Consider the following 55,306-nt stretch of genomic DNA (forward strand, 5'->3'; position numbering starts at 1 on the left):
CAAGATGCTCGCCCAGCTTGGCGAGACTCAGGGCGACAGCCCGGAACGCCGCGAGCTATTCGAGGATCTGCGGCGCGAACTGCAGGCTCACGCCGCGGCGGAAGAAGAAGCGCTCTACGCCACCATGCTCGCCTGCCCCGACTTGCGGGACGAGGCCCGGCACTCGGTATCCGAGCACAAGGAGATCGACGACTATCTCGGCGAGCTGCTCGACATCGATATGGGTTCGGGCGCCTGGCTGATGAAGTTCAAGGACATGCGCCACCGCTATCTCCACCATATCGACGAAGAGGAGGAGGAGATGTTCCCTTCGGCGGCCAAGACCCTTTCCGGCGAAGCGGAGAAGAAGATGGCGCAAACGTTCGAGAAGCGGAAGCCGAAGGAGCTCGCCATCGCGGCCGAACAGAAGCCCGGCGACGACAAGGAGTGAATTCCTGCGGCGGGCCGGCCCACTCGGCCCGCCGCAGTTTCGGGAACGTCAGGCCCACAGGCGGCGTTGGATTTATGCAATCAGGAGGAGACCTGCCATGGAAACCCATGTTCGCGACAAGTTCTGGAAAGCCTTCGCGGCCAGTCCGCTGATGATGATAAAGCTCGATGCGGCCCATGGCCATGCCGAGCCGATGACCGCCCTGTTGGACAGGGACGCGCATCACGCGGTGTGGTTCTTCTGCAAACGCGACAACCGCATCGGACAGGGCGGCCGTGCCATGGGGCAGGTCATCACCAAGGGACACGACGTGTTCGCCTGTATCGCCGGCACCCTGGTGGAGGAAACCGACGCTGCCGTTCGGGACCGCCACTGGAGTAATGCGGTAGAGGCTTGGTTCCCGAACGGGAAATCCGACCCGTCGATCGTGATGCTGCGCTTCGAGATCGACGATGCCGAAGTCTGGACTTCCGATATCGGAATTACCGGCCTGTTCAAGCTCGCGACGGGCGGGACCATCGATCCCTCCAGGGCCGGCGAGCACGAAGTCGGCGCGGTCTGATCTTCAAACAATAAAAAGCGCGGGAAAGGCCGAAACCTTTCCCGCGCTTTTTATTGTCCGGATCAGGCGCGGACCAGCGGTTCCAGTTCCACAGGGCGTTCGCTGTCCGGGCTATCGGCTAGTGCGTAGGCGATCGCAGCGAGGATCGCCTGGCGCGAGAACGGCTTCTGCACCACGCCAATCGCGGTCGGAGCCGGAGAGTCGATCTGGCCGGGATTGGCGGTGACATAGATGACGCGGGCCCCGAACCGGACGGCCAGGTCCCGGGCAACCGCAGGACCGGTCAATCCGTCCCGCAAGTTGAGATCGACCAGCGCGACATCGGGCGCCTCCCCCAGCGCCGCCACGGAAGCGGCGTCGGGGAAAGTGCCGAGGACGGCATGTCCGCCATCGGAGAGGATATCTTCCAACTGCAATGCCACGAGGAATTCGTCCTCGACGATAAGAACCTTGGCGAAACTCTTGGCAGAATTCGGGATCATGGAGCCCAAGACGGCTTTCCTTGTCAGGCAGCGACCGCTTCGCGGGCTTCTGCAATCTCGTCGGCGTTGGCGATCTTGACCAGTTCGGCGAAGAACGCATCGACCGCTTCACCGGTAAGGACGAAGTTATGGCGGAAATCGGGGAGCTGGCCGGATTCGATGACCTTCGACAGCATCGAGCGGGCACGGCAGATCCGGCTCTTCACGGTGCCAAGCGCGATGCCGCAGATGTGAGCGATCTCTTCATAGGAGAGATTGCCTGCCGCCACCAGGATCAGCGCTTCGCGGTAGCTGTCGGGAATGGCGGTCAGCGCGCGCAGGACATCCGCCAGTTCGACGGCGCTTTCCTGGCTCGCCTCGGCGCGCAGGATACGCTCCGCCGCCACTTCGTCATATTCGCCGTGGAAGCGGGCGCGGCGCGCTTCGCTGTAGAAATGATTGCGCAGGATCGTGAAGGTCCAGGCCTTGAAGTTGGTACCCGCTGCATAGCGATGACGCGCGGCCCATGCGCGGAGCATGGCTTCCTGCGCAAGATCGTCCGCCCGGTCACGGCAACCGCAAAGACCGCGCGCGAAAGCGCGAAGATGCGGGGCCACTTCGGCAAGGGCGCGCTTGAAATCGCGGTCGCTGAGGGCTGCCACTTCCACAGGCACGGTCGTCGCTGCGTTATCGGCGCCGGTTCCGGCTTCGGTTGTTGCGGACATCGTGTTTCCCTCCATGGCTGATCACGGCTCGTGATCCGTCAGTTGGGCAAACGCGACTAATGCACACAAAGTTCCCGAAACCGCACTGAACGCCGTTCAGAAGCACCTGCCACACGATGGAACGAGGCCCCGGCGCGACCGATCGCGCAATCACGCCTTCCCAGCGCACCGGAGCAGGCTGAAAATTTCCGTGGCATGCAGATTTTTTGGCGACCGCCGGGAACAACCATGCTCCGGAAACTTTGAGGCCTCCGTTCACTCTGCGGTGAACGGAGGCCTCCGGGATCGGGTCACCACCGGTTTGCGGGGGGTGGGGGAGCCAGTGGTGATACCGTTGGAACGTGCATTGCCAGACTTGGTTCCCGCGTGATGTTTGTGTGCGAGAAAAATTTTCGGGTTGCCCTGCCCCATCTGCCGCGTCAGACAAGGAACGCTGGTCGGGAGGGGGCGCGAGCCGCCGATGCGAGATGAAAACACGGGAAGATGACTTCCCACGATCCGAGGAATTTCGATGTCCGTCTCTGACCAGATCGCCATCCAGCTGCCCTATCTGCGCCGCTATGCCCGCGCGCTGACAGGTTCGCAGCATTCAGGCGATGCTTATGTCCGCGCCACTCTCGAGGCCGCGCTGGCCGACAAGACGCTGCGCGACGATATCGCGCGCAGCCGCGCCGCACTCTACGCCGCGTTCACCCGCATCTGGTCGACCAGCCATGTCGACGATCCGGGTCTGTCCGGCGAAGGCGGCCAGCACGAGCAGGCTGCGCAGACCCGGCTTGCGATCGTTGCCCCCACGCACCGGCAGGCCCTTCTGCTGACCACGGTGGAAGAATTCTCCCGCGAGGATACCGCACGCATCCTCGACGTGACGCCCGACGGCGTGGATGCGCTGGTTGCCCAGGCCATTCTCGAGATCGAGAGCGAAAGCACCACCGAAGTTCTCATCATCGAGGACGAGCCGCTCATTTCGATGCAGCTTGAAGGGCTCGTCACCGAACTCGGCCACCGCGTAGTCGGTACGGCCGCAACCCATGCCCAGGCGGTGGAGATCTTCGAGCGCTCGCCCGCCGGTCTCGTCCTGGCCGATATCCAGCTCGCCGATGGCAGTTCGGGCATCGAGGCAGTGGAAGACCTGCTCAAGTTCGGCGACGTGCCGGTGATCTTCATCACCGCCTATCCCGAACGCCTGCTCACCGGGGAACGTCCGGAACCGACCTATCTGGTCACCAAGCCGTTCCAGGAAGCCACCGTGCGCGCGGCGATCAGCCAGGCCCTGTTCTTCGGATCGAGCAAGCCGCTCGGCTGATCGGCTCCGGCGCTACCCATTCGGTCATACCCGCCCCGCCGGTTCGCCCCGGCGGGGTTTTTCTTCAGCTATTCGCGGGGCGTTCGCCTGCATCGATAGGGGGAAGCGCGCGGCCGAACCGGTCGCGCGGGGCCTGCTCCTCGAACGTCAGCGGCGGCGGCTGGAAGCCGAGATGCAGGACCAGGGCATCATGGATAGGCGCAAGGAAACGCACCCCGGCACAGCCACCGACCTGCCAGACGACTTCCCCGGCTACGACCTGGTCCTTGCAAAGTCGAAGTTCGATCCGCTCACCCGGTTTCGCGGCAGCCTCAGGAAATTCCACCATGCAGCCGCCGGCGGACAGGTCATAGAGAAAGACCGAATCTCTGCGGTCTTGCCCCAGGCAGTCGATCTTCTTTTCGACGATATGCCGATCCCACTCTCGCGCGTCCATTCGTCTTGCCCTCGATGGATGACGCCAGACAACTTGCACAAGTGTGCCTAATAATTCCTGAAGAACACCTCTCGTGCCGCGCCGCGCGCAACCCGTTGGCCATATGGAACTTTCCGGCTGCAGCCCGATGCCGGCGTTTATCGCCGGTCGTTTCGCAGCGTGAATTCGCGGCTGGCCCGTACCGGCACCTTGAGTCGGCATTCCACCCCGCTCGGCTTGAACCGCAGGTCCACGTCCGACTTGAGTTCGTGCGCCACGATCTTCTCGATCAGATCTCGCCCGAAGCCGCGCTTGGCCGGTTCCACCACCGGCGGACCGCCTTCTTCGCGCCAGTCGATCTCGGCAAGTTCCGGGCTGACCAGGATCCAGTGAACGTGGATCCGCCCGCCTGTCGTGCTCAGCGCACCGTACTTGGCCGCATTCGTGGCCAGTTCGTGGATGGCGAGCCCCAGCGACATGGCGTCGTTAGGCGCCAGCCGAACTTCCGGTCCCGACATTTCCACGTGGCTTTCGTTACCCTCCATGTAGGGCGCCAGTTCCGATCGCACGACATCGCCCAGCACGGCATGTGTCCAGTCGGACTGGGAAAGAAGGTCATGCGTGGCCGAAAGCGCGCGAATGCGGGCGGTCAGGCTTTCGGTGAAATCGTCGATATCGGTGGCGCGCCTGCGGGTGAGCGCGGCGATGGACAGGACGTTGGCCAGAGTGTTCTTCACGCGGTGGTTCAGTTCGCGTGTCAGCGAATTGCGGATCGCCGCCTGGCTCTGGAGCCACTCCAGCACCATGCGGTCTTCCGCCGAACGGCGCGTGATGAGCCGCCCGATCGCCATGACCATAAGCGAGGCCAGCGCACCGAAGAACAGGGTGATCCGCGAAGCGGTGGAAAGCACGCCGACCTTGCGATCACTGATGACAACGACCCATGAGTGGCTGCCCACGTCGATCCGCCGCTCCATCGTCGGCCCGGCGGAACCGTCCGCCCGGCGCTCCGCCAGCAGTTTGTCGGGCGCCACCTCGCCGTCGTAGATCGCCACGTCGATATTGTTGTTGCGATAGAGCTCGCTGGCCGATGTCAGGAAAGTCTCCGCCCGGAATGGGCTGAACACGAAACCCTTCACCTGCCGGCCCGATCGCCCTGACAGGACCGGCATGTAGATCAGGAAACCGGCAGCCTCGGCATTGCTCTCGTCTTGCACCAGATGAACCTTGCCGGACGCCACCGGCTTGCCCAGCTTCATCGCTCGTTCCATCGCCGCGCGGCGCACTTCCTCGGAGAACATGTCGTAGCCGAGCGCCTGCCCGTTACCGTTGATGTCCGGTTCGAGATAGACGATCGGCGCCGCCGTGGTCCGGTCGAAGGTCGGCCTGGGGTAGACAAGGAAATCGGCCCGGCCCGCCGCCTGTATGGACATCTCCATTTCCGACAGGCGATCCACCGCCACGATCGGCGCCCAGCCCATGCCGAGCGAGCCGTAAAGGTCGCCCTTGCCCTGGAGATCCTGCGCGAAGGCGCGGAACTGGTCCTCGCTCACCTCGCGCTGGGTGGCGAAGAGAGCGGCGCCCGCGCGCAGCAGCGCGATATTCTCGGTCGTGCGGCGTTGCAGCGCGGAAGCGATCTCGGTGAGATTGCGATCCAGCTCCACCTGCCGGGTCTGCCGGTCAGCCCGCTCGATCGCCATGACCGACACGGCCGTGGTGATCGAAGCGATAATGAATAGCAGGAACGGCCAGCCGCGCGGATACTTGTGGAACCAAGCCTGCTTCTGGACCCTATCGAGCAGAGCCTGATCAATCACCGGAAATCCCTGCCATCAAATGGGCCTGCATCATTCCTAAAGAGCATCGCCATGCTCCGGACCATTTGCGTGGCAGCCCAGGACAAGACTTCGTAACAAAGGGAACCAAGACCTGCCTCGATTGTTCCAGCGAAAACGACGTTCGGTTGCCTTGCCGGCAATATCACAAGCGGATCGGTCTGTCGCAGCGTGCAACGCGCTTGCAGCATGGCTCTTGACCCGCTTGCGGCCAGCAAGCAAGTGTTCAGGTTACGATGGAGTCAAAGTTGAATCAGCCCGAAGGACATGGCGAGCCGGCACAGCCCGGTCTGCCGCCTGAAGTCCGCAAGGACGGAGAACCCGGCTGGGCCGGGGGGCTGAGGAAGCTGTACAACTCCGTGGTGGACGAACCGCTTCCGGACAGCTTCAGGGATCTTCTCAAGAAGCTGGACGGGGCGGACGATGCCTGACCGCCAGTCTTCGCACCCCGATCAGCCCACCGCACGCAAGTCCGACCCCAGCGCAAGCCGCCCAGAGGACGAGGCTTTCCGCCGGGAACTGCTTGGCGTCCTGCCGCATTTGCGCGCTTTCGCACGCGGCCTTTCCGGTCGCCCGGATTTCGCTGACGATCTGGTGCAGGAGGCCGCGATAAAGGCCTGGACCGCGCGTGAACGCTACACGCCCGGCACCAACATGCGAGCCTGGACATTCGCGATCCTGCGCAACCACTACCTGTCGGAACTGCGCAAGAGCAAGCGCCAGACCGACCTTGACGAAGGCGCGGTTGAGCGGATGCTGGTGATGGACGCGGACCAGGAAGGCCCGCTTCACCTCGGCGACATGGAAACGGCATTGCAGAAACTCGCCCCCGAACGGCGCGAGGCGGTGCTGCTCGTGGGTGCGTCCGGCTTCAGTTACGAGGAAGCGGCCGACATCTCCGGTTGTCCGATCGGCACGATGAAGAGCCGCGTCGCCCGCGCCCGCGCGGACTTGGCGCGCATGCTCGACGGCGAAGTGGAACTGGTGGACGTGGGCGGGCGCCGGAACCTGTAATCGGCCCGGCCGCCTGCCCTGTTCCCGGCGGTGCGGCCGATCAGCCTTTAGCGGTGCCGATGGTATATTCCGCCATGATACCCCAGTCCCGATCGGCATGGCCCGCTTCTATCGCCGCTCCCATCCGGGCGTGCACCGCATCAAGCATGGGCAGGCTCCCCTGCGTGCCGATCGCGGTTTCGGCAGCCAACTCGCGGGCGAGGCGCAGGTCCTTCAGGCCAAGAACCGCCTTGAAGCCCGGCTCGTACTTGCGCTCGGCGATGATGCCCGAATAGTTCTGGTAGACCCGGCTGCCGAACAGGGTGCCGAGCATCAGTTCGAAGAACTTCTCCCGCGGGAGCCCCTTGCCCTCGGTCAGCACGACGGCCTCGGCCATGCCTTCGATGGCCATGGTGATCATCATGTTGCAGGCGATCTTGGCGGCATTGGCAACGGTGGCGTCCTCGCCCATGTCCCAGACCTTACCGGCAATCGCCTCGAAGACCGGCTCCAGCCTTGCGGCATGTCCGGCCGGGCCGCCGAGGATCACGTTGAGCTGGCCCGCCGCCGCCACATCGGGACGGCCAAGCACCGGCGCCGAAAGATAGCCCACGCCGGCAGCGTCATGGCGCTCCACCAGTTCGCGCGCGAAGGCGACCGAAATGGTCGAACAAACGAGATGGACCACGCCCGCCGGCGCCCCGTCCAGCACGCCGCTGTCAAGCAGGACCTCGCGAATGGCGGCGTCTTCGGAAAGCATGGTCAGCACGGCATCGCCCGCGAAGGCTTCTGCCGGGGTGGCGACCATCTCCACGCCTTCCACCGAGCCCCCGGAGCGATTCCATGCCCGCACCCTGTGCCCTGCCGCCGCGAGATTGCGTGCCATGGCGGTGCCCATCGCACCGAGACCGATGAAGCCGATGTCCATTGTGATAATCCTGAAAACCGAAAAAGAGAGGCGGTAAAATGCTTTGGGCCGGATCGCGCTGTGTAGCGGCGACCCGGCCCGGTTCAGCGCGTCATGGTGCCCGGCGCCGGCCGGGCTGCCGGGCTCAGGCCGGGTAAACCCAAGCCGTGCCGCGGTCGAAGTTGTCCGAGGCGAACTTCCAGTTGATGAGGTTCTCGAGAACCGTCTTCACATAGACCGGGCGCTTGTTCATCTGGTCGATGTAGTAGGCGTGCTCCCACACGTCGATCGTGATGAGCGGGTTCACGTCGGTGGTGATCGGGGTGCCGGCGTCATGGGTCGAGATGACCTTGAGCTTGCCTGCTTCGACGACGAGCCATGCCCAGCCCGAAGCGAAGTGATTGACGGCTTCGTTCGAAAGCGCTTCGAGCAGCGCGTCGAGCGAACCGAAATCGGCGTTGATCGCGGCGAGCAGGCTTTCGCTCGGCGCGGTCTTTTCCGGGCTCAGCGAGTGCCAGTAGAAGCCGTGGTTCCAGGTCTGCGCGGCGTTGTTGAACAGCGGGCCCGACGCCGACTTGGTGATTTCCTCAACCGACTTGTCGGCGTTCTCGGTGCCCTCGATGGCGGCGTTCAGCTTGTCGACGTAAGTCTTGTGGTGAGCACCGTGGTGGATTTCCAGGGTCTTGGCCGAGATGTGCGGTTCCAGCGCGTCCTGCGCATAGGGCAGCGGGATCAGGGAAATGGTCATGGCTATCTTCCTGTTTCAGGTTATCAAAGGTTTGGACAGGCACGCATCCGCAAGGACCGGGCGCAAACACCGGACGGCGCGTGAACTGGCACTCGGACTTTCGGGGGGCTATGTCTGCCCTCTTGCCCGACAATTCAAGCATCTATTGGCGGCATTTTCATTCCACCGCCTGATAGCAAGGCTTGGCGGCGAATCCGATTATCCGCGCGGGCGCTTCGGATGCAAGAACGCCAAACGCAAGAAGGACGGCGGGTTGCCCCGCCATCCTTCTGCTCTCGTTCCTGACGAGAAGCCGGATCGCTGTCGGATCAGTTCTGCTTCCTGATCTCGTCCGCCTTGTTTTCCAGCGCGTCGGACTTTGCCTCGCCCGCCGCCTCGACCGCATCGGCCTTCTTGTCGACAGCCTCGGACGCGGCGCCGGTCATCTGGTCGGCCTGGTCGCGCATGGCGTCGGCCGTTGCATCGGACGACTGTTCAACGGCATCCGCCTGCTGCTCCGTCGCATCGTCCGCCTTGTTGTTGCAGGCGGCGAGGCCGAGCGAACCGGCGGAAACGATCGCGATCATGGCGAGGCGCGAAGTGGTCATGGCTTTCATGGCAGGCATCCTTTCCCTGTTATTGAAAAAGGGCGCGTTTTCCATCGGAGGACGCGCCGGCCTCGTTCAGACCCTAACGGGATCCTTAGCGGATGGAACCGCGACGGAAGAGGTTGACGATCGCCAGCAGGACGACCGCGCCGAGGAACGAAGCGAAGAGCGACATGATGTCGAACGCACCGCTGGTGATGGGCGCGCCGCCGATGAGCGGCGTGATGATGAGACCCGCGATCAGGGCACCGACGACACCGACGACCACGTTCAGGAATACACCCTGCTGCGCATCGGTGCGCATGAGGATGGAAGCGAGCCAGCCGATAACGCCGCCGACCAGGAGAATAAGAAGTAGAGTCATTGTGCTTCTCCAAAAATTTGTGTCGTTGCGGGATTAACTGCGCTGTTCGCACAAGGTTCCGGAGCGCGGCCAACCGTTCGCCGCAGGGAGGTCGATTGTCCCGCAATGAGAAAAGCGCGGGAGCTTTCGATGCGGCAACTTGTTCCGGCAATGTCGGCAGCGAAGGCCGTCCATGAAAGGAGCACCCGGTGCATTCCCTTCCACGCGCCCCTCACCACGCCCTCCGACGTGAGCGCGCGATTTCCGCGACGGCATCGGCCGCAATCGTGATCGGCGGGCTTGCCGCGCTTGCATGGGGGCTGGGCGTGAACCTGCCGGCGTTTCCCGAGCGCTCCGCCCTTACCGCGACGGTGTTGCTGCCCGAGACCCGCAAAACTCCCGAAAAGCGCCCGCAGGAAACAACGTCATCCGCCCATCGGGGCGCGCCCGCACCGGAGGGTCGCAAAACGCGGGCTGCACCGGTGGTCCTGCCTGCTCCCCGCATCGTTCTGCCACCCCCCGTGACGATCGTGGCGGCCCGGCATCCGGGAGATGGCGACAGGCCGGCACAAGGCTCCGGAACCTCCGGCTCCGGCAGTGGATCGGGCGGCAGGGGAAACGGAAACGGCGGAGGAGGCGGCGGAGGAGGCGGCGGAGGAGGCGGCGGAGTCAACGAAGGGGTCGCCACCCTGCCCCGGCAGATCGCCGGCCGCCTCCACTATGCCGATCTGCCTGCGGACTTGCGCAAGGCGCGCAGCGGCGCCGACCTGACCCTGCGCTACCGCATCGACATTGACGGGCGAGTAAGCGAATGCACCGTGATTTCCTCCAGCGGCCGACCCGACCTTGATGCGGGAACGTGCCAGCGCATCACCGAACGCTTCCGCTTCCGCCCGGCACGCGATGCACAGGGGCAGCCGGTGCCTTTCGTGATGACCGAGACGCATGGTTGGGACGATGGCAAAGAGGGCCCGTGACCTGACGCGGCCGAGCGGCTAGGGAAGCGCTCCAAACATCAGACGGAAGAGGAGATTCCCATGGCGACGATCGACGAAACCCACGACAGCGCGCTGCGCTCCTGGGTGGAAAGTGCGAACGGCCATGGCGACTTCCCGATCCAGAACCTGCCGCTGGGCGTGTTCTCCAACGGCGGGAATTCCGCAGGTGGCGGCGTGGCGATCGGTGACCTGATCCTCGATCTTGCCGCACTGGCCGGGTCGGGACTGCTCGAAGGCCAGGCGCTGGAAGCCGCGCGGGCCGCCTCGGGCGAAAGCCTCAACCCGTTGCTCGCCCTTGGCGCCGGTCCGCGCCGGGCGCTGCGCCGGCGCATCTCCGCCCTGCTGGCAGAAGGCGCCGCAGAGCGCGCGCAAGTCGAACCGCTACTGGTTCCGATGGCACAGGCCACGCTGCATCTGCCTGCGAAGATCGCGGACTACACCGATTTCTATGTGGGCATCCATCACGCCACCAACATCGGCAAGCTGTTCCGCCCGGACAATCCGCTGCTGCCCAACTACAAGCACGTCCCCATCGGCTACCACGGCCGCGCATCGACCGTGAGGCCGAGCGGTGCGCCGGTGATCCGCCCCAACGGCCAGACCAAAGCGCCCGATGCCGAAAGCCCTTCGTTCGGCGCGATCGGCCGGCTCGACTACGAGCTGGAGCTGGGCGTGTGGATGGCGCAAGGCAACGAACTCGGTCAGCCCATTCCCATCGGCGAGGCGCTCGATCACGTTGCCGGCGTCACCCTGCTCAACGACTGGTCCGCCCGCGATGTGCAGGCCTGGGAATACCAGCCGCTCGGGCCGTTCCTCGCCAAGAACTTCATCACCACCGTCTCGCCGTGGATCGTCACGATGGAGGCGCTGGCCCCGTTCCGCATCGCCCAGCCGCCGCGGCCCGAGGGCGATCCCAGCCCCCTGCCCTATCTCTGGAACCGGGAAGACCAGGACGAGGGCGCCCTGTCCCTCGATCTCGAAGTCAGCCTCAGCACCGCCAAAATGCGTGCGGACGGCGTTCCGGCCCATCGCCTCAGCCGCGGGCCGGCCAGCAACATGTACTGGACCATCGCCCAGATGGTCACGCACCACGCCTCGAACGGCTGCGAGATGAATCCGGGAGACCTGCTCGGCACCGGCACCATTTCCGGTCCCGAGGACGGTTCGCAGGGCAGCCTGATGGAAATCACCCGCTCCGGCCGGGAGAAGGTGACGCTTGCCACGGGCGAGACGCGGACCTTCCTTGAGGACGGAGACGAACTGGCGCTTTCCGGACGCTTCGTGGCAGATGGCGCGGTATCGATCGGGTTCGGTCCGTGCAGCGGGATCGTGCAGCCGGCGGTGCCGCTGAACTAGGACGGAATTTACGGGAGCCTGGGGATCGTCCCTCAGGCTTCCCCCGTCGGCCTGGAACCTGCGGCCTAAAGCCAGTCGTTCGCGCGGTACCACTCTGCCGTGGCCCGCAGACCGTCCCGCGTATCGATGCGCGGCTCCCAGATCGTCGGCGGCACGGCCGCGCCTGCTCCGACCACCCAGTCGGGATGGCTGAAATAGGCGGCGCGATCGGCGGTCATCTTCGCGCCGTCGCCGCGCAGGAACTGGTCGGCCCGGGCCGCCAGCCGCAACGCCCCGGCCGAAAGCGAGATCACCCTGGCACGGCGGCCAACCGCAGCGCCGATGGCACGGGCCATCTCGGCATTGTCCCAGCCTTCGGGCTTTCCGTCGTCGGGCTCGAACAGCTTGCCTGTCACGTCCTCGCCGCCCGGTATCAGCGCCACCAGCAGGCGGGCGAGATCCTCGACATGGATCATCGAGGCGCGGCCGTCCTTCGGCACCGGAACCAGCCCCCAGCGCGCGGCGCGGAACAGTTCGAACATCTCCTTGTCGCGCGGGCCGTAGATCGCGGGCGGGCGTACGATCGTCCAGTCCAGCGGACTGGCGCGCAGCAGCTTCTCGGCCTTGGCCTTCGAAGCGCCGTAAGCCGAAAGATCGGGCTCGCGCGCGGAAAGCGAGGAAACGAAGACGAAACGCCGGATGCCCTTGGCCACGCCGGTCTCGATGAGGTTCAGGGTGCCCGCGACATTGCCGGCCTCATACCCGGCGGCATCGGGCGCGCTCACCACGCCCGCAACGTGGACGATCGCCTCCGCCCCGCGCGTCAGCTCGGACAGCGAGGCGGTATCGCGCAGTTCGCCGCGTACCCAGGTGACGTTCTCGCGCCGCTCTTGTTCGCGGCGGGTCAGTGCGCGCACGTCGTACCCTGCGGCCGCCGCTTCCTCCAGCACGCACTGGCCGACGAAGCCGGTTGCGCCGGTCAGGGCGATGGTGGGGCGGTCTATCTCGTTCATCTGGGGAAAAGCGGTCATTTCAGCACGAGCTGGTCACGATGGACCACGGAGGAACGCGGCGAATATCCCAGCACTTCGGCCTGCTCGCTCGAATGGAGCCCCTTGATCGCGGCGCATTCGCCAGCATGGTACTCCGAAAGGCCATGGGCGACCACGCGGCCGCCGGCATCGACGATGGCCACGGGATCCCCGCGTTCGAAATGCCCCTCCACGGCGGTCACGCCCTTGGCAAGGAGGCTCGACCCGCGCAGCAATGCGGCGGCCGCGCCGGCATCGACGACAATGCTGCCCTTGAGCCGCAACCGCCCGCCGAGCCAGGCCTTGCGAGCGCCCGCACGGCGGCGGGGGAGGAACAGCGTGCCGATCCCCTGATCGATGATCCGCGCCACCGGGCGGGCGTGCTGGCCATTGCCGATGACGAGGCAGATACCTGCCAGTTCGGCGATCTCGGCTGCCTGGAGCTTGGAAACCATGCCGCCGGAGCCCATGCCCGAATTCGATTCCGCGCTCGCCATGGCGTGGACTTCGGGCGTCACACCTTCGACCACCGGAATCATTTTCGCGCCGGGCTCCCGAGGGTGGCGGTCATAAAGGCCGTCGATGTCGGAGAGCAGCAACACCGCGCTGGCCTGCGCCGCCTGCGCGACGCGGGCGGCCAGGCGGTCATTGTCACCGAAGCGGATTTCCTGAGTCGCGACCGAATCGTTCTCGTTGATCACCGGCACCGCGCCCGCATCGAGCAGGCGCGTGAGCGTTGCGGTGACGTTGAGATAACGGCGCCGGTCCTCGAGATCCTCCAGCGTCAGCAGCATCTGCGCGGCGGTGATGCCGTGGCTGCCCAGCAGTTCGGCCCAGAGCCCCGAAAGCGCGATCTGGCCCACGGCCGCGGCGGCCTGTGCGTCCGCCAGCGAGCCGCGTCCGCCCTTGTCGAGCCCCAGAGTCGCCGCGCCCAGCGCAATCGCGCCCGAAGAGACCACGATCACGTCCTGCCCGCGTGCGCGCGCCTCGGCGATCTCGGCGACCAGCGCGGTCAGCCATTCGCGCCGCACACCTTCCTTACCGACAAGCAGCGCCGACCCCACCTTGACGACGAGGCGGGGGCTCAGGACTTTGTCGGAGAGATCGGAAAGGCGGGATACAGGCATGGAGGCCGAGCCTCTAGGACACTTGCCGCCCGGAGGAAAGCGCTCGCTTGCAAAGGACCGCGCACCCCGTCCCGTCGCGGGAACGTCAGGACGTGGCGGCCAGACGGCGCGCCTGCCGGGCCTTGAACATCTCGTGCCCGCTGACCAGCAGGATTCCCGCCATGACCATCAGCGCGCCGGCGATGAAGGCCGGCTCCAGCCGCTCGCCGAGCAGAACGACGCCGAAGGCCACGCCGAACAACGGAGTCATGAACGAAAGCACGCCCAGCCGCGAAGCCAGATAGACCCGCAGCATCCCGAACCATACCAGCAGGCTGACCAGCGAAACGAAGACGATCTGGAACGCCATGCTCACCCCCAGCAGCGGGGTCGGCCTGACCAATGTCTGCCCCGAGCCGAGCGCCAGCGCCCCCAGCAGCACGAATGCACCGAGAAGCTGATAGAGCGTCGTGACGCTGCTCGGCGCCTGCGACAGGCGGGAAAAGCGCAAGGTGAGCGTCGTCGCGCCCCAGGCGGCACCGGCGCCGATCCCCATGAGATCGCCGATCCACGCCGAATCGTGCTGCGAGGCCGCGCTTGCCCCGCCGAGGAAGGACACCGCCACTCCGCCGAAGGCCGTGACGATGCCCAGCCATTGCAAAGGACTCAGGCGCTCTTCCGGCAATCCGAAGTGGAGGCCGAGTGCCGTGAAGATCGGCGCGGTATAAAGGAAGATCCCCATGTGCGAGGCATTGGTGAAGCGCAGCCCCTCCCCCATGAACAGGTATTCCAGCGCGAAGAGCGCTCCGATCGCCAGCCCCGGCTTCCAGGTGCCCCCGCGAAGAGCATGGCCGTCGCCGCGCAGACGGACCAGCGCCGCGATGAACAGCGCGGCGATCCCGGAACGCAGCGAAATCTGGAGGACCGGCGCCATGTCCGGCGCGGCCGCCTTGAGCGCGGTCTGCTGCATTCCCCAGATCGCGCAGAGCCCGACCATCAGCAATGCTGCACCACCGTCGACCGGCCTTCGCGAATGCGCTTCCATCTTTTCCATTACCGCAACTTCAGTTCGCAAGCTCGGCGGACCCGATGCGCCAGCCTCGCGCCCAACCCGAAATCGCCGATGCCGTCAACCTCCCTGCCCCCGCCGGTGCCGCGCTGCGCTGCGGCCATGGAGGTTCCGACTTCGCGCTTTCATTTTAGAATAATGATTCTAGATATGAAGCGCGAGGCCGATTCGAACGAGATCGGCGCGACGAGGGAGAAAAACGCGTGATCGATCGCCGCACCATGCTGGCCGCCGCCGCCGCGGCAACCGCAGCCAGTATCACCGCACCCGCCTTTTCACGCGGGGCACGACCGGTCGATCCGAAGTTCCCGCAGGGCTTCCTCTGGGGCACGGCCACGGCGGCGTATCAGGTGGAGGGAAACAACCTCAACAGCGACGTCTGGGCGATGGAACATGCCCGTCCCACGGTCTACACCGAACCTTCGGGAGACGCGGCCAACAGCTTCGCGCTCTGGCCGGTGGACCTCGATCTTGTGAAAGGCATGGGTCTCAATACCTACCGCTTCAGCCTTGAATGGGCCCGCATCGAACCGGCGAAGGGCGAATTCTCCATCGCCATGCTCGATCACTACAAGGCCATAATCGAAGGCTGTCATGCGCGCGGCCTCACGCCCATGGTCACCTTCAACCACTTTACCACGCCCATCTGGTTCGCGGCGCAGGGCGGTTGGTCCAACGCGGAAGCGCCCTTGCTGTTTGCCCGCTACTGCGAGCGCGCCGCGCGCCATCTTGCCGCGATCATCGGCTATGCCACGACCCTCAACGAACCGAACCTGTCGGGCCTCCTCGACGTGGTGCTGCCCGGAGACATCGGCCCGCGCCTGCTGGGGGCGGACAAGGCCATGCAGGAAGCCGCGGCACGGGAACATGCCGTCGCCCGGTTCCTGCCCGGAAACCCTCTCTACGTCGCCGATCCGCAAGTGGTGCAGGCCAACCTGATTGCCGGACACAAGGCCGGACGAGAAGCGATCAAGGGGGTGCGCCCCGACCTGCCCGTAGGCGTCAGCCTCGCCGTCATCGACGATCAGGCAGCAGGCAGGAACAGCCTTCGCGACGCCATGCGCGCGAAGCTCTACCGACCCTGGCTGGAAGCTGCCCGGGGCAACGACTTCGTCGGCGTGCAGAATTACGAGCGCACCGTCTGGACCGACAAGGGCAGGCTTCCCGCGCCGGAAGGCGCCGAAACCAACGATGCCGGATCGGAAGTATACCCTGCCTCGCTCGCCGGCGCGGTACGCTATGCCCATGCGGTGAGCGGGGTTCCCGTGGTCGTCACCGAGCACGGCATCAACTCCGCGGACGACACCAAGCGAGCCCGCCTGATCCCGGCGGCGCTGGCCGAACTCAAGCGGGCAATGGAAGACGGCGTGCCCGTTCTGGGCTACATGCACTGGTCGCTCGTCGACAATTTCGAGTGGGTCTTCGGCTACAAGCCCCAGTTCGGATTGCACACGCTGGACCGCACCACGTTCAAGCGCACCGCCAAGCCCAGTGCCGCCGTGCTGGGCGCGATCGCCCGCCGCAACGCGCTCTGATCGGCAGAACGCCGAATGCGGCGGTCAATGCGCCGGCGCTGCAGGTGGAGACGCCCCTTCGATCATGAACCACGGCGTCTGCCCCTGCTCATAGGGCGGCGCCGGATAGAGCCAGCGAAGCGCTTCCTCGGCAGCATGGTGATAGACCGTGGCGTGAGACGCGCTCTTGCTGAAATCGGCATAGCGCACCGTGATTCGCGCGGGCGGCTGCTTGCCGAGATAGGCGCGCATGCGGTCGATACCATCCTGCATCGTTCCGCCCTCGTCCCCCACCGCAAGGTAAAGGCGCTCGCCGGACATACCCTGCCCTGCCGCGGTCCGATCGAGATCGCGCAGCGGACGGCGATCGTCCCACCACAGGCTGGGGCTGACCGCCACATAGTCGCCGAAAAGCGTGGGATCGTTCAGGAGCGTGTCCACCACGAACAGGCCCGCAAGGGACTCTCCCATCAGGGCGCGCCGATCTCCACTGCGAAAGCGCGCCTCCACGAAGGGGATGACCTCATCCCGCAGGAACCGGCGGAAGCGGTCGGCTCCGCCGCTTTCGGGAAAGGCCGAGAGATATCGGGGATCGGTGGGACGCGAAGTCAGTTCGGCACGCCGGTCCTTCGTCTGCACGCCGACGACGATCATCGGCCCATAAGTCCAGCTCAGCGAGGCCAGACTGCCAAGCCCTGCGATATGCACGAAATCCTGATCCAGCCCGCCATCCAGCAGATAGACCACCGGATAACGGTCAGCCGACTTGTCATAGCCCGTCGGCAACCAGACGTTCACTTCGCGCGTGTCGCCAAGAACGGCGGATCGCAGCTCATAGCGCGTGCCGAGTTCGATAGGTTGACCCGAAATCTCCCGCGGCGCCGCATCCTTCGCGCTTGCGATTTGCGGGGCCAGAACGAGCCCTGCGGCGAAAAGCCCCGGGATGACAAGCGAAGTGGCGATGATCTTCATCGCCACGGTCTAGCGAGAGCCGCCTGCCCTGCCAATATGCGCCTGAAGAGTAACGAATAAAAGCGAGCGACGCCGCTGCGTCGCTCGCCCGGATTGGGTCAGATCGGGGACCAGGGCTTGTCGTCGGCTTCCTCGCGCTCGCCTTCCGGACGCTCGGTCACGGTGGCGGCGGGGAGATAGTCGATCACCGCATCGAGCAGCTTCGACATGCCCTTGCCCGTCGCGCCCGAAATCGGGAAGACCTCGTCGGCTCCGGCCTTGAGCAGCTCGCGGGCATAGTCCGCCGCCAGCGCGTCATCGACGAGATCAATCTTGTTGAGCGCCACGAGACGCGGCTTGTCTTCAAGGCCTTCGCCGTAAGCCTCGAGCTCTTCCTCGACGATCCGCATCGCTTCGACCGGGTCGGTGCTGGAGATGTCGATAAGGTGGACCAGCACGCGGCAACGCTCGATATGGCCCAGGAAACGGTCGCCAATGCCGGCACCGTCCGCCGCGCCGGCGATCAGGCCGGGGATGTCGGCCAGCACGAACTCACGGTTCTTGTGCGTGACGACGCCGAGCTGCGGCCGCAGCGTGGTGAAGGCATAATCGCCCACCTTGGCCTTGGTGTTCGAAAGCTTGTTGATGAAAGTCGATTTGCCAGCGTTGGGCATGCCCACCAGACCGACGTCCGCCAGCAGCTTGAGACGCAGCCAGACCCACAGCTCCTGCGGCGGGATGCCCGGCTGGTGCTGGCGCGGCGCGCGGTTGGTGCTGGTCTTGTAGCTGGCGTTGCCACGACCGCCCATGCCGCCTTCGAGCAGGACCACGCGCTGGCCCGCCTCGGTAAGGTCGGCCAGAACCGTCTCGCGGTCGTCGTCATCGATGAGCTGGGTGCCGACCGGGACCTTGACGACAAGGTCCTTGCCAGCCGCGCCGTTGCGGTTCTTGCCCATGCCGTGGCCGCCGCGCGGGGCCTTGAAATGCTGGGTATAGCGGAAGTCGATCAGGGTGTTGAGACCAGCGACGGCCTCGAAGATCACGTCTCCGCCCTTGCCGCCGTTACCGCCGTCAGGGCCGCCATATTCCACGTACTTCTCACGCCGGAAGGAAACGGCACCCGGTCCGCCGCCGCCCGAACGGATGTAGATCTTGGCCTGGTCGAGAAAATGCATGGGTCTTTTTTCCGGCAATCCTGAGAGCTGAAGTGGGCTGGCGGAGGCTCCGCCGGGGCGGCACCGGCTCTCTTCCAGTGCCTGGCGATGCTGGCTGAACCCGCAACGCAGATAAACAAAAAACCCGGCCATGTCTCGGGCCGGGTGATGCCCGGCACCGAGCCGGACACGCATCAATCTAGAATACTGGTGGAGCCGAGGGGGATCGAACCCCTGACCTCGTCATTGCGAACGACGCGCTCTCCCATCTGAGCTACGGCCCCGTTCCAGTATCTTCGCAAAACGTCCAGCGTTCAGCGAGGCGCTCCCATAGCGAAGTGCTCTTTCGCTTGAAAGAGCAAAAATGCCGCAGAACCAATTTTGCAGGACAGGAGCGCCTGCCCCTGCCCTGCCTGTGCCTTGAGCTTTACTGGGCGAAGGCCTGCGCCGCGACCTTGGGCTGCGTGCCCGCCGCCGCCACGGGAGCGGCAGCCCCCGAAGTGGCCGATGCGGCGCCGTAGCGCGACTCCCAGGCCGCGAGATCGGCGCGATACTGGTCGTAGCTGTTGAAGAACTCCTTGAACGGAGCCTCCGCCTTGGCAAGGCCGCTGACGGCGAAACCGTCAAGCTGGCCCGCCGGAACTGCCTGCAGGTCAACCGCAAGCCCCATCGCCGCGTTGCACAGGGCGGGAACGACCGGCGGCAATGCGAAATAGTTATAGACCTGCGTCTGATAGGCTTCACGCTCCCGCACGGATTTCGCGCCGAACCGGGTGCGGAACTCCTTGTCGAGTGCCTTGTTCGTGGCCGTCAGCGACTTGGCATGCTTCTTCAGGAAGTCCTTGTAGCCTGCAAGAATCGGCTCGTACTGCGGGCCAAGGCAGTTCAATGCCGCAACATTGTAGGCCGAACGGAGATTCCACAACGCCTGCGCCTGCGACACGCCGCTGTTCACGGTATGGCGCGAACCATCCACGGCAAGGGCGGGAACCGTCATGTTGGGCGCCGCACCAAGCGGCGGCATCGGGCGCGGCGGGATCACGATAACGGGCGGCGGCGGCGGCGGGGCCACGGCAACCTCTTTCGGGCCGCAGCTGGAAAGCACCGCAACGAGCGAAACCGCCATCAGCGGGAGGCCGCGCAGAAGGCCTCGTTTCTTCAGGTTAACCACCCCGGACACTCCATTTCTCAGAGCGCCATTACTAACTCTTCTTGACTCCAAAGAAAATGCCCGGCGCGACGAATCGCACCGGGCATTTTCGATTTACCTGTCAAAAAGCCGTGGATTAACGGCGATCGCCCAGGAAGGTCAGCAGGAACTGGAACATGTTGATGAAGTCCAGATAGAGGCTGAGCGCGCCCAGAATCACGGCCTTTCCGACGAAGTCGGTGCCGCGAAGCTGGTAGTACTGGTTCTTGAGCATCTGCGTATCATAGGCGGTGAGGCCTGCGAAAATCAGCACGCCGAGCACCGAAATCGCCAGTGCCAGGACGCTTGAACCCACGAAGATGTTCACCAGCATGGCCACCAGAATGCCGACGAGGCCCATGATAAGGAACGTGCCGAAGCCCGACAGGTCCTTCTTGGTGGTGTAACCATACAGGCTGAGGCCAGCGAATGCCGCCGCCGTCGCGAAGAAAGTCGTCGCGATCGAGGTGGACGTGAAGACCAGGAAAATCGTCGACAGCGAGAGACCCATGACGACGCAGAAGCCCCAGTAGAGCATCTGGAGAGTCGAGGTCTTCATGCGGTTAACGCCGAAGTTCATCGCCATCACGAAACCGAGCGGGGCCAACATGATCACCCAGCGCAGCGGCGTCGTCAGCACCTGCATCGCCATTCCGGAGGAGGCGAATAGCAGCGCCACGATGCCCGAGAGCAGCACGCCCGAGGCCATGTAGTTGTAGATGGACAGCATGTGCCGACGCAGGCCAGCGTCGTAAGCGGCCTGACCGGCAGTACGTCCATCGAGGCTCGGAGACGCACCGAAGCCCGTGCGGGGCTGGGGGTCGTTCCAATTCGCCATTTCAAACTCCCTTTCACGGGCTCCTGCGAAATGCGGAACCCGTACGCTCCTGAATATCGGCTCCGGCGCAGGGGATTTCAAGAAAAACCGGCCAAAGGGATTTGTGTCAAAATGTAAAGATCGCCTCCGGATCGGAGTAATGCTGCCGATCCGGTGCGAAATATCAGGACTTGCGGGCTTCCGCCGCCATCTCGGCATTGCGATCCCGCGAAGCTTCCATCGCCGCGGCGACGACCTTCGCCAATGCCCCGCCCTCGTCCAGCACGTTCATGCCCGCACGGGTCGAACCGCCCGGGCTCGCGACCTTGTCAGCCAGTTCGCCGGGCGAGAACGGCGAGGCCGCGGCAAGCTGCGCCGCGCCTTCCACCATGGCCACGGCGAGCCGGCGCGACTGTCCCTCCTCAAGCCCGAGCGCAACCGCGCCGGCCGCCAGGGAATCGATGAAACGATAGACGAAAGCCGGGCCGCAGCCTGCCAGCGCGGTCACGGAATCGAACAGTTCCTCGCCGGCAAGCCATTCCGGCGTGCCCAGCTTCTCCATCATCGCCGTCACCGCTGCCCGCCCCATCTCGTCAAGACCACGCGAATCCAGCGCAATGGGTGACTTGCCGATCGCCGCCGCCAGGTTCGGCATGATCCGCACGATGGCGCCCGCATCGGGGAAGCGTGCCGCAAGACTGTCGAATTCCACACCGGCCAGGATCGAGAACAGCACTGTCCCCTTGCCCACCAGCGGCGCTATGGCCGGAGCGGCACCGTCCAGCCCTTGCGGCTTGATCCCGAGCATGACCGCATCGAAACGGGCATCGGGCAGTTCCTTGAGCAAGGTCACGCCTGCGGGAACTTCCGCACGGTGCGGGTCCACGACGGTGAAGCGGGAGGCCGGAATTCCGCCCGCCAGCCAGCCTTCCAGCATGGCACCGGCCATATTGCCGCAGCCGACGAGAAGGATGTTCTGAAAGCGGTCCATGTCATTCCCCTAGCACGAGAAGACGCCTTGCGAGGCGCCTTGATTGCCCGCGCTTAAGGCAGCGCATAACCGGTGCCAAGGGCCAATGGCCATCATCGGGGCCGGGCCACGCCCTCAGGCACAGTTCCAGCCTTGGCCGGGTTCAGGCTTCGCCGGCCGCGTCGATCATTGCAGCGGTCAGCGCCTCGGCAGGGGTCTTGTCACCCCAGAGGATGAACTGGAACACCGGATAGAAACGATCACATTCCTCGATCGCGGCTTCCACCACCGTTTGCGCCTGACCCGGGCCGAGAAGCCCGTCTTCACCCAGCATCAGGCCGTGGCGATAAAGCACGACGCCGCTGCTCGACCAGGTATCGAAGTGGCCGACCCAGATCTGCTCGTTGATGAGCGCCAGAGCCTCGAACATCGCCTGCCGCTTTGCATCGGCGATGCGCACGTCAGGCAGGCACAGGAGCTGCAGGACGCGATCTTCGGCGCGCCAGATCGCCTGGACCTGATAGGTCGCCCAGGCGCCCTTCACTTCTGCGGAAATCTCGTCTTCGCCCGAATATTCAAAGGGCCAGTCACGCGCTTCGAAGAGCGACGCGAGCATCTCGATCGGTGCGGACTCGTCCTCCCGGCCGATGTCGTCCTGTACCGTTCTCATGATTTCCGACATTTGCCCTCCGGGAAGCGTGAAGGCATGGATGCTTTGCATGGGGGGGCAAGCACAATCCGCGACCCGCGATCGCCTGAGCAAAACTGCACTAGCCTGTTCACAGGGTGTGGATAAGACTAACCGCTCCTTAATTCGGACAGGTTGCCGACCACGGAATTGACCGAGAGATTCTCCGAAGAGCGCTTTACGTAAACGTTACTTGACCGAAAGAGCGTCCACCACCTGCCCCGCAGGGCTGGTCCAGGGCAGCGCATCGCTGAAGCCCTGCTTCTTGGCTTCGGCGATGAAAGTGCCGGCGGCCTTCTGAGTCTCGAACGGGCCGACGAGAATGCGGTTCGTTCGCCCCATATCGCTGATGTAGGGCTGCCGCCCCTTGAGCAGTGCTGGCGCCTGCTTGAGCGATCGCCGCCAGTCGAACGCGATCGCATCCTTGTCCCGGCCTACGCCGACCTGCACCCAGATGCGGCTCGGATGCGCGGGCGGAAGCGGCTTCTTGGGCTTGGAGGGCTCTGCCTTCGCAGCCTTGGCGCTCGATTTCGCGTCTGCTTTGGCCGTTTTCGGATCAAGCTTGGGATCGACCTTGGCGGCCGCCTTCGGATCGGTCTTGGTGGCAGGCTTGTCCGCGGCTTTCGAATCCGGTTCCGGCTTGGGAAGTTCGATGCGCGGAGGCGCCGGACGGGCCGGTTCGATCTGCCGAATATCGACCGCACCGGAAGTGGGGACGATCTGCATCGTCGGCTTTCCGAGATCGGCGAAGATCTGTTCGAGCGAAAGCTGCTGGGCACTGGGCACCGGCGGCGCTTCGGGTGTGGCCGGCCTGACAGCCGGAGACGACGCGGCAGGCGGCACCGCGGTCTGCTGGCCGGGCACGCGGGCAAGGTCGAAACCGGGCGAGGCCGCTGCCACTTGAGCCGCGGCGGGCCTCGTCGTTTCCGGCACAGACGGGGACGCCGCGGCAAGCGGTGCAGCAGGCGCAGGTTGCGACGAAACGGATCCGGGAGCCTTGGACGCGGATGTTGCCGCGAGCGCTGCGGGCACCTCCGTCTTCGGTCTGACGGGCGGCAATTCGCCTGCCGCAGTTTCGTTACGCTCGATGGTCGGCTTGGGTTCGGGCGGCGCAACGCGGACCTGCTCCCGGGAAGAATTGGCAGGCACCGGGACATGAGCGGAGCCCGCGCGGGACACGGCCGCGCGGTTACTGTCGGCAACGGCAACGGAAGTCGTCCGTGCCGTACCGCTTGCCGTCCGCGTGGTACGCGGCGATTTGGATGAAGCCTTCCCGCCGCCCAGCGCCTCTCCGCGCGGGACAAGGTTGGCGTCGGCTGTCGCCACGCGTGTGGTCGGCGCATAGGCAGCGATGCGGGCATCGTCCCGGCCGATTTCCGAAGCGCGGGGGAACTTGCCCAGATTGGCAGCAGCCGCCTGCTGCGCCGGGGTCAAGCGCGGCATGTACCGCAAGTACGGCGCAATGTTCTGGGCGAGTTGCGGCGGCAGGATCGTATCCGAAACTTCCACTGCCTGCTTGGTGTCACCGGCAATCGCCAGAGCAAAGGCACGGGTGCGCCAGCCCGGCTTGTCCTGCTTGCGCAGGAGCGGCATGATCGTCGCTTCGGAGGTTTTGGCGTCACCCGCGATGGCCTGGCTTATCGCCAGCCGCATGCGAACCTCGTCATCGGCGGCCGTGCCCAGCACCATCGCATAATAGCGCTGCGCCGTCGCATTGTCGCCGACGAGATCATAAGCGAGGCCGCGATCGGCAGCGATAAGCGCTGGCGTGGCCCCTGCCCGCTCGGCTTCGGCGAACAGCGGCAGCGCGGCAACCGGATCGCCGCTCTGCGCAAGAGAAGCGGCAAGCCCGGCCTTCACCCGCCCATTGCCCGGAGAGATTTCATCCGCACGACGATAGAAGCCGATGGCCGCATCGAAATCGCCCAACTTCCTCGCGGAATCGCCGGCTTCGAGCAAGGCTGCGGTATCGCGGGGGTTACGCCCCAGCCTGGCCAGCGCGCCGTTGAGCGCTTTCTGATCTGCGCTGGGAAGCGCCTGCACCACGGGTCGCGAGACGACAGGAGCCTGCGCCTGTAGCGTCATCGGGAAAGCCAGCGCAACACAGGCTGCCGTGCCGGCCAACCACTTGCTCGATACCCTCTGGCGCAGACGCAAGACCCGGGAAACCTCTCAAAAACGCGCAAGGCCCGGCTGGTGGCGGGCCTGAACCTGTAACTGAACGGGGCAGCCTATGCCGCCCCTTTCCTGAACCCGAAGAGAATAAGCGGAAAACGGCGGTTCGGACCGGCATGACACCAGGCCGAACCGCTATATCGCTTACTGGTTGTTCTGACGTCCGAGGAAACGCGGAATGCTGATCGAACCGCCCTCGTCATCCTCTCCGGTCGGCTCGCTGGAAGCGGCCTTGGGACGTGAAAGACTGGTCATGCGTTCGAACAGCGTGCTGCCGCCGGCGGGGCGGGCAGGCGCGGGCTCCACCGGACGCTGGCGAACCGGCGGGACCGGAGCCTGGGCATCGGGAACGAGACCGCCGTTGAGCAACAGTTCGTCCTGCTGACGCTGCGGCGCCGGCTGAGCCTGTGCCGAGCCGAGATCAAGCGGCTCCGAACGCTGGCCGTGCAAGCCGGAAAGGCTTGCGTAATTGTTCGATGTTTCCGGCTCGGCTTCTGCGCCGAATTCGTCACCGGCACCGAGTTCCAGTTCGCCGAACGCCTGCGGAGCGGCTTCAGGAGCGGGGGTGGACAGTTCGAAAGGCTCGGACGCGGCCGGAGCCGAGGGCGTGAAAGCCACCGGAGCCGGTGCTTCCACCGCCGCAGGCGCGGGCGCCGGGGCGGGAGCAGGACGCGAGACCATCGGCCGGACGCCGCGCGATGCACCTAGGTTGAGCGGGCGCGAGGCGATTTCCGCCATCTCGGTCGTCTGCTCGATACCGGTGGCAACCACCGAGACGCGGATCTTGCCCTGGAGGTCCGGGTTGAAAGCCGAGCCCCAGATGATGTTGGCATCGGGATCGACCAGCTCACGGATATGGTTCGCGGCCTCGTCGACTTCGAGCAGCTTCATGTCGTCGCCGCCGATGATCGAGATGATCACGCCCTTGGCACCCTGCATCGACACGCCGTCAAGCAACGGGTTCGCTATGGCGCGTTCAGCCGCTTCCAACGCGCGGTTCTGGCCTTCGCCCTCACCGGTGCCCATCATCGCCTTGCCCATTTCGCCCATGACCGAGCGGACGTCCGCGAAGTCGAGGTTGATGAGGCCGGGCATGATCATGAGATCGGTGATCGAGCGCACGCCCTGCTGGAGCACTTCGTCGGCAAGCTGGAAAGCTTCCTTGAAAGTGGTCTCCGCCTTGGCGACCAGGAACAGGTTCTGGTTCGGAATGACGATCAGGGTATCGACGTGCTTCTGAAGCTCCTCGATGCCCGAGTCCGCCGAACGCATGCGGCGCGTGCCTTCGAACATGAAGGGCTTGGACACCACGCCCACCGTCAGCACGCCCTTGGCGCGCGCGGCCTGCGCGATGATCGGCGCGGCACCCGTGCCGGTGCCGCCGCCCATGCCGGCGGCGATGAAGACCATGTGAACGCCGTCAAGCAGACGTTCGATCTCTTCGATGGTTTCTTCCGCTGCCGCACGGCCCACTTCCGGACGCGCGCCGGCGCCGAGCCCCTGCGTGATCTCGGGCCCGAGCTGGATGCGGGTTTCGGCGATCGAATTGTTGAGCGCCTGGGCGTCGGTATTGGCGACGACGAAGTCCACACCCTCTATTTGGGCCTGGATCATGTTGGCGATGGCGTTGCCGCCCGCACCGCCTACGCCGATGACGACAATGCGCGGGCGAAGCTCTTCGATCGCCGGCGGTCCGATGTTGATGCTCATTTCGTTCTCCTGGCAGGCACGTGCGCGAAGAAATTTACCTTGACTAGCCTGATTGCACGCCTGCCTTCATCTAGGCAAAGCATGCGGCCCTGTTGTCCACAGCCGAAACCGCGAAATCCAGCCGATCGTGCCATCCCCGTCGCAAGGATTGCACGGCTGGGCAAAGTGCTCAAAAGTATTCCCTCAATGCTCTATAGACGCGATTGACCACACCGAGGCCGCTGTAACTCACTGAACCTTGTCTGTTCTTGCCGAAAGTACGAATGTCGATCGGGTCGGCCGCGGCATACAGGACAAGCCCGGCAAGCGTGGAAAAGCCCGGTTTGACGTGAGCTTCGGCCAGGCCGGACAGGTGCGGGACACGGCCGATACGGACCGGTTTTCCAAGTGCGGCCTGCGCATAGTCGGCAAGTCCCACAAGCTCGGCACCGCCACCGGTGAAGACCACCTGTTTGCCGCGCTGCGCGTTGAAGCGCATCAGCTTGAGCGCCTTGTTGATCTCTTCCATCAGGATACCGAGCTGGCCGGTAATGACGCCGATCAACTCGGCGCGCGGTATCCGGTTCTTGTCGTCGGCATGACGAGCGATCGGGCCGGTTCCCTCTTCGCCCGGAGCATTGACCGGGATCAGTTCGCGGTGATCGTGCGGGCTGGCGATGGCGGAACCGTTCACGCACTTGAGGCGCTCCGCCTGGAAACGGCGGATGCCGAAAGCCGAAGCCACGGCATCGGTGATGTCCGCCGAGCCCATCGGGATCGAGATCATGTCGATCAGCAGCCCGTGCGAATAGACCGCGACATTGGTAACTTCCGCGCCGAATTCAACAAGCGCCACGCCAAGGTCGCGCTCTTCCGGCGAAAGACAGGCCTGACCCGCCGCAATCGGCGAGCCGACCACCGCCTCGACTTCGAGGTGCGCGCACTGCACGGCCTCGGTCAGGTTCCTGATCGGGGCGCCTTCGGCCAGCATGATGTGGATGTCGACACCCAGCCGTTCGGCATGGAGCCCCTTGGGATTGCCAACGCCGTGCGCACCGTCGAGGCGATATTGCGCGGGCTGCGCATGGAGCACCATGCGTCCGTCCGGCTGGATCACCTCACGCGCCGAGATCAGGAGCTGGTCGATATCCTCCTGCTCGATGCGGCGACCGCCGATCTCGGCATCGAACTGGTCGATGCGGCTGGCGAGCCCTGCGCCCGAGCAGCCGATCCAGACCTTGGAAACGCTGGTGTCGGCCATCTTTTCGGCGCGGTCGATGGCATCGCGCACCGCGTAAGTCGCCGCCGCCATGTCCGTGACGTAGCCGCGCTTGATCCCCTGGGAGGCGCGGTGGCCTGAACCCAGCACGATCATGTCGCCCATCTCGGACATGCCCGCAACGATGGCGGAAATGCGGAAGGAACCGATATTGACCGCACCGAATACGCGGGTGATGCGAGGTGGTGCCATCACTGTTCCTCCGCTGCGGCGGCATCGCCGCTGGCTTCAACGCCGGTATGGGGGACTGCACCCGCCTTCATCGCCAATTCCTGTCCTTCGGCATCGGGAACCCGCAGATAGATGCGGTCCTTCGCCCGCATGTCGATTGCAGTGACCTTGCCGCCGATCAACCGGTTAGTGCCGTCCAGCCGCGCGAATGTCACCAGTGCGCCGGCGGATTCGTTGTCGCCCTCCGGCAGCGCCAGCACTTGTCCGGTCTGGAAAGTCAGGTTCCAGCGGCGGTTGCCGATCCACTCCGCCTCCTGAACCTTGGGCTGAAGCGCGGGCGCCGCTTCAAGCAGGTGCCCGAGCTGCGTAACCTGCTGACCCGCACCGGGGCCGGAGACGATCAGCTTGCCCTTGGCATCCTTGCGGTTGATCGCCTCAAGCTCCTGCCCGGTCTCGTCGATCAGCACGAAGCGGTCAGCCTTGCGCAGGACGGCGTGCGGTTCGCGTTCGACGATGTCGATCACCAGCGTATCGGGAAGCTGCCGCGAAACACGCGCGTCCTTGACCCACGACAGGCCAAGCAGCTCGCCGCGCAGCCCGTCAAGGTCGACCTGGGTCATCGACCGGTCGCGCTCGGCCAGGGCCTTTTCGTAGACTTTCAGCTCGTTGAGGTTCTTCACGCCGCGCACTTCCACGCGCTTCACCTCGAACCCGGCATCTGCGGCAACTTGCGCAAACTGCTTGCCCGCAAGCATCGGCACGCCCGCCGCATTGGCGACGACCCAGACGAGCAAGCCCGCGCCGCCGAGTATGGCGACGAGGAAGATCTTGTGAAGCTGCTCCTCGGTGAAGGGCAGCCAGCTCATCACCGTGTCGACGGCCGTGCCGCTCGTCGCCTTGGCCTGGCGCACCTTGGCCTTGGTGTTCTGGGCCGCTGCGGCCTTTCGCGCTGTCTTCGGCTTGCGCCGGATCGTCTGGCTCATTTGCCCCCCTTGGCGACCTTTCCGGCGTCGGCAAGCGCTTCGGCTATGATAGCCTCCACGAGATCGGGGTATTCCATGCCGCAGGCACGCGCCTGTTCGGGAACGAGGCTGAGCGGGGTCATGCCCGGCTGGGTGTTGACCTCCAGCAGGAACAAGCCCTCGATACCCTGCGTGTCGTCCCAGCGGAAGTCGGCGCGGCTGGTGCCCTTGCAGCCGAGCAACTGGTGGGAGCGCAGTGCGAGATCCTTGCAGGCCGCCGTGATCTCATCAGGGATTTCCGCCGGGCAGACGTGTTCGGTCATGCCGTCGGTATACTTGGCGTCGAAGTCATAGAAGCCAGACTTCGGCTTGAGTTCGGTGACCAGCAGAGCCCGTTCCCCTGTGTTCGGCCCGCCGATCACGGCGGTGGTCAGTTCGCGGCCACGGATGAACGGTTCGGCCAAAAGGCGGTCGAATTCCTGCCACGGCCCCTTGGCATCCGGCGCGATGGGATTGCCGTAGTTCCCCTCGGCGGTGACGATGGCCACGCCGACCGAGGACCCCTCGTTGACGGGCTTGAGTACATAGGGACGCGGCAGCGGATCGCGCTTGTGGATTTCCGCGCTCTCGACGATGCGGCCGCCGGGCATCGGAATGCCGTGGGGGACCAGCGCCTGCTTGGTCAGTTCCTTGTCGATGGCAATCACCGAAGTGGCGAGGCCGGAATGCGTGTAGGTGAGGCCCATCAGGTCCATCATGCCCTGCACCGTGCCGTCCTCGCCCGGCGCGCCGTGGAGCGCGTTGAACACGACATCCGGCTTCGCTTCCGACAGACGCAGCGCGACATCGCGGTCCATGTCGATACGGGTGACCTTGTGGCCCTTGGACTCGAGCGCCTTGGCCACGCCCTCGCCGCTCATCAGCGAGACCGGCCGTTCGTTCGACCAACCGCCCATCAGGACTGCGACGTGGAGTTTGGGGAGAGTCACTTCTGGATACCTACTCGTGCTTGGCCTGACGCGTCGGCGAACATGCCCACGCGCTGAATTTCCCATTCGAGCGCGACGCCCGACTTTTCCTTGACCCGGCGGCGGACTTCCTCGCCCAGGGCCTCGATATCGCTGCTGGTGGCGTCGGAGACGTTGAGCAGGAAGTTGGTGTGCTTCTCGCTCACTTGCGCGCCGCCGAGGGTCAGGCCGCGGCATCCTGCTTCGTCCACAAGCTGCCAGGCCTTGTGGCCTTCGGGGTTCTTGAAGGTCGAGCCACCGGTCTTGCTGCGCAGCGGCTGGCTGGCCTCGCGGCTGGCGGAAATGCGGTCCATCTCGGCCTGGATCGCTTCCGGTTCACCGGCACGGCCCTTGAAGCGCGCAGCGACAACGACGGCGCCTTCGGGGAGTTCGGAGTGGCGATAGGTATAGCCGAGATCGACATTGCCGAGCGTGACCAGCGAACCGTCGCGCAGAACCACGTCGCAATCGACAAGCACGTCCTTGACCTCGCCGCCATAGGCGCCCCCGTTCATCCGCACGAAGCCGCCGACAGTGCCGGGGATCGAGCGCAGGAATTCGACGCCGGCAATACCGTTGTCCCGCGCAGTCGACGAGACGAGGATGCCACTGGCACCGCCGCCACATTCCAGCGTCACGTTATCCACTTTCGTCACTTTGGCGAAAGGCTTGCCGAGGCGGATCACGACGCCGGGAACGCCGCCGTCGCGCACGATCATGTTGGAGCCGAGGCCCAGCGCCATGACCGGCACCCAAGAAGGTAGATCACGCATAAATTTGCGAAGCGCATCAACGGAAACCGGCTCAAACAGAATTTCTGCTGGACCACCCGTTTTAAACCAAGTCCACGGCGCCAATGGAGCATTCACCGAGACTTTTCCGTTCGGCTCCGCAATGGTGAATGCTCCCTGTGCTAGAGAATATTCGAATGCGCCGGGGCTCACTTCGCGCTGTTTAGCAATCACGCGGCCCTCCGCTTGGACACGGCATCGGCCAGACCTGCCGCCCACTTGGTGATGTCACCTGCGCCGAGGCAGACGATCATGTCGCCCGGCTGGATCGAGGTTGCCAGCACATCGGCCAGTGCGTCGGGGCCAGCCACGACTTGCGCCGAGCGGTGCCCGCGCGCCTTCATGCCCGAGACCATGTGCTCGGAATCGACGCCTTCGATCGGCTGCTCGCCCGCTGCGTAGACCGGCGCGGCATAAACCACGTCGGCATCGTTGAAGGCGCCTTCGAAGTCTTCCATATGGTCACGCAGGCGCGTGAAGCGGTGCGGCTGGACCACGGCGATCACGCGATTGCGCACGCCTTCGCGCGCAGCGGCGAGCACGGCGCGTATCTCGACCGGATGGTGGCCATAGTCATCGATCACGGTGACGACACCGCCATCCACCTCGATTTCGCCGACCTTGGTGAAGCGGCGCTTCACGCCGCCGAATTTCGAGAAGCCGGTCTGGATGCACTCTTCCGAGCAACCCATCTCCACCGCGACGCCGACAGCGGCGAGCGCATTCTGGACGTTGTGGCGGCCCGGCATCGGCAGTTCGATGCCCTCGATCCTGCGGAACGAGCCGTCCCGCTGGCGCAGCGCCACGTCGAAGCGGTTGCCGCCGGGAATGGGCGTCACGTTCTCGCCCCGAATGTCGGCCTGAGCGGAGAAGCCGTAAGTCACCACGCGGCGGTCGCGGATCTTGGGGATGATCGCCTGCACTTCCGGGTGGTCGATGCAGAGCATCGCCGCGCCGTAGAAGGGCACGTTCTCGATGAATTCGACGAAGGAATCCTTCACCTTGTCGAACGAGCCGTAGTGATCGAGATGCTCGGGATCGATATTGGTGACGACGGCGATAGTCCCATCGAGGCGCAGGAACGAGCCGTCGCTCTCGTCGGCTTCCACCACCATCCAGTCCGAGGCGCCGAGGCGCGCGTTCGAACCGTAGGAATTGATGATGCCGCCGTTGATGACGGTGGGATCGACCCCGCCCGCATCGAGCAGCGCCGCAACCATGGACGTGGTCGTGGTCTTGCCGTGAGTGCCAGCCACCGCCACGGTGTTCTTGAGGCGCATCAGTTCGGCCAGCATCTCGGCGCGGCGGACCACGGGAATGCGGTTTTCGAGCGCATGGACAACTTCGGGATTATCGCGCTTCACGGCGGTCGAGGTGACGACCACGGCCACGCCTTCGACGTTCTCCGCCGACTGCCCGATCATGACCTTGATCCCGCGCCCGCGCAGGCCCTCTACCACATAGCCCTCGGCGATGTCGGAGCCCTGCACCGAGTAGCCGAGGTTGTGCATCACTTCGGCGATGCCCGACATGCCGATGCCGCCGATGCCCACGAAGTGGATCGTGCCGATGTCAGTGCCGACGCCCCTCACTGCACGGATTCCTTGACCAGCTTGCTCTTGGCAAGGGCTTCGCCGCCCTTGGCGGGCATGGCCTTCTCCATTCGAATTACGTCCATTATCGGGGTGGCGCCGAAGCCTTCGACAAGATCGGCAAGATCGCTGGCGGCATTGGGATAGCCGCAGTTCCATGCGGCATGCGCGGCATTGGCCAGCGTTTCGGGATTCTGGGCGATGGCCTGGATCTGCAGGCAGACTTCCTTGGCCATCTTCTGGAACAGGTCGGCCTGCTCCTTCAGAAGCGCATTGCGCCGTTCGCCGCTGTAAGTGTCCGCATCCTCGGTGGTGATCGCCGGCTGGCGGATCACACGCGCACCGCCCGCAGCCACGATCTCGCGCGCATTGGCGGTCTGGTGGTCGTCGGTTGCGTAAGGCAGCGGAATCAGGATCGCAGGACGGCCCACATCGGTCAGTTCCGCGATGGTCGACGCGCCAGAGCGTCCGATGAACAAGTGCGCACCGGCAAGGCGCTCGGCCATGTCCTCGAAATAGGTCGCAAGTTCGGCCGGAATACCGTGGTTTACATAGCGCGCACGGACGCCTTCGATATCCTCGGCGCGGCACTGCTGGATGACCTGGAGGCGCGAACGCAAGGTGGGTGGCAGCATCGCGAGAGCATCGGGCACGACTTGCGACAGCACGCGAGCGCCCTGGCTTCCGCCGGTCACGAGGATGCGCAGCAGGCTGTCCTCGCCGAATTCGGGGAACGGCGCGTCACGCAGGGCCAGGACTTCGTCCCGCACCGGATTGCCGACCAGCGTCACCTTGTCCGAAAACCTGGGATCGAGCATGTCAACTTGCTCGAAAGCCGTGGCGATGGCGTTCACCTTGCCCGCAAAGTAACGGTTTACACGGCCCAGCACCGAATTCTGCTCATGCAGGATAGTCGGGATTTTAGCCGAGTTGGCAGCCAGCATGGTCGGCAGCGCTGGATAGCCGCCGAAGCCCACCACGGCGGTCGGTTCGAAACTTTCGAACAGGCGCAGCGCCATGGCGCGGCCGGAAAGAATGCCCTTGGCGCCCCTGAGCCAGTTCAGCGGGTTTTTCCCAGCGATCCGGCCCTGCGGCAGGACATGGGCAGGCAGATAGTCAGGCTTGCCCGGAATCGCCGCGCCCCGCTCGTCCGTGATGAGCGCGACGTGATGCCCGCGCCGATCCAGTTCGGCGGCGAGCGCGAATGCGGGAATGAGGTGCCCGCCCGTCCCGCCCGCGGCAAGGACGTAGTGGCGGCTTACCGAGCCTTTTACGGCCGAACTCATGAAGAAAAGTCTCCAACGGCGCGAAGCGAGAACCTCTCGCGCTTGATGAACGGATTGCGGCGCGTGATCGCCAGCAGCAGCCCCACCGTCATGCACATGGCCACCGTGGACGAACCGCCATAGCTGATCAGCGGCAGGGTCATGCCCTTGGAAGGGAAGAGTTGCAGGTTGACGAGGATGTTGATGAAGGCCTGCCCCCCGAACTGCGAGCCGATCCCGGCTGCCGCGAGTACCGTGAAAAGGTCTTCCTCGTCCACCAGGCGCAGCATCACGCGGGTCAGCAGCGCAAGATAGATCATAACGATGATGATGCAGGCGATCAGGCCGAATTCCTCACCGATCACCGAGAAGATATAGTCGGTATGGGCTTCGGGCAGCGCCATCTTCCTGATGCCCATCCAGAAACCCTGTCCGAACCATCCACCGTTGAGCAAGGTGCGCTGCGCGAGGTCCACCTGATCGAAGGCATTCCCGCCCGACAGGAAGGAATCGATGCGATTACGCCCGTTGTCATAGGTGAAGTACATCAGGACAAGGCCGCCGATGCCCACGCCCGCGAACATGCCGATGCGCTTGAGCTGGATACCGGCCAGCAGGATCATCACGAAGAACGTGCCTGAAAACAGCATGGTCGAACCGAAATCGGGCTGCGCCATCAGCAGCGCGCCCAGCAGGCCCATCAGGCAGAAGCAGATCGCAACCACCGGAATATGCGGATCACGCGCGCGCCACGAGAGGATCCAGGCCAGCAGGATCGGAAAGCCCGATCCCAGAAACTGCGAAGGCTGGATCGAGATCCCCAGCTTCAGCCAGCGCCGCGCGCCATTCACTTCGGAACCGACCACCGGGACCAGCACAAGCCCGACAAGCATGACGGCCGCGATGAGGATGCCGACCCGGCGCGCACTGTCCTTCGACAGGCTGGAAGCCCAGAACATCGCGCAAAGGCCCACGAACTGCCACCGCAGGTGCAGCCAGAAGAAGTGCAGCTGCGAAAGCTTCTCGTGCGCCGTCGAAAGGCGCCGCGCGCTCGCCGGAGAGCCCGCCGCCACCGCCACCGCGCCGATCCCCATCAGGATCAGCACCAGCGCAAGCACGCTGCGGTCGATCTCCTGCCACCAGATCGCGAGTTGCCCCCGGCGGTTGCGGTTGTAGCGTGTGTTCGCGGGAACCGCTCCGGTGCCGGGCGCGATCGTGGCCATCAGTGTTTCACCCCATCGGCATCTTCGCCCTGCGCCTCGAGCAGCGCCTCGACGATCTGGCGGAACACCAGGCCGCGCGCCTCATAGTCGCGGAACTGATCGAAACTGGCGCAAGCCGGAGACAGCATGACGACATCGCCGGGCTTCGCGCGGGCCATGGCCTCGCGGATTGCCTCGGCCATCATCTCGCTGCGATGGACTTCAGTAAATGGCGTCAGGATCTCGGCGAAGCGCGGGCCGGCATCGCCGATGGTATAGGCGGCCGCCACATTGCCGAAGAAAGGCGCGCACTCGTCAAGGTCGTCGCCCTTTGGCAGACCGCCCAGAATCCAGTGGATGCGCGGCGCCGGATCAGGCGGAAACGCAGCAAGCGCAGGCGCGGTCGAGGCCGGGTTGGTGGCCTTGCTGTCATTGATGTAAAGGACGCCGTTCGCCTCGGCCACGCGCTCCATGCGGTGCGGCAATCCGCTGAACGTGCGCAGCGCCGGTTCCCACTGCTCGGCGGGAATGCCCAGCGCCTCTACGATGGCGACCGCTACGGCCGCGTTCTGAAGGTTGTGCGGGCCTTGCAGCGAAGGCCAGTCCTTTTGCAGCGCGACGAGACCCTGCCCGTCGACCCGGCGCACGAGGCCGGCCGCGCGGCGCGCCTCCTCTGCCTCGGCAACATCGGAAGTCTCGCGGTCGCCCGTGCCGAAGATGGCCGGACGGGCGGCATCCTGCATCTCGAACAGGCGGGCCTTCGAGGCCGCATAAGCCTCGAAACCATCGTAGCGATCGAGATGGTCGGGCGTGATGTTGAGCAGCGCCGCCACGTCGCAATCGAGGCTGCGGGTGAGGTCGATCTGGTAGCTCGACAGTTCCAGCACATAGACGCCGCCCTCGGGCAGCGGAACTTCGCCAAGCACCGGCACGCCGATGTTGCCGCCGACGCGCGCGGGCACTCCGGCGCTTTCGAGAAGGTGGTGGACCAGCGAGGTCGTGGTGGACTTGCCGTTGGTGCCGGTGATGCCCACCACGCGGTGCGCAGGCAAACCGCCCTCGCCGGGCGCGATCGTGCGCGCCAGTGCGAAAAGCTCAATATCGCCGATTACCGGCACGTCCTGACGGCGCGCGACCTCGGCGATCGGATGCTTGTTCAGCGGAACGCCGGGCGAGACGATGACGCCGTCATAGCCGGTAAGATCAGCCGTGACCGGATCGGCCACTTCGATGCTCTCGTCCTGGCTGCGTGCGCAGAGCGCCTGGCGCGGTTCCTCGCGCGAATCCCAGGCCATGACGTGAGCGCCGCTCGCCAGCAGCGTCTCGACCGCGGTGAGGCCCGAGCGCGCGAGCCCTAGGACCGCATAGCGTTTTCCGGCGAAGGCGGGGGAGACGATCACGTCGGGCGCCTCATCGTAGCTTGAGCGTCGAAAGGCCGATCACCGCAAGGACGATCGAAATGATCCAGAAGCGGATGACAACGGTGGATTCCTTCCAGCCCTTCTGCTCGAAGTGGTGGTGGATCGGCGCCATGCGGAACACGCGGCGACCGGTCCGCTTGAACCAGAAGACCTGGATTATGACCGAAACAGCCTCCAGCACGAACAGGCCGCCGACGATGGCCAGCACGATCTCGTGGTGCGCGGCAACGGCGATGGCGCCCAGTGCGCCGCCCAGTGCAAGGCTGCCGGTGTCGCCCATGAAAACGGCTGCAGGCGGCGCGTTGAACCACAGGAAGGCGAGGCAGGCCCCGATGATGCCGGCGCAGAATACCGCCAGTTCACCTGCGCGCGGCACGTGCGGGATGCCAAGGTAGTTGGCATAGTCCACGCGGCCGGCAAGGTAGCAGATGATCGCGAAAGTGCCGGCCGCGATCACCACCGGCATCGTGGCAAGGCCGTCGAGACCGTCGGTCAGGTTCACCGCATTGCCGGCGCCCACGATCACCACGGCCGCAAAGACGTAATAGAACGGGCCGAGCGGGATATAGCGCCCCGAAAGGAACGGCACGTAGAGGTTCGTATTGAGCTGGCTGACGATGATGTACGAGGCGATCCCCGCAACCACGAATTCGAGCGCCAGCCGCAGCTTGCTCGACAGGCCGGCCGTGCTGCGCTTGGCCACCTTGTCGTAATCGTCGAGGAAGCCGATGATGCCGAAGCCCACCGTGACGGCAACACAGGCCCAGACGAACGGGTTCTTCACGTCCATGAACAGGATCATCGCGCTGACCAGCGCAGTGAGGATCATGAGCCCGCCCATCGTGGGGGTGCCGCGCTTGGCAAGGTGGCTTTGCGGGCCGTCCTCGCGGATCGGTTGCCCCTTGCCCTGACGTACGCGCAGCATGTTGATGAAGCGCGGGCCGATCAGCAGCCCGATGCCCAGCGCCGTCATCAGCGCCGCGCCCGACCGGAACGACTGGTATCGGAAGAGGTTGGACAGTCCCTCGAAATGGAACCATTCTGCGATGAGATACAGCATCTTGCGGGGGAGCCCCCCTACCCTTCCTGTTTGTCGAGCGCGGTCACCAGGGAAGCCAGGCCCACCGAGTTCGAGCCCTTGACCAGGATGACGTCATCCCGTTCGAGACCGAATTCGCGCAGAGCGTCGACAGCTTCCCGCACAGTCAGGCAATGCGCGAAGGGCACGTCCTTGCCAAGCGGAAGCGCCCCGGATTTCCCCAGTTCCCCGGAATTCTCCCCCGCTTCAAGGGCTTTTGCGAGCGGGGCCATCTCCTCGCCCACCAGCACGGCGTAATCGACACCCGCTTCGCGGATCGGGCCGGCAAGCGCGGCGTGATAGTCAGGGCCGTGGCTGCCCAGTTCCTTCATCGCGCCGAGCACGGCAATACGGCGGTGCGCCGGCGTGCGGCCAAGCTGGTCCAGCGTCGCGCGCATGGAGGCGGGATTGGCGTTGTAGCTCTCGTCGATCAGCAAGGCCTTCGCGGAAGCGGCGCGGCGCCCGTCAGCATTGGGTTCGGCGCCGGGCTCCCCACCCGGAACGTCGATCTGAAGCCGGGCGCCGCGCCCAGGCAACCCGCCCATTTCGGCGAGCGCCACGCCTGCGGCACCGAGGTCTCCCTTGACCCCGCGTACCGCGGCCATGACCGCGAGCGAATTGATCACATGATGTTCACCGGGCGAGGCGACGGTGTAGCAAACCCGCCGGTCCCCCATGTCGATCGTCACCAGCGAGCCGCCTCCGATCGCCGGAACCGCATCCAGCAACCGCACGTCGGCGTCTCGCGCCTTGCCGAAGGAGACCACTTGCGCGCCCGCTTCGAGCGCGGCTTCCTTCAGCCTGTTGAAATAGGGGCTGTCGGCCGGGATCACGGCCACGCCGCCCTTCTCCAGCCCTTCGAAGATTTCCGCCTTGGCGTCGGCGATGGCCTCCATCGAACCCAACATCTCGATGTGGGCGGGCGCGATGGTAGTGATGACCGCGACGTTCGGACGGACCTGGCGGGTCAGCCCGGCAATTTCGCCGGCGTGGTTCATTCCCATCTCGAAAATGCCGAAACGCGCACGCGCGGGCATTCGCGCAAGGCTCAGCGGAACGCCGACATGGTTGTTGTAGCTCTTGACCGAACGATGGGCATCACCCCGGCTGGCGCGGTCGAGCGCAGCCCAGATCGCCTCCTTCACGCCGGTCTTTCCGACCGAACCCGTCACGCCGATGATCGGCCCGCGCGACCGGATGCGCGCGGCGGCCCCCAGCCGCTCCAGCGCCTCGGTCGTGTCCTCCACCAGGATGTGGGGACCATCGACCGGCCGATCGACCACGGCTGCAGCCGCACCCTTGGCAAAAGCCCCATCGACGAAGCGATGACCGTCCATGGCCTCGCCCTTGAGCGCGAAGAACAGGTCGCCGGGCTCGACGTCGCGGCTGTCGATCTCGACGCCGGAAACGGTGAAGTCACCGCTGGCCGTACCCTTCAGAACCCGCGCCAGCGTGGCCGAGTCCCAAAGCGCGAGAGGCCACGGAGAGAGCGGGTTTTCCTCGGCCGCATCGCTGGGCCACTCGAGGATCCGGGCTACAGCATTCATCGCCTACTACCTTCCCTGCGGACCAGACATTTCCCTGGCCACGGTGACGTCGTCGAATGGCAGGACGCGCACTGCATCGCCGCTGCCGATGATCTGCCCCTGTTCGTGCCCCTTGCCGGCGATGAGGACGATGTCCCCCCGCCCGGCTTCGGCGATGGCCGCACCGATCGCCTCGCGCCGATCGCCGATTTCTCGCGCGCCGCCGCTCATTCCGGCGAGAATCATGGCGCGAATTGCCGCCGGGTCTTCCCCGCGCGGGTTGTCGTCAGTGACGATCGCCACGTCCGCACCCTCGCTGGCCACCCGGCCCATTTCCGGCCGCTTGCCCTGGTCCCGGTCGCCGCCCGCGCCGAATACCACGATCAGGCGTCCTTCCACATGGGGACGGAGCGCCGCGATCGCCGCTTCCAGCGCATCGGGCGTATGCGCATAGTCGACATAGACCGGCGCGCCTACCGAGGAAATCGCCGCACGCTCCAGCCGCCCGCGCACGGTCACGAGCCGCTTCAGGGCATCGAACGTCGTGTGCGCATCGCCGCCGCTGGCCAGCACCAGCCCCGCCGCGACAAGCGAATTTGCCGCCTGATAGGCGCCGATCAGCGGGAGCTCGAGCACGTAGGCTTTGCCCTCATGCTCGAGCTCCAGCTTCTGGCCGAGTCCGCCCGGCTTGCGACCCGAGAGGCGGATGCTGGTGCCCTTGGCACCCACGGTGAACGTCTTGAGCCCGCGCTGCTCGGCGTGGGCAATGGCTTTGTCGGACCACGGATCGTCGGCCCAGATCACGGCGGTGCCGCCATCGACGACCACTTCGTCGAACAGGCGCATCTTCGCCGCGAAATAGTCGTCCATGTCTGCGTGGTAGTCGAGATGGTCGCGCGAGAGGTTGGTGAAGGCGCCCGCCGCCACGCGCGGTCCCTCGATGCGGAACTGCGAAAGACCGTGGCTCGACGCTTCGTAAGCGACGTGGGAAACACCCTCGCGCGCAAGACCAGTGAGGTTGGCCAGGAAAGTCACGATATCCGGAGTGGTGAGGCCGGTGGAAACCGTTTCGTCGCTGGTGGTGACGCCGAGCGTACCGATCGAGGCGGCGCGCTGGCCGGCCATGCGCCAGATCTGACGGGTCAGTTCCACGGTCGAGGTCTTGCCGTTGGTGCCGGTGACGGCCACCAGCGTCTCCGGCACGGGCTGGAAGAACGGCGCGGCAAGTCGCGCGAAGAGACGGCGCGGCTCGGGATCGGCGAAGTGCACCGCACCTTCGACCCTGGCATCGCGATGCGCCACGACAGCTACGGCGCCAGCCTCGATGGCGGCGGTGATATAATCTTCGCCGTTGAACCTGGCGCCCCGGAACGCGCCGAACACCGTGCCGGGCGCGACCTTGCGGTGATCGATGGCAAAGCCGGTCACATTGGCATCAGCGCCCTCGGCCAGAGGAACATCGGCAGCAGCGCAGAGGGCAGTCAATTTCATTCTTCCAGGCTCACTCTTCAGCGGTTCCGGCCGGGATCAGCGGCTTGAGGTCGGAAATGTCGATGTCGCGGGTTTCGTCGGGCATGATGCCCAGCAGCGGCCCGATGCGCGGGACCACGCGCTGGATCACCGGCGCCGAGTTCCACGCGGCAGTGCGCTGGAACGAGGTTGCCTCGGTACCCTGTGGCTCGTCCATCATGGCGATGACGACGTAGCGCGGGCGGTCCATCGGGAAGGCGGCGGCGAAGGTCGCCACCAGCGAGTGCTTGCGGTAACCGCCGACGCCCGGCTTTTCGGCCGATCCGGTCTTGCCCCCGACACGGAATCCCGGCGCGTCGGCCTTGCGGCCGGTGCCGTAGGACACGATCATGCGCAGGAGCTGGCGCATGCGCGCGCTGGTCGCGGCGGTGAACACGCGGCGACCGGCAGGAACCTGCGATGGCTCAAGCTTCTTGAGCGTCGCCGGACGCCAGATGCCGCCGTTGACGAGCGAGGCATAAGCCGAGGCGAGATGCAGCGGCGTCACGGCGATACCGTGGCCATAAGCAACCGTCATCGTACGCAGACGCGGCCATTCACCACGCGGCCACAGCGGGAAGCCGCGCGCAGGCAGCTCGACATAGGGACGCTGGTTCATCGCCAGCGATTCCATGGTCTTCTTGAGCCGCTCGCCGCCAAGCTCGTCCGCGATATGGGCCGTGACCGTGTTCGACGAGTGGATCAGCGTTTCCAGCACGTTCAGCGAACTGCCGTAGTTGTGCAGGTCATGGATCGTGAACTTGCCGACGTGAAGCGGCGTTGCCGGCCAGCGACGGCGCAAGTCGGTGATCGTGCCCGCGTCGAGCGCGGCAGCGACGGTGATCGGCTTGAAGGTCGAACCGAGTTCGTAGACCTGGTTGGTCACGCGGTTGAAACCACGCGGCACGTTGCCGTCCCGCGCCTGCTCCTCGGTGATGACGAGATCGCTGGGCTGGACGTGGTTCGGATCGAACGAGGGCAGCGACGCCAGCGCCAGGATCTCGCCGGTATCCACGTCGAGAATGACGCCGGCCGCACCCTTCGCCTTGCTCAGCGCCATGCCCTTGCCCAGTTCATCTTCCAGCGCGCTTTGCACGCGGAAGTCGATCGAGAGCACTGCAGGGTTGGCACGCCCTTCAGGGCTGGTGAGCTGCTTGTCGAAAGCCTGCTCCATGCCGACCTGGCCCTTGCCGAAAGTATCGACATAACCGAGCACCGAGGCCGCCATCGAACCCTGCGGGTAGAAGCGCGTGGCTTCCTGCGGGTATTCGAGCGCCGGCTCGCCCAGCGCGTGAACCTTGTTTGCGTCCTCGGGAAGGATCGACTTGCGCAGATAGCCAGGCTTGTCCGACGAAAGCTTGGCGATAAGCTCGGCCCGGTCGAGATCGGGGAAGATGCGGATCAGGCCGTCAGCGACCTGGGCCGGCGTGTGGACCAGCGCGGAACCGGCGCTCATCGCCTTGGGGTTGAACCACAGCGAATAAGTCCGGAACTCGCGGGCCAGCGGCACGCCATTGCGGTCGACGATCTCGCCCCGCTGCGGAACCAGCAGATCGGACAGGTCGCCACCGCGCACCGACGGGCCGGTTACGCCAAGGTAAAGGATACGGAAAAGCGCCAGCAACCCGACGAGCGTGAAAACCCCCAGAATCCAGAGCGTGCGCATCTTCGCGACCAGCAGCGATTGCTGCCGGACGTTGAACAGCTTGCGCCGGCCGGTCGAGACCGTGGTGGGGATCGCTCCGATCGGGAAGGCCGGGGCGTTCACTGCTGGGCAGCCTCCGCCACCTCGATCCGCGCCAGGCGGCTGCCGAGCGCGGCAGCATCACGCGCGAGCTGATCTCGTTCCGGGTCGCGGCTCTTGCCACCGGCGCCCTTGGCCTCGGCTGCCGGAAGCGCGGCGGCGGTCGCCCCCGTCACAGGCGAAACCATCGCGAGCAACCCGCCGTTCGAAGCATCGCCCTGGCCCTGCGCCGGATCGCCCGCCGTGTCGGCATTGGCGTAGCGGATCGGAGCCGGCGCACCGGGGCCGACCGGCATGCCGAGCGCGGCAAGCTGGCGCTCGCCTTCGATGTACTGGCCCGCCGTGGGCGCCTTGTAGCCGAACTCCAGGTCGTTGAGTTCCTTGAGCGCCTGCTGGTTCGAGCGGGTCTGGAACTCGGTCTCCAGGAAATTGATGTCCTGCTGAACCCACACGATCCGCTTCTCGGTATCGTGGACCTGGCTCTTCACCGCGTTCACGCGCAAGGTCAGGCCGATCGTCAGCGCGCCGCAGACCAGCAACACGGAAATCCATCCAATCGAATGGACGCGATCGCGAGTGAGGTTCATGAGGCACTCCTGTGGTCTTTACGGCCATCTGGCGTTCTTGGGGGAGCATCGGTGCGCAGCGCGGCGCGCAGGGTTGCGGATCGGGAACGGGGATTGGCGGCAAGTTCCGCCTCCCCCGGCCGCACGGCCTTCGCCACTTGCGCGAACGTCGCCTGCGGGCCGGAGCCGACTTGCGGCAGATGCCGCGAGGTGCTCTTGGCCTGACCGGCGGCATCTCTCAGGAAGCGCTTGACCTTGCGGTCCTCGAGACTGTGGAAGGTCACTATTGCCAGCCGCCCCCCGGCGCGCAGCAGCGTTTCAGCCCCTTCCATCCCGGCATCGAGTTCGTCGAGCTCTCCGTTCACGTGGATACGGATTGCCTGGAAGCTGCGCGTCGCCGGATCCTTCGGCGCGGAAGCTCCCTTGTAATTGGCATTATAGCCCACCGCCTTGCGGACCACGCGGGCGAGTTCGCCCGTGGTCTCGATCGGACGCGCGGCCACGATCGCGCGGGCTACGCGGCGCGACTGGCGCTCCTCGCCGTAAAGGTAGAGCACGTCGGCGATCTCGGCCTCGTCGGCCTCGTTCACGAAATCCGCTGCAGAGAGCCCGGCCTGGCTCATGCGCATGTCGAGCGGCCCATCGGCGCTGAAGGCAAAGCCGCGCTCGGCCTGATCCAGTTGCATCGAGGACACGCCGATATCCATGACCACGCCGTCCACTTGCGTGATCCCCGCCTCGATCAGGCTTTCCGCCATTTCGGAGAACCGGCGCGGATGCAGCACGAGCCGCGGCGGAACGGTGTCCAGCTCCGGCCATTTCGCACGGTTCTGCTCGATCGCGGCGATGGCGTCGGGATCGCGGTCGAAGGCATGCACGGTCGCGCCCGCATCGAGCAGCCGGCGTGTGTAGCCGCCCGCGCCCAGGGTACCGTCGACGATGACGTCGCCGCCCTGGGGGTTCAGGGCGGCGACGACCTCCTCCAGGAGCACAGGAACGTGGGGAACGCCCTCGGGTATGGTGCGAGAGGCGCTCATTTCTTCGAAGCTTTCTGAAGTTCCTTGGCCGCAAGGCTGCCGCAGGCGGTCTGTGCCGCCTTCCAGCCATCGTCCATATTGTTGAGGTTTTCCGGGCTCCACACCGTGAAGAAGCGGCCGTTGCCGCGGAAGTAGAGCTGGTCGGTTACATTGGCGAGCGCGGCAAGGTCCTCAGGCAGGACGAAGCGGCCACTGCCGTCGAACGGCACTTCATAAGAGGCGTAGATGTCGCTGGCGCGCTTTTCCGCGTCGAAATCCTTGCCGGCACGTAGAGCCACCTCCTGCTGCTCGCGGATTTCCTGTTCGAAATCCTGGATGCGCGAGAGCCCGAAGCCGACAAGGCAGGGCCAGCGATCGTGGGTGGTCAGGCAGAGCAGATCCTTGCCGCTCGATTCGCGCACGGTGCCGCGGAACGCATTGGGCAGCACGAAACGGTTCTTGTCGCGTAGCAGCGAAAAGCCCTGTCCGTTGTAGATGTATGGCTGCCCAGCCATGTGTCCCTGTCGCCCCTAAGGTTGCCTCTCGGGCATGACGGAGACCCTCCGACCGCGCGCTCACGCGATCGGGCCCGGACCCTGCAAGCAAGGCACGGCGAGACTCAGCCATTCCGATTGACCATGCTTTTATAACGGGAATTTTGGGGATTAAAGGGAAATGTGGGGATCAACGGGATTTAATCGGCGGATTTCTTCGGATTTTCAGCACAGTTCGTCTTCACGGAGATAAGTGTTAAACTATGGGAAACTACAAAAATCGCTGATTTTCAGGGACTTTCCCTTAGTTCAGCGATCAATCGGCCTCATCCCCGCTCCAACCCCGTCAATCCCCACTTTCGGCACCGAGGATCATCGCGGCGAGCACTCTCCGGCAAATGGCCTGCCTGCCGACGTCAGGTGATTCTTCGAACAAGGCGGCATCGGAAACCGCAAAAACCCGGCCATGCCCGATCTTGCACCGTGCAATCAGCCCTTCGGATTCGATCCGGCAGGCATCCCGCGCATCCCCGGGTTTCCCGTCCTTCCCGTGTTTTCCCGATTCCGGGAGCCGATCCCCGGAATTCCCCGAAGACCGAAAGCGGCCCGCCAGGTTCACGGGAAACTCGCCGACGAAGCTTGCCGCCATCCGCTCGCCCGCGGGTTGCCCCTCGTCGAACTCCATGCGAAGCCCCCAATGCGCGAGAATGGGCGATAGCATCGCCATGTCCTGCGGGCGGCGCGGATCGCCAAGGGCGTGGCGGGAGGGCATCGTCAGCATGGGGTCGGCAAACAGCAGTACCCTGCCCCCATCACGCACCCAGCGATCAAGCGCGACGTTCTCTTGCGGCGAGAATGGACGTGGCTGCGCCAGCACCAGCAACCCATCATGCGGCAGCGGAAGGACGCCGTTTGCATCGGCAAGCGTGTCCAGCGGCACCAGCTTGCCCGCGTCCGACAGCACCGGACCAGCCCAATGCTGCGGCCGGTCAGCGGCGAGCAGATCCCGGATGTCGTCGCTCTCGGCCCAGAGGATTGGCAGGCTGGTGTAGAGCCCCACCTCGCGATCGGCGCGAGGTGGGCGGGAATCGCCGCAGGAGGCGAGCGCCAAGGCGCCCGCCAGCAACGTCAGTACAGGGCGCAGATTATTGGCCGCCGGCCGGAGATGCGGGCGGCGCGCCCGGATCACTCACCTCGCCGGTGGGCGTCGGACTGGGGTCGGAGGCTGGCACCACGCCGATATCGGCAAGCGGGTCGCTCGCCTGCTTCTTGGGCTTGGCATCGGCTGCAACGACCTGCCGGATGGGATCTTCGGTGTCGATCAGGCGGGTGCGGTCGTTGATGATATTGGCGAGGCCGACGATGAGCAGCATGGCGCAGAGGCCGAACAGCCCCACTTGTAACCGATGTACCGCCTGCGAACGCAGTTCGCGCGCCGAGGGCGGCACGAAGTGCTGGGGCGTCGTGATCGGCTCGATCATCGTAGGCGGAATGTGTCCTGCCATCGACAGATCGTTTACCTCAGGATTCCAGCCATGGGAAGACAGGCAGATTTTTCGCCTTCAACCATTCCGGATTGTACAGCGAGGAAAGGTAGCGGAAGCCGGTGTCGCATAGAATTGTGGCGACCCGGGCATCGGCCTTGCCTTCGGCCACCAGCTTGCGGCCGAGCGCCACGGCGCCCGCCACGTTGATGCCCGAGGACAGGCCCAGGCAAAGGCCTTCCTCCGACAGCAGGCGACGGACCCATTCCAGCCCTTCCTCATCCGAGATGCGGAACTGGGCATCGATCGGCGCGCCTTCGAGGTTGGCGGTAATGCGCCCCTGTCCGATACCTTCGGCAACGGAGGAACCCTCCGCCTTGAGTTCGCCGTTCGCGTAATAGTTGTAGAGCGCGGCGCCGTGCGGATCGGTGAGCGCGATGGTGATCGCACCGTCGAACGCCTTGAGGCCCAGCCCCGTCCCGGCAATCGTGCCGCCCGTCCCTGCCGCGCATGTGAAGCCATCGATGCGGCCGTCCATCTGTTCCCAGATTTCGGGTGCCGTGCTTTCGATATGAGCCTTGCGGTTGGCGATATTGTCGAACTGGTTGGCCCAGATCGCGCCCGGAGTCTCTTCTGCCAGGCGGCGCGAGGTGTGGACGAAATGCCCGGGGTTCGAGAAAGGCGCAGCAGGAACGAGGACGAGTTCGGCGCCAAGCGCACGCAGAGTGTCCATCTTCTCGCGCGACTGGGTCTCGGGCATGACGATGATCGTCTTGTAGCCCAGCGCATTGGCGACGAGCGCGATGCCGATGCCGGTATTGCCAGCCGTCCCCTCGACGATGGTGCCGCCGGGCTGGAGCAGCCCCTTCGCCTCAGCGTCGCGCACGATCCAGAGGGCCGCGCGGTCCTTCACCGATGCGCCGGGATTTGCGAATTCGCACTTGCCCCAGATCTCGCAACCAGCCGCTTCGCTGGGGCCCTTGAGCAGGACGAGCGGGGTGTTGCCGATGAGGTCGAGAGTGGAGCGCTGGGAGATGGGTGCAGTCATGGCGGCACAGGTAGGAAGTCAGGCGGAAAGGCGCAAATGATTTGCAGAGTTTTTTGAAGGCACCATCCGACTTGTGCGAATGGATCCTGGCTCCGGCCTGCGGCGGAATGCAGACGCCCCCACCTCGGCCTCTCGTCGCTCAGGACGGCCGGACGGTCTTTTCACCTGACCGTCAGGCCGTCCGAAAGATCAATCTTCCTGCGCGATCGTGATCTTGCAGCCTTCGAGCGCCGCGGTGACCGGAACCTGGCAGGAAAGGCGCGAGAATTCGTTGCGATGGTCGGAACTGTCGAGCAGGTCGTTCTCGTCCTCGCTCATCGCGGGCAGCTTGTCCGCGAAGGCCGGGTCGATGTGGACATGGCAGGTTGCGCAGGAGCAGCAGCCACCGCAGAGAGCCAGCAACTCGTCGAAGCCGCTGTCGCGGATCGTTTCCATCAGGGTGCGGCCTTCGAGGGCCTCGACGGTGGATTCTTCGCCCGATTGATTGATGACGATGATCTGCGGCATTCTCGTCGATCCTCTTTCTGATACTGCATGTATCATAACATGCTTGTTTCGGCCTTTGCGGCCGGCTGCTAATGACTGCAACCCCCTTTTGCAAGGTAATCGAATAATGGGCTTGAGCGCAGGCGCACTGAAACTGGGACTGGATGCGATTGCTGCCAAGGAACCTGCCATCGCTCGTGCGCTGGATGTCGCCGGCTACCCCGAACCCCGCATCCGCGCGACCGGATATGCCACCCTGCTGCGGACCATCGTCGGCCAGCAAGTGTCGGTTGCGGCGGCGGCATCGGTATGGAACCGGCTGGAAGCGCTGCTGGGCGAAGGCATTGCGCCCGAAGTCCTGCTCGCCGCCGAATTCGACGCCTTGCGGGCCTGCGGGCTCTCACGCCAGAAGCAGGGATATGCACGCAGCCTTTGCGAACTCGTTGTGGCGGGCACGCTCGATTTCGAAAATCTGCCGGAAGACGACGACGAGGCCATAGACCAACTGGTGCGGATCAAGGGGATCGGACGATGGTCCGCCGAAATCTACCTGCTGTTCGCGGAAGGGCGGCCGGACATCTGGCCTGCCGGTGATCTCGCGGTTCAGGCGGGGCTGCACAAAATCCTCACCCTGGAGGCCAGGCCCAGCGAAAAGCAGACGCGCCAGATCGCCGAAAGCTGGCGGCCGCACCGAGGTGCGGCGGCGATCTTCACCTGGCACTGCTACAACAACCCGGCTCTCTAGGCACGCCGCCTAGGCCGGGATGGTAACAACCGGCGCAGAGGCACGGGGAAAGCGCTCCTCCATCCAGCGCCGCAACTTTGGCGACTGGCGCTCGGTAAGGATCGAGATGGCCGCACAAGTGAGCACGATCAGCCCGACAAGTGCGGCGAACACCGGAAAACTGCGCCCGGCCTCGATGCCCCATGACCGCAAAAGCTGAATCAGCGGCCAGTGGAACAGGTAGAGGGTGAATGAAAAACCGGCGAGCGTCTTCGCGGCCGTTTCCAGCCGCATGACCGGTTTCGCCAGCCGGTTCGCGAGCGGGCGCACACCGGCAAGCGCGGTGGTCATGACCACGCCCATGAACAGGTCCGACAGCGCCCACTGCGACCATTCGGCGTCCCCCGGCCACCACGCCTTCAGCAGCGGATTGAGCGTCTCCCGGTCTATCTCGAACAAGGCCAGCGCCATCCAGACCGCCGCGACCAGAAGAAACGGAGCCGCCGCCAGCGGGAGACGCCGCGCGGCAGGCGTGTGTGTGAGCGCGACACCGAAGAGCCAGACCGGCATCAGGAGCAGGATCGCCCCGCCAGCCGCCGCACAGCCGACGATCACGGCAATCACGCGCAACCAGCCGCGCAGGAACGCCGCCAACGCGAAGATCGCATAATACCAGACCTCGTAGCAGAGCGACCAGTAAGGCGGATTCCAGACCGGCCCCGCCACGCCGGGCCAGGCGCTGATGAAGGTCAGCGGCGCCAGCAACTGCCTGGTCACTGCCAGCGCGTCTTCCGGGCTGTTGTCCATCCGTACCGGGCTCGGCCCGGCCAGCAGATATGCCGCAAGCGTGCTGAAGATCAGCGACGGGATCGCAACCGGCAGGATGCGCGAGATTCGCGCCACCGCGTAGCGCGGCAGGTTCGAGCGACCGCCGAGCACGGAAGTACTGATGACGAGGCCGGACAACACGAAGAACACGATCACGCAGTAATGCTGCATCCGCACGCCGAACGGGAACCAGCCGTGATAGAGCCCCAGTTGCACCGCATGTCCCACCGCGACCAGCAGTGCCGCGCCGAAACGCACGAAATCCAGCACGACCGAAAGCGGCCGTGTCAGGAAGCGTTCGTCGGACACCGGCGACATCCGCCCCGACCGTTCAGGCGTCGGGGGCGGCAGCGTCGATAAAGCGCGCCAGTTCCACGTCGCGGCGGCTCAGGCCCGCGGCATCGTGCGTGGTCAGCGTGATCTCGACGCGGTTGTAGACATTGAACCACTCGGGGTGGTGATCGGCCTTGTCCGCCTGGATCGCCACGCGGGTCATGAAGCCGAAAGCCTCGTTGAAGTCGGCGAATTTCAGCTTGCGCACGATGGCAAGACCGTCCTCGCGCAAGTGCCAGGCGGGCAATCCGGCCAGCGCTTCGCGCAGTTCGGTATCGGTGAGGCGGGCAATCGACATGATGAAAGGCTCCATCGGCGGCAACTCGGCCCTGAAAAGAGCCTTGACCAACTTGGCACTGGAGGGCCTTTCCACTATCGCGTCAGCCCATGCAAGGGGCCTCCATCGCGATCGACGATCTCGCCTGCCGTCGCGGCGACAGGCTGCTGTTTCGCGGCGTCTCCTTGCGGCTTGAGGACGGCGAGGCGCTTCAGGTGACCGGCAGCAACGGCATCGGCAAATCAAGCCTCCTGCGCATCGTTGCGGGTCTGGCGCCGGCTTATGCCGGACGAGTGGCAACCAGCGGCGCGATCGGCCTGGTGGACGAACGCCCGGCGCTGGATCCCGGCCAGACCCTTGGCGCGGCGCTCGCATTCTGGCGGCGGATCGACGCCAGCCCCGATGATGGCAACCGGCCGGGCGGGGCGCATGCCGATCATCTCACCCGCCTCGGCCTCGCGGGGCTTCTCGACGTTCCGGTGCGCTATCTCTCCACCGGGCAGAAGAAGCGCGCCGCCCTGGTCCGGCTGCTCGGACAGAAGGCTGCGATCTGGCTGCTCGACGAGCCGCTCAACGGGCTGGACACCCATGCCGCGGCGCTCACCGAAACGCTCGCCGCCGAGCATTGCGCGGCCGGCGGGATCGCGGTGATCGCCTCGCACCAGCCTTTCGCGCTGCCGGGAATGCGCGGTCTGGCGCTGGCGGAGTACGCTGCATGACCGGGCGTTTCTGGTCCCTGCTGCGGCGCGACCTTGCCCGTCTGCTGCTGGGCGGACGCGGCGGCGGGGCGCTGCTGCCGGTGCTGTTCTTTCTCTCGGTCGCCATGCTCTATCCCTTCGCCGTCGGCCCCGACGCGCCGCTGCTGGCGCGGACCGGGGGCGGGGTGATCTGGGTGGCGGCGCTGCTCGCCGCGATCCTGCCGCTTGACCGGCTGGTAGAGCCGGACATCGAGATGGGCCTATTCGACCAATGGGCCCTGCGCGGGATTTCGGAGGAACTGGTGATCGCGGTGCGGGTGCTCGCTCACTGGCTGAGCTTCGGCCCCCCGCTCATGCTCGCCGCCCTGCCTGCCGGGGCTTTGCTGGGGCTGGAGCGGCATACCCTGCTGCTCGTCGAGATCGGCCTGCTGGCCGGAACCCCCGGCCTTGCGGCGCTGGGCGTCACCGTCGCAGCCCTGACGGCAGGGCTGCGCGGCGGTGCAGCGCTGGGCGGGTTGCTGGTCATCCCGATGGCCGTTCCGGTGCTGATCTTCGGCGCAGGAAGCCTCGGGACGGGCGGAGAAAGCGGCCTCGCGCTCACGGCGGCGGCCAGCCTCGTCCTGCTCGCCATCGCCCCCTTCGCAGGCGGCGCGGCCGTGCGGGCGGCGCGGGGCTGAACCGGCCGGTTTCATCGCCACGGCGGTTGGCGCCGCGCTCTCACCCCCCGCATAGTGCCGCCCCGATCCGGCAAGAACCGGGCGCTGGGGAGAAAAGCCGATGGAACGCATGGTTCAGGGGGGGATCCAGGGATACAGGGACCTGATCGACCGGGCCCGAACGGAAACCGGCCTTGACGATTTCGGTGACGACGGATTTCGCGAAGGCCTTGAAATTCTTGTCGATTCCTTAAACCGCGAAGCGCAGCTGAATGCCTTGGGCGCCAGCGCTCTTGCCGAGCGGATCGTCCTTCACCTCAAGCAGCGGCTGGAAATCGAGGACTGGTATCGCCGCCATCCCGAGATCGAGGACGAGGAAATCCGCGCACCGCTGTTCGGGGTGAGCCTGCCGCGCACCGGCTCCTCGGCGCTGTCCTACCTGCTCTCCAGCGACCCGGCGATCCGCTACCTGCGCGTCTGGGAAAGCAGCCGCCCCTGCCCGCCGCCCGGCACCGTCGAAGGCCCCGATCCGCGCCGCGGCGTCTCCGCCAGCACCGCCGACGAAAACCTCAAGGGCGGCACCCGTACCCCCAGCGGGATCGATGGCGCCATGGAGTGCCAGGACCTCATGGCGCTCGATTTCAAGAGCCAGATCTTCCAGGCATTTGCCCGGATTCCCCGCTATTCCGACTGGCTGATGCAGGCCGACCTGAACGGCACCTACGCCTACCACAAACGCACCTTGAAACTGCTCCAGTGGCGCCAGCCCACCCGTCCCTGGCGGCTCAAGGCCCCTACGCACATGCTCTATCTGGATGCGCTGGTTTCGGCCTATCCGGATGCCCGCTTCGTCATGACGCATCGCGATCCGAGCGAGGTGATCCTCTCGGTGGCCACCGTCTATGCCGACATCATCGGCAAGTTCAGCGACACGCTCGACCATGGCTATCTCGGCGAGCTCAACCTGCGGTGCTGGTCAGAGGCGATGCGGCGCGCGATCGCCTTTCGCGATGCCGGAGGGGACCATCGGTTCCACGATATCCATTTCCGCGCGATGCTCCGCGATCCGATCGGCGAGGTCCGCGGCCTTTACGACTGGCTGGGCGAGCCGGTCTCCCCCGAGTTCGCGCGGGCGATGGCCGTGTGGTGGACCTCGAACGAGAGCGGCGAGCGCATGGCCAAGCCCGATCCGGCGCTTTTCGGGCTCGAACCCGCCGCGATACGCGGACATTTCGGCGAATATCTCGCGCGGATGGAGCGCTGGGCCCCGTTCGACGAGGCGGCATGACGCATCTCAAACCACGGGCCCGACCAGGGGCCAAACCACAGGTGACAACAATGAGCGAAGTAATCAGCGGCCCGGTGCAGTTCGACGCCGCCGCGCGTGAAGCGCAGACGATCCTCGGCGGGCCGCGCTACACGCCGCTGCGGCTCGATGAGGTGAGCCCCGAGGGGCAGGAGCAGGTCGACGCGATTCGCGCCGCCTTCCACATTCCCGAAAGCCGCCCCTTCCCCGATGTCAGCCTCATCACCCTGCGCCATCCCGGCATGTTCAAGGGGCAGATGGTCCTTGGCATCGAACTGGCAGCAAAGGGCACGATCCCCGGCCGCGAACGCGAACTGATGATCCTGCGCCTTGCCCTGCTGGCCCGCGCGCCGTTCGAATGGTGCGAACATGTGGATATCGGCAAGGCGTTCGGCATCGATGGCGAGGATATCGACCGGGTGATCGCCGGTTCCGCCGCTCCGGGGTGGAGCGAACACGAATCGGCCATGCTGCGCGCGGTGGAGGAACTCGTGGCTGACCACTGCGTCAGCGATTCGACCTGGGACGTGCTGGCCAAGACCTGGGACGAGATGCAGATGCTGGAGCTTCCGATGCTGATCGGTGCCTATCTGATGACGGCGATGCAGCAGAATTCCCTGAAAATTCAGCCCAAGGGCGGTTTCGACTACCGCTAGAGGCGCGATTCGCAGGCGCCCTTGCCGAAGGCGGGCGCCTGCGGGTTCCCGATTCGGCGATTCGAATCGCTCCCGAATCACCCCGATTCGCAGGCCGTCGTCCGACCCGGACGGCGGCCTTTTCATGCGTGGAATATCACCCGTTTTTCTGCACGGCTCGTCGGCGGCGGCCGCGTGGACAGTCCTGTGGAAAATGCCGGTATATCCCCGGCAGAACCGAGGGAAAACCTATGGATTTCAGGGTAAAAAATGGGCCGGGGCGGTTTCTCGCGCATGGCGTGAAATCGCCCCGGCCCAGTCGACAGGAAGGGCAGGCAGGCGCCCCATGACAAGCGCCGGCCCTAGGTCCTTGGTGCAGGCTTGACGGGCAAGACAAGCTGCGTACACATAGCTAATGATAATCATTCGCAAATACAAGCCCATGGAGAACCAGGCATGTATCAGTACGTCGATCGCCCCCTGAATTCGCTCGACGAGGGCTGCCGCTTCCTCGTCTGGTCCATGCGCGCCTGGGTCACTACGCTGGGCCGCCGCCAGTGCCCGGCACAGGCTCTGGCCCCCGCTTTCGCCAAGTGGCGGATGATCGGCGGCCTCCAGCCCTTCCACCGCGCGATGCTGCTGTTCAACCGCGACGCGCTGGAAACCTTCGCGTTCTGCCCGATGGCCTGCAGCCACGTTTCCGAGCACGAGGCTGTGATCCTCGAACTCATCACCTCGCTGCGTGACCGGGGCGCCCAGCAAACCCGTGACACGCTGGAACTGGTGATTTCCGAGGACAGCGTGGGCGACATGCTGGAAACGCTCTCCAAGCTCGGCGCGGCGATGGCCATTGCCGGGATTTTCCCCGGCGAGACGATCGAGGCGAAGAACGTCCGCGACTGAAGATGCAAAACGGGGGGCACAAGGCCCCCCGCTTCCTTCTCGCGATGACCGGCCTGTCAGGGCCTGCCCCCGTCAGACCTGGGCAGGCGCCAGTCTCGGGCTGAGCAGGTGGACCACCAGCAGCGCCACCAGATAGGCGCTGGCGCAGATCGCGAAGAGCACTTCGTAGCTGTGCGTGGCGTCGAGGATGTAGCCTGCGAAAAGCGCCATCCCCATGCCGCCGAAAGCGCCCACGGTGCCGCCGATGCCGACCACCGAGCCCACCGCACCGCGCGGGAACACGTCGGAAGGCAGCGTGTAGAGGTTGGCCGAGAACGCCTGGTGCGCCGCCGTGGCCAGCCCGATCACCAGCACCGCGGACCACACGCTGTCGATGCTCTGCGCGAACCAGATCGGCAGGACACAGACCGCGCAGATCAGCATCGTGATCTTGCGGGCGAAGTTGGGCGTGCGGCCCGCCTTGATGAGCTTCGAGGACAGCCAGCCGCCGCCGACGCTGCCGAGATCGGAAATCAGGTAGATCCCCGCCAGCGGCAGGCCGAAGGTCTTGAGATCGAGGTCATAGCGCTCGAACAGGTAGCCGGGCAGCCAGAACAGGAAGAACCACCAGATCGGGTCGATCAGGAACTTGCCGAGCGCATAGGCCCAGGTCTCCTTCACGGTGAGCAGGCGCGCCCAGCCGATCTTCTCGACCGGATCGGCGGGGTCCTGCTGGATCCAGGCGAGTTCGGCCGGGGTGACGCGGCCATGCTCGCCGGGATGGCGATAGATCGCCCACCATGCGCCCAGCCACAGCACGCCGAAGATGCCGGTGACGAAGAACGCCATGCGCCAGTCGAACCAGAGCACCAGCAGCGGCACGATCAGCGGCGTGAGAATGGCGCCGACATTGGCCCCGGCATTGAACAGGCCGATGGCGAAGGCGCGTTCCTTCTGCGGGAACCAGTCCGTCACGGCGCGGATACCGGCCGGGAAGTTGCCCGATTCGCCGATCCCCAGGCCGAAGCGGGCGGCGGCGAACGAGGTCAGCCCCGAAGCGAAGCCGTGCGCCATGTGGCTCACCGTCCAGATGACGATGGCGATGGTGTAGCCCAGCCGCGCGCCCAGTGCATCGACCACCTTGCCGAACGAGAGGTAGCCGATGGCGTAGGCAAGCTGGAACCAGAAGACGATTTCCGCGAAGTCGCTTTCGCTCCAGTGGAATTCGCCCGCCAGCGTCGGCTTGAGCACGCCGATCATCTGGCGGTCGATATAGTTGATCGCCGTGGCCGCGAAGAGCAGCGCGACGATCGTCCAGCGATAGCGGCCGGCGGTGGGGTGAAGGCCGGTCCGGTCTACCTTGGCCGTTCCAGCGATACCTGCATCCATTGATCCTGCTCCCTTTTCGGCGGCGTTCTTGTGGGCCTGCCGATCGATCTGTCCTGTCAGGCGGGCACCGCCGCCGCGATCCGGCAGCTCACGCTGCCATGGCCTTCGAAGTGCGCGGTCACGCCCTGCCCCGGCACGACCGGGTGGACCCCGGTAACCGCGCCCGTCGAAACCCAGGTGCCGCCGCTGCAATCGATGCCGCGGGCCGAAAGGTTCGCCAGCAGGAAGCGCACCGCGCCGAGGGGGCCGTCGAGCATCGTTGCCGTGGTTGCCTCGGCGATGGTTTCGCCGTCGATCTCGAAGCGGACGCCGATGGTCTCGAAGGCGGCGGTTTCCCAGCCTTCGAGGGCCGGGCCAACGACCATGCCGGCATTGTTGCCGAAATCGGAGATCGTCACCGGCGGGCCGTCGGCATTGATGCCGGGATAGGGCGAGCTGGCCACTTCGATGCCGATATGGACGGCATCGAGAACCTTGCGCGTCTCCGCGTCGTCCGCCGGCACCGTGCCGTTCCAGCCGGGCGCGACATGCAGGAGGAATTCGGCCTCGGCAGCGGCAAAGCCCTGCGCGAAGACGGGCATCTCGGGCGCTTCACCCGAACTTGCCGTGACCACGCTATCCGCGAAGATCGGCCCGGACAGCCGGTTCGCGCCGAGGCGCGCGTCTTCGGGGGCGTTGATCCTGCCGACCTTCCAGCCGGCCACCGTGCGGCCGTCAAGGCCGATGGCGCGGTCCTGGATGGCATAGGCGCCCGACAGGTCGGTAGGCGCCTCTCCGGGGTAGATCGTCAATGCGCGTTTCTCGCGTCGTGCCGCCACGAATGCACTCGCAACCGCGTGTGCCTGTTCGTGGGGAGCCTGCTCGGTCGAACTCATCCCAAACCCTTCGTTGTTCTGATTTCGTCGTTAAAGGAAACCGGTGTCATAAGCAAATCGATAC

The 55,306-nt window shown here is 65.3% G+C and carries 57 protein-coding genes and 1 tRNA gene (1 of these 58 running past the window's edge); 15 read left to right on the forward strand and 43 right to left on the reverse strand.

The window, feature by feature from the left end; translation table 11 throughout:
• Both ACLIMP_RS15135 and ACLIMP_RS15140 read left to right on the forward strand, forming a co-directional pair.
• Positions 1-430, forward strand: the 3' portion of a protein-coding gene (locus tag ACLIMP_RS15135; protein WP_185996814.1) for a hemerythrin domain-containing protein. It extends 53 nt beyond the left edge of the window; 430 of the gene's 483 nt are visible here — the last part of the coding sequence; its start codon lies off the left edge, out of view; the stop codon is at positions 428-430.
• A gap of 97 nt (positions 431-527) precedes the next feature.
• The gene (locus ACLIMP_RS15140; protein WP_185996813.1) at positions 528-992 is read left to right on the forward strand and encodes a pyridoxamine 5'-phosphate oxidase family protein; all 465 of its coding nucleotides are present in this window, start codon (positions 528-530) and stop codon (positions 990-992) included.
• 62 nt (positions 993-1,054) lie between these two features.
• On the opposite strand, the gene ACLIMP_RS15145 is transcribed toward ACLIMP_RS15140, so the two are convergent.
• Positions 1,055-1,474, reverse strand: coding sequence for a response regulator (locus ACLIMP_RS15145; RefSeq protein ID WP_185998701.1), 420 nt, complete (start codon positions 1,472-1,474; stop codon positions 1,055-1,057).
• 23 nt (positions 1,475-1,497) lie between these two features.
• Positions 1,498-2,178 (reverse strand): sigma-70 family RNA polymerase sigma factor, encoded by a 681-nt coding sequence (locus tag ACLIMP_RS15150; RefSeq protein WP_082370454.1) that lies wholly within the window; start codon positions 2,176-2,178, stop codon positions 1,498-1,500.
• Between the two features lie 511 nt (positions 2,179-2,689).
• On the opposite strand from ACLIMP_RS15150, the gene ACLIMP_RS15155 reads away from it, so the two are divergent.
• Positions 2,690-3,484, forward strand: a complete 795-nt coding sequence (locus ACLIMP_RS15155; protein WP_054439286.1) for a response regulator — start codon at positions 2,690-2,692, stop codon at positions 3,482-3,484.
• A 64-nt stretch (positions 3,485-3,548) separates the two neighbouring features.
• Here ACLIMP_RS15155 and ACLIMP_RS15160 read toward each other — a convergent pair whose 3' ends face one another.
• A complete protein-coding gene (locus ACLIMP_RS15160; RefSeq protein ID WP_054439283.1) occupies positions 3,549-3,920 on the reverse strand; it encodes a PilZ domain-containing protein in 372 nt (123 codons plus the stop codon).
• Between the two features lie 137 nt (positions 3,921-4,057).
• Positions 4,058-5,716: a CHASE domain-containing protein gene (locus ACLIMP_RS15165; RefSeq protein WP_132469275.1), complete on the reverse strand. Its 1,659-nt coding sequence runs from the start codon at positions 5,714-5,716 to the stop codon at positions 4,058-4,060.
• Between the two features lie 266 nt (positions 5,717-5,982).
• Between ACLIMP_RS15165 and ACLIMP_RS15170 the strand changes: the two genes are divergently transcribed.
• Both ACLIMP_RS15170 and ACLIMP_RS15175 read left to right on the forward strand, forming a co-directional pair.
• A complete protein-coding gene (locus ACLIMP_RS15170) occupies positions 5,983-6,165 on the forward strand; it encodes a NepR family anti-sigma factor (RefSeq protein ID WP_132469274.1) in 183 nt (60 codons plus the stop codon).
• Positions 6,158-6,748: a sigma-70 family RNA polymerase sigma factor gene (locus ACLIMP_RS15175; protein WP_082370448.1), complete on the forward strand. Its 591-nt coding sequence runs from the start codon at positions 6,158-6,160 to the stop codon at positions 6,746-6,748. Before ACLIMP_RS15170 ends, ACLIMP_RS15175 begins: the two co-directional genes overlap by 8 nt.
• A 40-nt stretch (positions 6,749-6,788) precedes the next feature.
• Here the strand turns inward: ACLIMP_RS15175 and ACLIMP_RS15180 are convergent, their stop codons facing one another.
• Together ACLIMP_RS15180 and ACLIMP_RS15185 are read right to left on the reverse strand one after the other, a co-directional pair.
• Positions 6,789-7,655: an NAD(P)-dependent oxidoreductase gene (locus ACLIMP_RS15180; protein ID WP_324696523.1), complete on the reverse strand. Its 867-nt coding sequence runs from the start codon at positions 7,653-7,655 to the stop codon at positions 6,789-6,791.
• Between the two features lie 124 nt (positions 7,656-7,779).
• On the reverse strand, positions 7,780-8,382 hold the full coding sequence (locus ACLIMP_RS15185) for a superoxide dismutase (protein ID WP_054439275.1): 603 nt from the start codon (positions 8,380-8,382) through the stop codon (positions 7,780-7,782).
• Here ACLIMP_RS15185 and ACLIMP_RS15190 point away from each other — a divergent pair.
• Complete coding sequence (locus tag ACLIMP_RS15190) at positions 8,381-8,707, forward strand: hypothetical protein (protein ID WP_443477937.1); 327 nt, start codon at positions 8,381-8,383, stop codon at positions 8,705-8,707. The two genes, ACLIMP_RS15185 and ACLIMP_RS15190, sit on opposite strands and share 2 nt — an antisense overlap.
• Here the strand turns inward: ACLIMP_RS15190 and ACLIMP_RS15195 are convergent.
• Positions 8,691-8,978: a hypothetical protein gene (locus ACLIMP_RS15195; protein WP_054439356.1), complete on the reverse strand. Its 288-nt coding sequence runs from the start codon at positions 8,976-8,978 to the stop codon at positions 8,691-8,693. The genes ACLIMP_RS15190 and ACLIMP_RS15195 overlap by 17 nt on opposite strands.
• Before the next feature lie 85 nt (positions 8,979-9,063).
• Positions 9,064-9,333 carry a GlsB/YeaQ/YmgE family stress response membrane protein gene (locus ACLIMP_RS15200; RefSeq protein ID WP_054439274.1) on the reverse strand — a complete coding sequence of 90 codons (270 nt, stop codon included), beginning with the start codon at positions 9,331-9,333 and terminating at the stop codon, positions 9,064-9,066.
• A gap of 188 nt (positions 9,334-9,521) precedes the next feature.
• Here ACLIMP_RS15200 and ACLIMP_RS15205 point away from each other — a divergent pair, with 188 nt between their 5' ends.
• Together ACLIMP_RS15205 and fahA are read left to right on the forward strand one after the other, a co-directional pair.
• Complete coding sequence (locus ACLIMP_RS15205) at positions 9,522-10,289, forward strand: TonB family protein (protein WP_324696528.1); 768 nt, start codon at positions 9,522-9,524, stop codon at positions 10,287-10,289.
• A 60-nt stretch (positions 10,290-10,349) separates the two neighbouring features.
• Complete coding sequence (gene fahA / locus ACLIMP_RS15210) at positions 10,350-11,666, forward strand: fumarylacetoacetase (RefSeq protein WP_443477938.1); 1,317 nt, start codon at positions 10,350-10,352, stop codon at positions 11,664-11,666.
• Between the two features lie 65 nt (positions 11,667-11,731).
• Here fahA and ACLIMP_RS15215 read toward each other — a convergent pair whose 3' ends face one another.
• From ACLIMP_RS15215 to ACLIMP_RS15225, 3 genes are all read right to left on the reverse strand, one after another.
• Entirely contained in the window at positions 11,732-12,676 is a 945-nt protein-coding gene (locus tag ACLIMP_RS15215; protein WP_324696532.1) for an NAD-dependent epimerase/dehydratase family protein, read from the reverse strand.
• Positions 12,673-13,803, reverse strand: coding sequence for a glutamate 5-kinase (gene proB, locus ACLIMP_RS15220; RefSeq protein WP_054439265.1), 1,131 nt, complete (start codon positions 13,801-13,803; stop codon positions 12,673-12,675). Before proB ends, ACLIMP_RS15215 begins: the two co-directional genes overlap by 4 nt.
• Positions 13,804-13,888: 85 nt before the next feature.
• Positions 13,889-14,836 (reverse strand): DMT family transporter, encoded by a 948-nt coding sequence (locus ACLIMP_RS15225; protein WP_324696534.1) that lies wholly within the window; start codon positions 14,834-14,836, stop codon positions 13,889-13,891.
• A gap of 218 nt (positions 14,837-15,054) precedes the next feature.
• On the opposite strand from ACLIMP_RS15225, the gene ACLIMP_RS15230 reads away from it, so the two are divergent.
• A complete protein-coding gene (locus ACLIMP_RS15230) occupies positions 15,055-16,386 on the forward strand; it encodes a family 1 glycosylhydrolase (RefSeq protein ID WP_324696536.1) in 1,332 nt (443 codons plus the stop codon).
• A gap of 24 nt (positions 16,387-16,410) precedes the next feature.
• On the opposite strand, the gene ACLIMP_RS15235 is transcribed toward ACLIMP_RS15230, so the two are convergent.
• From ACLIMP_RS15235 to ACLIMP_RS15370, 28 genes are all read right to left on the reverse strand, one after another.
• Positions 16,411-17,337: an alpha/beta hydrolase gene (locus ACLIMP_RS15235; RefSeq protein WP_324696538.1), complete on the reverse strand. Its 927-nt coding sequence runs from the start codon at positions 17,335-17,337 to the stop codon at positions 16,411-16,413.
• 98 nt (positions 17,338-17,435) lie between these two features.
• On the reverse strand, positions 17,436-18,491 hold the full coding sequence (obgE, locus tag ACLIMP_RS15240) for a GTPase ObgE (RefSeq protein WP_054439254.1): 1,056 nt from the start codon (positions 18,489-18,491) through the stop codon (positions 17,436-17,438).
• Between the two features lie 187 nt (positions 18,492-18,678).
• A tRNA-Ala gene (locus ACLIMP_RS15245) sits at positions 18,679-18,754 on the reverse strand.
• A 143-nt stretch (positions 18,755-18,897) separates the two neighbouring features.
• Positions 18,898-19,641, reverse strand: coding sequence for a hypothetical protein (locus ACLIMP_RS15250; RefSeq protein WP_185996805.1), 744 nt, complete (start codon positions 19,639-19,641; stop codon positions 18,898-18,900).
• A 115-nt stretch (positions 19,642-19,756) separates the two neighbouring features.
• Positions 19,757-20,497, reverse strand: a complete 741-nt coding sequence (locus ACLIMP_RS15255; protein WP_132469270.1) for a Bax inhibitor-1/YccA family protein — start codon at positions 20,495-20,497, stop codon at positions 19,757-19,759.
• 163 nt (positions 20,498-20,660) lie between these two features.
• Entirely contained in the window at positions 20,661-21,467 is an 807-nt protein-coding gene (locus ACLIMP_RS15260) for a pyrroline-5-carboxylate reductase family protein (protein WP_324696543.1), read from the reverse strand.
• Between the two features lie 142 nt (positions 21,468-21,609).
• Positions 21,610-22,116: a type III secretion system chaperone family protein gene (locus ACLIMP_RS15265; protein ID WP_054439354.1), complete on the reverse strand. Its 507-nt coding sequence runs from the start codon at positions 22,114-22,116 to the stop codon at positions 21,610-21,612.
• A 207-nt stretch (positions 22,117-22,323) separates the two neighbouring features.
• On the reverse strand, positions 22,324-24,258 hold the full coding sequence (locus tag ACLIMP_RS15270) for an SPOR domain-containing protein (protein WP_443477939.1): 1,935 nt from the start codon (positions 24,256-24,258) through the stop codon (positions 22,324-22,326).
• Positions 24,259-24,453: 195 nt separating this feature from the next.
• Entirely contained in the window at positions 24,454-26,019 is a 1,566-nt protein-coding gene (gene ftsZ / locus ACLIMP_RS15275) for a cell division protein FtsZ (RefSeq protein ID WP_324696548.1), read from the reverse strand.
• 169 nt (positions 26,020-26,188) lie between these two features.
• Positions 26,189-27,469: a cell division protein FtsA gene (ftsA, locus tag ACLIMP_RS15280; RefSeq protein ID WP_132469268.1), complete on the reverse strand. Its 1,281-nt coding sequence runs from the start codon at positions 27,467-27,469 to the stop codon at positions 26,189-26,191.
• Positions 27,469-28,431, reverse strand: coding sequence for a cell division protein FtsQ/DivIB (locus ACLIMP_RS15285; RefSeq protein WP_054439245.1), 963 nt, complete (start codon positions 28,429-28,431; stop codon positions 27,469-27,471). The genes ftsA and ACLIMP_RS15285 overlap by 1 nt, the downstream gene beginning before the upstream one ends.
• Positions 28,428-29,399 carry a D-alanine--D-alanine ligase gene (locus ACLIMP_RS15290; protein WP_132469267.1) on the reverse strand — a complete coding sequence of 324 codons (972 nt, stop codon included), beginning with the start codon at positions 29,397-29,399 and terminating at the stop codon, positions 28,428-28,430. Before ACLIMP_RS15290 ends, ACLIMP_RS15285 begins: the two co-directional genes overlap by 4 nt.
• Positions 29,396-30,313 carry a UDP-N-acetylmuramate dehydrogenase gene (gene murB / locus ACLIMP_RS15295; RefSeq protein WP_324699071.1) on the reverse strand — a complete coding sequence of 306 codons (918 nt, stop codon included), beginning with the start codon at positions 30,311-30,313 and terminating at the stop codon, positions 29,396-29,398. The genes ACLIMP_RS15290 and murB overlap by 4 nt, the downstream gene beginning before the upstream one ends.
• A gap of 65 nt (positions 30,314-30,378) precedes the next feature.
• Positions 30,379-31,800 carry a UDP-N-acetylmuramate--L-alanine ligase gene (gene murC / locus ACLIMP_RS15300; RefSeq protein ID WP_324696553.1) on the reverse strand — a complete coding sequence of 474 codons (1,422 nt, stop codon included), beginning with the start codon at positions 31,798-31,800 and terminating at the stop codon, positions 30,379-30,381.
• Positions 31,797-33,086 carry an undecaprenyldiphospho-muramoylpentapeptide beta-N-acetylglucosaminyltransferase gene (murG, locus tag ACLIMP_RS15305; protein ID WP_324696555.1) on the reverse strand — a complete coding sequence of 430 codons (1,290 nt, stop codon included), beginning with the start codon at positions 33,084-33,086 and terminating at the stop codon, positions 31,797-31,799. Before murG ends, murC begins: the two co-directional genes overlap by 4 nt.
• Complete coding sequence (locus ACLIMP_RS15310) at positions 33,083-34,288, reverse strand: FtsW/RodA/SpoVE family cell cycle protein (protein WP_054439239.1); 1,206 nt, start codon at positions 34,286-34,288, stop codon at positions 33,083-33,085. The genes murG and ACLIMP_RS15310 overlap by 4 nt, the downstream gene beginning before the upstream one ends.
• Complete coding sequence (murD, locus tag ACLIMP_RS15315) at positions 34,288-35,667, reverse strand: UDP-N-acetylmuramoyl-L-alanine--D-glutamate ligase (RefSeq protein WP_443477940.1); 1,380 nt, start codon at positions 35,665-35,667, stop codon at positions 34,288-34,290. Before murD ends, ACLIMP_RS15310 begins: the two co-directional genes overlap by 1 nt.
• A 10-nt stretch (positions 35,668-35,677) precedes the next feature.
• Entirely contained in the window at positions 35,678-36,748 is a 1,071-nt protein-coding gene (gene mraY / locus ACLIMP_RS15320; RefSeq protein WP_054439234.1) for a phospho-N-acetylmuramoyl-pentapeptide-transferase, read from the reverse strand.
• Positions 36,749-36,765: 17 nt separating this feature from the next.
• Positions 36,766-38,313, reverse strand: coding sequence for a UDP-N-acetylmuramoyl-tripeptide--D-alanyl-D-alanine ligase (locus ACLIMP_RS15325; RefSeq protein ID WP_324696561.1), 1,548 nt, complete (start codon positions 38,311-38,313; stop codon positions 36,766-36,768).
• Positions 38,314-38,319: 6 nt separating this feature from the next.
• Positions 38,320-39,783, reverse strand: coding sequence for a UDP-N-acetylmuramoyl-L-alanyl-D-glutamate--2,6-diaminopimelate ligase (locus tag ACLIMP_RS15330; RefSeq protein ID WP_324696563.1), 1,464 nt, complete (start codon positions 39,781-39,783; stop codon positions 38,320-38,322).
• Positions 39,784-39,793: 10 nt separating this feature from the next.
• Positions 39,794-41,569 (reverse strand): peptidoglycan D,D-transpeptidase FtsI family protein, encoded by a 1,776-nt coding sequence (locus ACLIMP_RS15335; protein ID WP_185996795.1) that lies wholly within the window; start codon positions 41,567-41,569, stop codon positions 39,794-39,796.
• Positions 41,566-42,132 carry a hypothetical protein gene (locus tag ACLIMP_RS15340; RefSeq protein ID WP_324696567.1) on the reverse strand — a complete coding sequence of 189 codons (567 nt, stop codon included), beginning with the start codon at positions 42,130-42,132 and terminating at the stop codon, positions 41,566-41,568. Before ACLIMP_RS15340 ends, ACLIMP_RS15335 begins: the two co-directional genes overlap by 4 nt.
• Entirely contained in the window at positions 42,129-43,148 is a 1,020-nt protein-coding gene (gene rsmH / locus ACLIMP_RS15345; RefSeq protein ID WP_132469263.1) for a 16S rRNA (cytosine(1402)-N(4))-methyltransferase RsmH, read from the reverse strand. Before rsmH ends, ACLIMP_RS15340 begins: the two co-directional genes overlap by 4 nt.
• Positions 43,145-43,642 carry a division/cell wall cluster transcriptional repressor MraZ gene (locus ACLIMP_RS15350; protein WP_324696570.1) on the reverse strand — a complete coding sequence of 166 codons (498 nt, stop codon included), beginning with the start codon at positions 43,640-43,642 and terminating at the stop codon, positions 43,145-43,147. Before ACLIMP_RS15350 ends, rsmH begins: the two co-directional genes overlap by 4 nt.
• A gap of 325 nt (positions 43,643-43,967) precedes the next feature.
• Positions 43,968-44,732, reverse strand: a complete 765-nt coding sequence (locus ACLIMP_RS15355; RefSeq protein ID WP_443477941.1) for a Gldg family protein — start codon at positions 44,730-44,732, stop codon at positions 43,968-43,970.
• Between the two features lie 34 nt (positions 44,733-44,766).
• The gene (locus tag ACLIMP_RS15360; protein ID WP_324696574.1) at positions 44,767-45,102 is read right to left on the reverse strand and encodes a hypothetical protein; all 336 of its coding nucleotides are present in this window, start codon (positions 45,100-45,102) and stop codon (positions 44,767-44,769) included.
• 40 nt (positions 45,103-45,142) lie between these two features.
• Complete coding sequence (locus ACLIMP_RS15365) at positions 45,143-46,153, reverse strand: cysteine synthase A (RefSeq protein WP_443477942.1); 1,011 nt, start codon at positions 46,151-46,153, stop codon at positions 45,143-45,145.
• 189 nt (positions 46,154-46,342) lie between these two features.
• Positions 46,343-46,660, reverse strand: a complete 318-nt coding sequence (locus tag ACLIMP_RS15370) for a 2Fe-2S iron-sulfur cluster-binding protein (protein WP_443477943.1) — start codon at positions 46,658-46,660, stop codon at positions 46,343-46,345.
• 106 nt (positions 46,661-46,766) lie between these two features.
• Between ACLIMP_RS15370 and ACLIMP_RS15375 the strand changes: the two genes are divergently transcribed.
• Positions 46,767-47,384, forward strand: coding sequence for a DNA-3-methyladenine glycosylase family protein (locus ACLIMP_RS15375; RefSeq protein ID WP_324696577.1), 618 nt, complete (start codon positions 46,767-46,769; stop codon positions 47,382-47,384).
• A gap of 9 nt (positions 47,385-47,393) precedes the next feature.
• On the opposite strand, the gene ACLIMP_RS15380 is transcribed toward ACLIMP_RS15375, so the two are convergent.
• A complete protein-coding gene (locus ACLIMP_RS15380) occupies positions 47,394-48,500 on the reverse strand; it encodes an acyltransferase family protein (RefSeq protein WP_324696579.1) in 1,107 nt (368 codons plus the stop codon).
• Between the two features lie 22 nt (positions 48,501-48,522).
• On the reverse strand, positions 48,523-48,822 hold the full coding sequence (locus ACLIMP_RS15385; protein WP_185996790.1) for a 4a-hydroxytetrahydrobiopterin dehydratase: 300 nt from the start codon (positions 48,820-48,822) through the stop codon (positions 48,523-48,525).
• Between the two features lie 89 nt (positions 48,823-48,911).
• Here ACLIMP_RS15385 and ccmA point away from each other — a divergent pair, with 89 nt between their 5' ends.
• The 5 genes from ccmA (at position 48,912) to ACLIMP_RS15410 (ending at position 52,999) form a co-directional block, all read left to right on the forward strand.
• Positions 48,912-49,520 carry a heme ABC exporter ATP-binding protein CcmA gene (gene ccmA / locus ACLIMP_RS15390; RefSeq protein ID WP_324696581.1) on the forward strand — a complete coding sequence of 203 codons (609 nt, stop codon included), beginning with the start codon at positions 48,912-48,914 and terminating at the stop codon, positions 49,518-49,520.
• Positions 49,517-50,176, forward strand: a complete 660-nt coding sequence (locus ACLIMP_RS15395; RefSeq protein WP_054439205.1) for a heme exporter protein CcmB — start codon at positions 49,517-49,519, stop codon at positions 50,174-50,176. Before ccmA ends, ACLIMP_RS15395 begins: the two co-directional genes overlap by 4 nt.
• Before the next feature lie 100 nt (positions 50,177-50,276).
• A complete protein-coding gene (locus tag ACLIMP_RS15400) occupies positions 50,277-51,443 on the forward strand; it encodes a sulfotransferase family protein (RefSeq protein ID WP_292636829.1) in 1,167 nt (388 codons plus the stop codon).
• A gap of 50 nt (positions 51,444-51,493) precedes the next feature.
• Positions 51,494-52,117, forward strand: coding sequence for a carboxymuconolactone decarboxylase family protein (locus ACLIMP_RS15405; protein ID WP_324696585.1), 624 nt, complete (start codon positions 51,494-51,496; stop codon positions 52,115-52,117).
• Positions 52,118-52,552: 435 nt separating this feature from the next.
• Complete coding sequence (locus ACLIMP_RS15410; protein WP_054439199.1) at positions 52,553-52,999, forward strand: hypothetical protein; 447 nt, start codon at positions 52,553-52,555, stop codon at positions 52,997-52,999.
• 72 nt (positions 53,000-53,071) lie between these two features.
• Here the strand turns inward: ACLIMP_RS15410 and ACLIMP_RS15415 are convergent, their stop codons facing one another.
• Complete coding sequence (locus ACLIMP_RS15415) at positions 53,072-54,367, reverse strand: MFS transporter (protein WP_054439196.1); 1,296 nt, start codon at positions 54,365-54,367, stop codon at positions 53,072-53,074.
• Between the two features lie 56 nt (positions 54,368-54,423).
• On the reverse strand, positions 54,424-55,242 hold the full coding sequence (locus ACLIMP_RS15420; protein ID WP_324696587.1) for a 2-keto-4-pentenoate hydratase: 819 nt from the start codon (positions 55,240-55,242) through the stop codon (positions 54,424-54,426).
• Between the last annotated feature and the right edge of the window lie 64 nt (positions 55,243-55,306).

It is taken from the genome of Novosphingobium aeonii, assembly GCF_052279045.1.
In the GTDB taxonomy this organism is placed as follows: domain Bacteria; phylum Pseudomonadota; class Alphaproteobacteria; order Sphingomonadales; family Sphingomonadaceae; genus Novosphingobium.

Coding starts and splice junctions, on each gene's coding strand:
- ACLIMP_RS15150 (WP_082370454.1), bottom strand. CDS start 2,178: ATGTCCGCAACAACCGAAGCCGGAACCGGCGCCGATAACGCAGCGACG.
- ACLIMP_RS15385 (WP_185996790.1), bottom strand. CDS start 48,822: ATGTCGATTGCCCGCCTCACCGATACCGAACTGCGCGAAGCGCTGGCC.
- ftsA (WP_132469268.1), bottom strand. CDS start 27,469: ATGGCACCACCTCGCATCACCCGCGTATTCGGTGCGGTCAATATCGGT.
- ACLIMP_RS15180 (WP_324696523.1), bottom strand. CDS start 7,655: ATGGACATCGGCTTCATCGGTCTCGGTGCGATGGGCACCGCCATGGCA.
- fahA (WP_443477938.1), top strand. CDS start 10,350: ATGGCGACGATCGACGAAACCCACGACAGCGCGCTGCGCTCCTGGGTG.
- ACLIMP_RS15420 (WP_324696587.1), bottom strand. CDS start 55,242: ATGAGTTCGACCGAGCAGGCTCCCCACGAACAGGCACACGCGGTTGCG.
- ACLIMP_RS15260 (WP_324696543.1), bottom strand. CDS start 21,467: ATGGACCGCTTTCAGAACATCCTTCTCGTCGGCTGCGGCAATATGGCC.
- ftsZ (WP_324696548.1), bottom strand. CDS start 26,019: ATGAGCATCAACATCGGACCGCCGGCGATCGAAGAGCTTCGCCCGCGC.
- ACLIMP_RS15160 (WP_054439283.1), bottom strand. CDS start 3,920: ATGGACGCGCGAGAGTGGGATCGGCATATCGTCGAAAAGAAGATCGAC.
- ACLIMP_RS15195 (WP_054439356.1), bottom strand. CDS start 8,978: ATGAAAGCCATGACCACTTCGCGCCTCGCCATGATCGCGATCGTTTCC.
- ACLIMP_RS15375 (WP_324696577.1), top strand. CDS start 46,767: ATGGGCTTGAGCGCAGGCGCACTGAAACTGGGACTGGATGCGATTGCT.
- ACLIMP_RS15285 (WP_054439245.1), bottom strand. CDS start 28,431: ATGAGCCAGACGATCCGGCGCAAGCCGAAGACAGCGCGAAAGGCCGCA.
- ACLIMP_RS15325 (WP_324696561.1), bottom strand. CDS start 38,313: ATGAATGCTGTAGCCCGGATCCTCGAGTGGCCCAGCGATGCGGCCGAG.
- ACLIMP_RS15265 (WP_054439354.1), bottom strand. CDS start 22,116: ATGAGAACGGTACAGGACGACATCGGCCGGGAGGACGAGTCCGCACCG.
- ACLIMP_RS15395 (WP_054439205.1), top strand. CDS start 49,517: ATGACCGGGCGTTTCTGGTCCCTGCTGCGGCGCGACCTTGCCCGTCTG.
- murG (WP_324696555.1), bottom strand. CDS start 33,086: ATGAGTTCGGCCGTAAAAGGCTCGGTAAGCCGCCACTACGTCCTTGCC.
- ACLIMP_RS15400 (WP_292636829.1), top strand. CDS start 50,277: ATGGAACGCATGGTTCAGGGGGGGATCCAGGGATACAGGGACCTGATC.
- ACLIMP_RS15330 (WP_324696563.1), bottom strand. CDS start 39,783: ATGAAATTGACTGCCCTCTGCGCTGCTGCCGATGTTCCTCTGGCCGAG.
- ACLIMP_RS15405 (WP_324696585.1), top strand. CDS start 51,494: ATGAGCGAAGTAATCAGCGGCCCGGTGCAGTTCGACGCCGCCGCGCGT.
- ccmA (WP_324696581.1), top strand. CDS start 48,912: ATGCAAGGGGCCTCCATCGCGATCGACGATCTCGCCTGCCGTCGCGGC.
- ACLIMP_RS15145 (WP_185998701.1), bottom strand. CDS start 1,474: ATGATCCCGAATTCTGCCAAGAGTTTCGCCAAGGTTCTTATCGTCGAG.
- ACLIMP_RS15155 (WP_054439286.1), top strand. CDS start 2,690: ATGTCCGTCTCTGACCAGATCGCCATCCAGCTGCCCTATCTGCGCCGC.
- ACLIMP_RS15310 (WP_054439239.1), bottom strand. CDS start 34,288: ATGGCCACGATCGCGCCCGGCACCGGAGCGGTTCCCGCGAACACACGC.
- ACLIMP_RS15235 (WP_324696538.1), bottom strand. CDS start 17,337: ATGAAGATCATCGCCACTTCGCTTGTCATCCCGGGGCTTTTCGCCGCA.
- ACLIMP_RS15340 (WP_324696567.1), bottom strand. CDS start 42,132: ATGAACCTCACTCGCGATCGCGTCCATTCGATTGGATGGATTTCCGTG.
- ACLIMP_RS15200 (WP_054439274.1), bottom strand. CDS start 9,333: ATGACTCTACTTCTTATTCTCCTGGTCGGCGGCGTTATCGGCTGGCTC.
- ACLIMP_RS15255 (WP_132469270.1), bottom strand. CDS start 20,497: ATGGCGAATTGGAACGACCCCCAGCCCCGCACGGGCTTCGGTGCGTCT.
- ACLIMP_RS15175 (WP_082370448.1), top strand. CDS start 6,158: ATGCCTGACCGCCAGTCTTCGCACCCCGATCAGCCCACCGCACGCAAG.
- ACLIMP_RS15140 (WP_185996813.1), top strand. CDS start 528: ATGGAAACCCATGTTCGCGACAAGTTCTGGAAAGCCTTCGCGGCCAGT.
- ACLIMP_RS15185 (WP_054439275.1), bottom strand. CDS start 8,382: ATGACCATTTCCCTGATCCCGCTGCCCTATGCGCAGGACGCGCTGGAA.
- ACLIMP_RS15215 (WP_324696532.1), bottom strand. CDS start 12,676: ATGACCGCTTTTCCCCAGATGAACGAGATAGACCGCCCCACCATCGCC.
- mraY (WP_054439234.1), bottom strand. CDS start 36,748: ATGCTGTATCTCATCGCAGAATGGTTCCATTTCGAGGGACTGTCCAAC.
- rsmH (WP_132469263.1), bottom strand. CDS start 43,148: ATGAGCGCCTCTCGCACCATACCCGAGGGCGTTCCCCACGTTCCTGTG.
- ACLIMP_RS15350 (WP_324696570.1), bottom strand. CDS start 43,642: ATGGCTGGGCAGCCATACATCTACAACGGACAGGGCTTTTCGCTGCTA.
- ACLIMP_RS15410 (WP_054439199.1), top strand. CDS start 52,553: ATGTATCAGTACGTCGATCGCCCCCTGAATTCGCTCGACGAGGGCTGC.
- ACLIMP_RS15225 (WP_324696534.1), bottom strand. CDS start 14,836: ATGGAAAAGATGGAAGCGCATTCGCGAAGGCCGGTCGACGGTGGTGCA.
- ACLIMP_RS15365 (WP_443477942.1), bottom strand. CDS start 46,153: ATGACTGCACCCATCTCCCAGCGCTCCACTCTCGACCTCATCGGCAAC.
- ACLIMP_RS15190 (WP_443477937.1), top strand. CDS start 8,381: ATGGCTATCTTCCTGTTTCAGGTTATCAAAGGTTTGGACAGGCACGCA.
- obgE (WP_054439254.1), bottom strand. CDS start 18,491: ATGCATTTTCTCGACCAGGCCAAGATCTACATCCGTTCGGGCGGCGGC.
- ACLIMP_RS15360 (WP_324696574.1), bottom strand. CDS start 45,102: ATGATCGAGCCGATCACGACGCCCCAGCACTTCGTGCCGCCCTCGGCG.
- ACLIMP_RS15370 (WP_443477943.1), bottom strand. CDS start 46,660: ATGCCGCAGATCATCGTCATCAATCAATCGGGCGAAGAATCCACCGTC.
- ACLIMP_RS15415 (WP_054439196.1), bottom strand. CDS start 54,367: ATGGATGCAGGTATCGCTGGAACGGCCAAGGTAGACCGGACCGGCCTT.
- proB (WP_054439265.1), bottom strand. CDS start 13,803: ATGCCTGTATCCCGCCTTTCCGATCTCTCCGACAAAGTCCTGAGCCCC.